Source organism: Pantoea sp. C2G6 (assembly GCF_051336815.1).
Lineage (GTDB): Bacteria > Pseudomonadota > Gammaproteobacteria > Enterobacterales > Enterobacteriaceae > Pantoea.
Map to the genome: position 1 here is coordinate 1 of NZ_JBGMNJ010000018.1, position 55,457 is coordinate 55,457.

The following is a 55,457-nucleotide window of genomic DNA, read 5'->3' on the forward strand; positions in this document are numbered from 1 at the left end:
CAGCTGGCGCAGCCAGCTGGACAGCGGAGCCTGCGACGCTGCCCGCAGGGTGAGCGCAGCGAATCCATCCCCCTCTCCACCAAAAGAAAACCCGGCCGGAGCCGGGTTTGGGCGCTACACTTCTACTCAATCGAACGCTAGCTATATGCGTGCAGGGTGCGCTGACACAGCGCGGAACGCACACAATCCTCTTTGCCAAAGCGCACAATGCCAACCATCTCGTCCTCTTCAAAACGCGCCAGCGCGTCCGCGAGACCGGAAGGCACCCCAGCGGGCAAGTCGCACTGGGTAATATCGCCGTTAACAATGACCGTGACGTTTTCGCCCAGTCGGGTCAGGAACATTTTCATCTGCGCGGCGGTAACGTTCTGCGCCTCATCCAGAATCACCACCGCATTTTCGAAGGTGCGGCCGCGCATATAGGCAAACGGCGCAATTTCGACTTTAGCGATTTCCGGACGCAGACAATATTGCATAAAGGATGCGCCAAGACGTTTAACCAGAATGTCGTAAACCGGTCGGAAATAAGGGGCGAACTTCTCAGAAATATCGCCGGGAAGAAATCCCAAATCCTCATCTGCCTGAAGTACCGGGCGCGTAACAATAATCCTGTCTATATCCTTATGAATCAGGGCCTCAGCCGCTTTCGCGGCGCTGATCCAGGTTTTACCGCAGCCGGCTTCCCCGGTCGCGAAGATCAGCTGTTTCTTTTCTATGGCGTTGAGATAGTGCGCCTGAGCTTCATTACGGGCTTCAATCGGACCACGGTCACGCGCGTCGCGCGCCATGCCAATTGAGTCGAGCCCACCCATATGCACCAGCGAAGTGACCGATTCTTCTTCACGCTGACGATGACTGCGGGAGTCATTGCGAAGCACTCGTCTTGCTTCCCGACGCGCTTTGATCACTGCTTTCTGTCTTCCCATAGTGGCACCTTTCAGTTGGTTTCATTTCCCGCGTCAGGCCGCTGGCCCGTTGCGATTACGTGAACGCTTTAGAGGTTTCAGTTGGCTTCCTTTAGAGCCATGACAGGACAGGATAGTGGGTATGCAGCAGCGCAACAGCGTGGCTGAACACCGGATAAAACAGGATTCGATAGGACAAGAGAAACCGTTGAAGGGAGGTGGAAATAACGAGGCAGAATAGCCCTCGCGGTCTGGCGCAATCTATTTACTGCTAGTGACTTTCCATAAAAGAATCGACCCATGCGCGAACTCCAGTGTGATACATCAACACGTCTGATTACGCCTGTTTAATAAAGTGCACCATTTTATTGGCTCTTTGCAACAGTAATTTTACCTGCTGGTAAAGGAATTGCGTATTTCGGGCAAACATTTCTTTTATGCCAAAGTGTAATCCCCTTAATTTTCAGTCTATTGCTTTAATTTGATGGCTGCTTAATCGTGTTAAATTCTCAGTAAAAACGCACTGCGGCAGGCGCCTGAGCAGAAAACAACGCGCAGACTGAAGCCAGACTGCGCGCGCTGGATAAAATTTAATCAGGCTTCCAGCAACGGCTGAGCTAAATAATGATTCGGGTCAGCGACGCCGGGCAAAACAAAAAAGTATCCGCCGCCAAAGGGCCGGATATATTCTTCCAGCGCCTCACCGTTCAGCCGCTGTTGTACCGTAAGAAAACCGCGCTCCAGGTCGTGCTGATAACAGACAAACAGCAGTCCCATCTCCAGCTGCCCGGCAGCGGAAATACCGGCCGAGTAGCTGTAGCCGCGCCGCAGCATCAGGCTGCTGGCGGTCTCCGGGGTGCGGGGATTCGCCAGCCGGATATGGGCGTCCAGTGCGATCACCTCGCCATCCGGGTCGCGGCTGTAGTCGGGAATATCGCGTTCATGTTGCATCCCCAGCGGTGCGCCGCTTAGCTTATCGCGCCCGAAGATGGTCTGCTGTTCGCCCAGCGGAGTGCGATCCCACATCTCAACGTGAAAACGGATTAACCGCACCGCCTGATAGCTGCCGTTGCGTGCCCAGGCGGGTTCATCCTGATCGGCAGTCACCCACAGCAACTGGTTCATTAACGCGGAGTTTCTGGTATCCGGGTTGGCGGTGCCATCTTTGAAGCCCAGCAGATTAATCGGTGTCTCCTGCCCCTGACTGCGCGCCACGTGATCGGAGATAAAGCCTTCCCGCCGCCAGCGCACACCGAGCAGGTCCGGGGTGTGCTTGATGATGTCGCGCAGCGCGTGGATCACCGTATCCTGGGTGTTGGCGCAAATCTGTAACAGCAGATCCCCGTGGCACTGGGTGGCGTCGAGCGAATCATTGGGGAAGCGCGTCATCGGCTGGAGCTTGCGCGGCTTATGTGGCGCTAAACCAAAGCGTTCATCAAACAGCGAGTGGCCCACCGAAACGGTAATCGTCAGGTTATCTGGCGCGATGGTCGCGCCGAGAATACCGGAATCCATTGGCGGCAACTGCGGATTGGTCACTTCGGGCGCCGGGCCGCCGGTGGTGAGAAAGGCGATGCGCTGCGTCAGCAGCCGGAACAGGCGCTCCAGTTCGGCTTTATCACTGCTGAGCAGATCAAACGCCACCAGCATCATCGATGCCTGCTGAGGCGTAACGATCCCCGCCTGATGCGGACCATAAAATGGCTGCATCTGTTGCCGCGCCTGAGGCGTCACGGTCCCCGGTGAAAAACTGTCGGCCGCCGCCGCATGAAACGGGCAGCCGCCCCCCAGCGCTGCCGCACCGCCCAGCAGGCCGAGTCCTTTTAATAAACGACGACGCGCGGGCTGCGCGTCATCTTCCTGACGACTCATGATTAATCCAGACCTAAAGTGCCACGAAGTAATGAAAGATCTTCCGCCAGCGCGGTGATCGGTCCTTTCAGCGCGTTACGGTCAGCGCTGGTCAGTTTCTCATAGGATTCGAAACCGGTCTGGGTGCGATATTTACTCAGGATCGTATCCACTTTTTTGAAGTTAACGTCAACTTTGGCCAGCAGCTGCGGGTTGGCGCTGCTTACCATCGGTCGCAGCAGCTCAACAATTTTCTGCGCGCCATCGATGTTCGCCTGGAAATCCCACAGGTCGGTGCGGCTGTAGCGATCTTCTTCCCCGGAAATTTTGCTGGAGGCAACCTCTTCAATCAGACCTGCCGCGCCGCCCACCACTTTAGCCGGCGGGAACGCCAGTTCGCTGACGCGGACCTGCAACTCTTTAACATCTTTGTTCAGCTGATCGGCATAGCCCGCCATGCCCTGGGTGCTGTTGTCAGCAAATAGTGCTTTCTCCAGACGGTGGAAACCGGTGAACTTCGGATCCGCCGCTTTCTTCTCGAAGTCATCTTCACGGGCATCAATGCTGCTGTCGAGGTCGGAGAAGAGCTCGGCGATCGGCTCGATGCGCTCATAGTACTGGCGGGTCGGGGCAAACAGCGCTTTGGCTTTTTCCACCTCACCCGCTTTAACCGCATCGGTAAAGGCCTGGGTATTGCTGACCAGCGCACTCACCTGCCCGGTGACATAGGTTTTATAGGCGGTAATCGGGGCTTCGAGCTGCATCCGCGCGGAGTTGCCAGCCTTTGCCGCGCCCTCACCCGCTTCAACCACCAGTCTGCCTTTAGGATTGCTCAGCAGGCCACAGGTCATCTCATATTCCCCCGGCTCGAGCGTGGCGGTCAGCTTCTGACTGAAGCCCGGCGCGATGTTCTCACGCTCTTCAACCACCATCACTCCCTTGAGGATCTCCCACTCCAGCGCCTTCTGGCTGTTGTTTTTGATCAGGAACTGGGTCTTACCGGCTTTGACCGTCAGGCTCATCGGCTCGCACTGGCGATCATTCACGCTGACCGTCACCTGCGGCACCGCCGCAGCCGCCGAAGCGGAGATCGCCAGCAGAGGAAGCAGCAGTGCCTTGCGGCGGAAACGCATTGTCATCTCTCTTTCCCTATCAGGTTGCAGGCGCGACACTCGCGCCGGTTAAATGGCTTAACGCACAGCGGCCGACGCGGCGGGACGCGGCGGCATAAAAAACAGGATCAGCGCGGGGATCAGATAGGCGAAGTAGACCGTGACTTCACTGACGCTCGGCGTCTCCTGATAGCCGAGTATCCCCTCCAGCAGGGTGCCGGCCAGCGAATGGGTCGATAAGGTATTGCTGAGATCGAAGGCGACATCCTGAAAGCGATTCCATAGACCCGCCTCATGGAAGGCGCGGATCGCACCCGCCGCCAGACCGGCAGCCACAAACAGGATGAAGACGCTGGTCCAGCGGAAGAAATGGGCCATGTTCAGCCGGATACCGCCCCAGTAGAGCAGCATTCCCAGCACCACCGCGGTCGCCAGACCCAGCACCGCGCCAACCGGCGGCGCGTAGCCGACATCCTGGGTAAAAGCCGCCAGCAGGAAGAAGACCGACTCCAGCCCTTCGCGCGCCACGGCGAGAAACACCATCAGCACCAGCGCCAGACCACCGCGCCCGGAGCGCTGTAGCGCCTGATCCACCGCCTGTTCCAGTTCGACCCGGATATTACGCGCGACCCGGCGCATCCAGAAGACCATTGAGGTGAGGATCACCACGGCGATCAGCGCCACCAGCCCTTCAAACAGCTCCTGCTCTTTCTGCGGAAACTCACCGGTGGTGGCGTTAATGAACAGCCCCAGCCCGAGGCAGAGCGCGGCGGCGACAAACACGCCCGCCCACATCGCCGGGAACCACTGGGTGCGCTGGGTGCGTTTGAGATAGCTGGCTATCAGGCTGACAATCAGTGCGGCTTCAAGACCTTCGCGCAGCATGATGAGAAACGGAACAAACATCGCCAACCTCTTGAATGTTAAGCAGCGTCAATAAAAGGTAAAAACCGGTAAAGTGTAAACGATACCGATTATCATTATCGCTGCAAAAAAAACAAGTTGCTGATGGAGATAATTTCACTTTTAAGTGGTTTGCGTTTGTAACAAAAAAGCCCGTCCCTTGCGGGAACGGGCTTTAACGAGAGGCGGTTCGCTTACTTAGTCTGAAACTCTGCTTCAGCGGCGGCAAAGCGCTGCTGCGCTTCAGCGGAAGGCTCACGACCCAGCAGGCTGAAGACCACAATCGCGATGCTGGCGAAAATGAAGCCTGGGATAATTTCATACAGGCCGAGCCAGCCATACTGTTTCCACACCAGCACGGTCAGCGCGCCGATGATCATGCCCGCCAGTGCGCCATTGCGATTCATGCGCTTCCAGCAGACGCCAAACAGCACCACCGGACCAAAGGCGGCACCAAAGCCTGCCCAGGCGTAGCTCACCAGGCCCAGCACCCGGTTTTCCGGGTTCGCCGCCAGCGCGATCGCGATCAGCGCCACCAGCAGCACCATCAGACGCCCGACCCACACCAGCTCCTGCTGGCTGGCATTTTTACGCAGGAAACCTTTATAGAGATCCTCCGTCAGGGCACTGGAGCAGACCAGCAGCTGACAGCTCAGGGTTGACATCACCGCCGCCAGAATCGCCGAAAGCAGAATCCCGGCAATCCACGGGTTGAACAGAATACGTGCCAGCTCGATAAAGACCCGCTCTGCGTTGTCGTTAACGCCTGTGGCCATAGTCGGGTTGTCCTGGAACCAGGCGATACCGAAGAAGCCCACCGCCACCGCACCGGCGAGGCAGAGGATCATCCAGGTCATGCCGATACGACGCGCCGTGCGGATCGAGCGGTGAGAGTCGGCCGCCATAAAGCGCGCCAGAATATGTGGCTGACCAAAATAGCCCAATCCCCAGCCGAGCAGCGAGATCACCGCCACAAAGTTGAGTCCTTTCAGCATGTCGAGGTTCTCCAGGCTTTTCGCCTGGATCACCGCGATGGAGTCGGACCAGCCGCCCACCGCGATAATCACAAATACCGGCGTCAGGATCAGGGCGAAGAACATCAGGCCCGCCTGCACGGTATCGGTCCAGCTCACCGCCAGGAAACCGCCTACCAGGGTATAGAGAATGGTGGCGGCCGCACCGGCCCACAGCGCGGTCTGGTAGCTCATGCCAAAGGTACTTTCAAACAGACGCGCACCGGCCACTACGCCAGAGGCACAGTAGATGGTGAAGAAGACCAGGATCACAATCGCCGAGATGACGCGCAGAATTTTGCTGTGATCTTCAAAGCGGCTGGTGAAGAAATCCGGCAGAGTCAGAGCGTTGTTGTGATGTTCCGTCTGGACCCGCAGGCGACCGGCCACTATTTTCCAGTTCAGCCAGGCACCCATGATCAGGCCGATGGCAATCCAGCTCTCTGAGATACCCGAGATAAAAATCGCGCCTGGCAGCCCCATCAGCAGCCAGCCACTCATGTCTGATGCACCGGCAGAGAGTGCCGTCACCACGCTGCCGAGACTGCGGCCCCCGAGGATATAGTCATCAAAGTTTTTGGTTGAGCGATACGCCACAAAACCAATCAGCACCATCCCAAGGATATAGATCACAAAGGTCACCAGCATTGGTGTACTTACACTCATCTGTCTCTCCACTTATTATTTGTTATCCCAGAGAAATCATCCGCTACTCGTCTGCCGGAACGGGGCAAGGCGGGCCGATGATTCTCGTCAGGGCGTTCGTCAGTTCCCAGCGGCGCGGTATCCTGCCGGAAAGGCGTGGCGCGCACAATGGATTTAACACAGGCGTTACAGCCATTTCACTAACCGTTTAATAAAAAATGCTCAGAGGTTGCACTCGCTCACAGATCCCCGGTTGCACCTCAATTACTTCCCCTGTTAACCCGCCTGTTATCGGGCCTGCCAACCTGGCGAGGATCTTGCAGCAATATCCGTGCCGGATTGCAGGATTTAACATTCGCCCCGGTTTTAAGGGTGTTAACTGGCTCACATTTAACACGGTTGCACAAAGTTGCAACTTAAGTGATAGTGCAGCCAACGCCGTATCGAACCACTATTGAGGAGCTCTGGAGTCATGGGAACAACCACCATGGGTGTAAAACTGGATGATGCGACGCGCGAGCGCATCAAACTGGCTGCGCAGCGCATTGACCGCACGCCACACTGGCTGATTAAACAGGCAATCTTCAGCTATCTCAGCCAGGTTGAAACCGGCAACGCGCTACCGGAGATCCCGCTCTCCCCACAGGCCGCCGTAGAGGCTGAGGATACCCTGCCCGACGAGGCACACCAGCCGTTCCTTGACTTTGCAGAGCAGATTTTACCGCAGTCGGTGACCCGTTCCGCCGTGACCGCTGCCTGGCGTCGTCCTGAGACCGATGCGGTGCCGATGCTGCTGGAACAGGCGCGCCTGCCTGCGCCACTGGCCGAGAAAACCCACCAGCTGGCCTATCAGTTAGCGGACAAGCTCAGGCACCAGAAAGGGGCAACCGGACGCGCCGGCATGGTGCAGAGTCTGCTCCAGGAGTTCTCTTTATCCTCGCACGAAGGCGTGGCGCTGATGTGTCTCGCCGAGGCACTGCTGCGTATTCCCGACAAGCCAACCCGCGACGCGCTGATCCGCGACAAGATCAGCAACGGTAACTGGCAGTCGCATCTGGGCCGCAGCTCCTCGATGTTTGTCAACGCCGCCACCTGGGGCCTGCTGTTTACCGGTCGTCTGGTCTCAACCCACAACGAAGCGAATCTGTCGCGCTCGCTTAACCGCATCATCGGTAAGAGTGGCGAGCCGCTGATCCGCAAAGGTGTGGATATGGCGATGCGCCTGATGGGCGAACAGTTCGTTACCGGCGAAACCATCGCCGAAGCGCTGGCCAACGCCCGCAAGCTGGAAGAGAAAGGTTTCCGTTACTCCTATGACATGCTGGGCGAAGCGGCGCTGACCGCTGGCGATGCGAAAGCCTATCTGATCTCTTATCAGCAGGCGATCCACGCTATTGGTAAAGCCTCCAATGGCCGCGGCATCTATGAAGGACCGGGCATCTCCATCAAGCTGTCGGCCCTTCATCCGCGTTACAGCCGCGCGCAGTATGAGCGGGTAATGGAAGAACTCTACCCGATTCTGAAGTCGTTGACGCTGCTGGCCCGCTCTTACGACATCGGCATCAACATTGATGCGGAAGAGGCTGACCGGCTGGAGCTGTCGCTCGATCTGCTGGAAAAACTCTGTTTCGAGCCGGAGCTGGAGGGCTGGAACGGCATCGGTTTTGTAATTCAGGCTTACATGAAGCGCTGTCCGTTTGTGATCGATGAGCTGATCGATCTGGCGCAGCGCAGCCGCCGTCGCCTGATGATCCGCCTGGTGAAAGGCGCTTACTGGGACAGCGAGATCAAGCGCGCCCAGATGGAAGGGCTGGAAGGCTATCCGGTCTACACCCGCAAGGTCTACACCGACATCTCCTACCTCGCCTGCGCCCGTAAACTGCTGTCGGTGCCTAATCTGATCTATCCGCAGTTCGCCACCCATAACGCCCACACCCTGGCGGCGATCTATCAGCTGGCGGGCAATAACTACTATCCGGGTCAGTATGAGTTCCAGTGTCTGCACGGCATGGGCGAACCGCTGTATGAACAGGTGGTGGGTAAGGTTGCGGACGGTAAACTGAATCGTCCCTGCCGGATCTATGCACCGGTCGGGACCCATGAAACCCTGCTGGCCTATCTGGTGCGCCGCCTGCTGGAGAACGGGGCCAACACCTCCTTTGTGAACCGCATCGCCGATACCTCGCTGCCGATTGATGAGCTGGTGGCCGATCCGGTGACCGCCGTCGAGAAGCTGGGTGCCAGCGAAGGCGCTATCGGCCTGCCGCATCCGAAAATTCCGCTGCCGCGCGATCTCTACGGTGATAATCGCGTCAACTCCGCCGGGCTGGATATGGCGAACGAGCACCGTCTCGCCTCGCTCTCCAGTGCCCTGCTGAGCAGCGCCGCCCACCCCTGCCTGGCGCAGCCGATGATCGACGGCGAAGCGGGTGCCGGGGAGCTGCGCGATATTCTCAATCCGGCCGCGCCGAACGATCGGGTCGGTCAGGTGCGCGAGGCGACGGCTGAAGAGGTCTCTCTGGCGCTGAACGCCGCGGTGAACAGCGGGCCAATCTGGTTCGCCACCCCGCCGCAGGAGCGCGCCGCCATTCTGGAACGTGCCGGTCAGCTGATGGAAAGCCAGATGCAGCAGCTGATTGGCGTGCTGGTGCGGGAAGCGGGTAAAACCTATAACAACGCCATCGCCGAAGTGCGCGAGGCGGTGGACTTCCTCTACTACTACGCCGGTATGGTGCGCGACGATTTCGACAATGAAACGCATCGTCCGCTGGGCCCGGTGGTCTGTATCAGTCCGTGGAACTTCCCGCTGGCCATCTTTACCGGTCAGATTGCGGCGGCGCTGGCGGCGGGTAACAGCGTGCTGGCTAAACCGGCCGAGCAGACCCCGCTGATCGCCGCGCAGGCGGTTCAGATCCTGCTGGATGCAGGCGTCCCGGCGGGCGTGCTGCAACTGCTGCCGGGCCAGGGTGAAACCGTCGGCGCGCAGCTGACCGGCGACGAGCGGGTGCGCGGCGTGATGTTTACCGGCTCCACCGCGGTGGCGACGCTGCTGCAACGTAATCTGGCGGGCCGTCTCGATCCGCAGGGGCGTCCTACGCCGCTGATTGCTGAGACTGGCGGGATGAACGCAATGATTGTCGACTCCTCGGCGCTGACCGAGCAGGTGGTGGTCGACATCGTCGCCTCCGCTTTTGACAGTGCCGGACAGCGCTGCTCTGCCCTGCGGCTGCTCTGCATCCAGGCGGATGTGGCTGACCACACCCTGAAGATGCTGCGCGGTGCGATGGCCGAGTGTCGTATGGGCAACCCGGAACGCTTCTCGACCGATATTGGTCCGGTGATCGATGCCGAAGCCAAAGGGAATATTGAGCGTCATATTCAGGCGATGCGTAACAAGGGCTTCACGGTCTATCAGGCGGTGCAGGATAACCCGCAGGACAGCAAAGAGTGGAGCAGCGGCACCTTTATTAAGCCGACGCTGATCGAGCTGGATCAGGTCAGCGATCTCGATAAAGAGATCTTCGGTCCGGTGCTGCACGTGGTGCGCTTTACCCGGAATAACCTGCCACAGCTGATCGAGCAGATTAACGCTTCGGGCTATGGTCTGACGCTGGGTGTGCATACCCGCATCGACGAGACCATTGCACAGGTCACGGCGAATGCCAGAGTCGGTAATCTCTACGTTAACCGCAATATGGTCGGCGCAGTGGTTGGGGTTCAGCCGTTTGGCGGCGAAGGCTTGTCCGGCACCGGTCCCAAGGCGGGCGGTCCGCTCTATCTTTATCGTCTGCTGGCGCATCGCCCGGATGGCGCACTGCGTCTGACCTTTGACCGTCAGGATGCCGATCGCCCGGCGGACAGCACGCTGCGTCAGGCGCTGCTGGCTCCACATCAGGCACTCACTACCTGGGCCAAAGATAAGCCTGAGCTGGCGGATCTCTGCCAGCACTATGCTGATCTTGCCCAGGCGGGCGTGGTCCGTCTGCTGCCTGGCCCGACCGGCGAGCGCAATACCTTCTCGCTGCTGCCGCGTGAGCAGGTGCTCTGTCTGGCGGATAATGAGCAGGATGCGTTAATCCAGCTCGCCGCCGTGACCAGCGTCGGCAGTAAAGCGCTGTGGCCCGATGATGAGCTGCACCGCACGCTGCGTGCCTCGCTGCCAGAGGCGGTGAAAGCGCGCATCACGCTAGCGCGCGATCCGTTAGCCGCAGAGTTTGATGCGGTGATCTATCACGGCGATGCCGATCAGCTGCGCATTCTGTGTGAGCAGATTGCGGCACGCGATGGCGCGATTGTCTCGGTACAGGGCTTTGCCCGCGGCGAGACCAATCTGCTGCTGGAGCGTCTGCTGATTGAGCGTTCACTGAGTGTGAATACCGCGGCGGCGGGCGGGAATGCCAGCCTGATGACCATAGGGTAAGGCGGCCGTTGCCGGGAATGGGTGTTCGCTGCGCGAACGGGCTAGGTTTGTCCGGCAGCGAACGGGCTGGGTTGTTCATGCGGTGAACAGGCGCTGAGAAGGTTTCGTTCGCCTGGCGGATGCGGGCTGTGTTGTTCACGCGGTGAACGGGCGCTGAGAGGGTTTCGTTCGCCTGGCGGATGCGGCAGTTTCAGGCCCGCCGCTGCGGGCGACCAACAAGGGGGCGCCATTCGCCGCGCCCCCTTGACCCCCGGCTCCGGCCGGCTTCAACGCCGCTTCGCGGTTCCTTCGCCTCCCCGGGATTTCTGACGGACCGGCGGAACGCGCCATCCCTGGCGCTGACCCGCCTCTTCGCGACATCCCTGTCGCTCGTCCTGAAATCCCGCTTCGGCTCAGCGTTTCAGACGGCCTCCACAGACCCTTGCGGCAAGCCTGCATTTTATTAAACGGTTCTGATGTCGCTGTAAGAGTATTGTTCGCTGCGCGAACGGGCTGGGTTTGTTCACGCGGTGAACGGACTCTGAGAGGTTTCGTTCGCCTGGCGGATACGGGTTTGTTCATGCGGTGAACAGGCGCTGAGAGGGTTTCGTTCGCCTGGCGGATGCGGCAGTTTCAGGTTCGCCGCTGCGGGCGACCAACAAGGGGGCGCCATGCGCCGCGCCCCCTTGACCCCCGGCTCCGGCCGGCTTCAACGCCGCTTCGCGGTCCCTTCGCCTCTTCGGGATTTCCGACGGACCGGCGGAACGCGCCATCCCTGGCGCTGACCCGCCTCTTCGCGGCATCCCTGTCGCTCGTCCTGAAATCCCGCTTCGGCTCAGCGTTTCAGACGGCCTCCCCTCCCGCTGCCGGATTTTCTTTCTTTGCCAGGTTCTTCATCGCTGTGATTTTTATCCCAGGGCATTAGCTGTTTTCGCATAACCGGCTAACAGGCAACGCTGTGACCTAAGAAAGAAAACAAAAATTACAGGCGGGGCCGTTGGGGAGGCATCCGTAGCGCTGAGGAACAACCGGAGGCAAGGATGAGCCGACAGGACGTCGGCGAAAGGACCGGCCGCGCCAGGGAGGGCGCGTCCGGCCGGTCCGTGGCCGCAGGGCGTGACGAAGGTACCCCGCAAAGCGGGGCGCGCAGGCTGCCGGGCGCCGGGATTGTTAAGGGGCGGGCGTCCGCCCCTTGACGCGAGCGCCCGCACTGGCGGCCTGAAACTCCCCCACGCCTGGCGGGCGAAACCTTCTCAGTGTCAGCCCGCTGCTAAGCGAAATCTTCTTAGTGTGTAACCGCTGTAAAGCGAAACCCTGCCGCGTGTAACCGGCCCAGCGCCCTTAATGCCAGACAACGCGGTGGCACCATCAGGAAAATAAAAATCACAGGCGGGGCCGTTGGGGAAGCATCCGAAGCGCTGAGGAACAACCGGAGGCGAGGATGAGCCGACAGGACGTCGGCGAAAGGACGGGCCGCGCCAGGGAGGGCGCGTCCGGCCGGTCCGTGGCCGCAGGGCGTGACGAAGGCACCTCGCAAAGCGGGGCGCGCAGGCTGCCGGGCGCCGGGATTGTTAAGGGGCGGGCGTCCGCCCCTTAACGCGACCGCCTGCACCGGCGACCTGAAACTCCCCCACGCCTGGCGGGCGAAACCTTCTCATAGTAAGCCCGCTGCTAAGCGAAACCTTCTCAGCGTGTAACCGCTGCTAAGCGAAACTCGCCCTCTGCGGCAAATCAAACCTCACCCGCCGCCAGGCGCCCGCTTCACCAGCGTCGGAAACAGAAACAGCGACTGCCCGAATCCCCGATTGGTCAGCGACCAGATCGCCACTGAACAGAGTGAGCAGATCCCGACAATCGCAATCGGGTAGAAACAGGCCCAGAGGAATGAAAACCACGCCTGGTCGAACAGATGGTGGCGCTGGGCGAACAAAATGGCCGACATGCCGAAAAACTCAATGAAGATGCGGTGGATAACGTAAATCTGCAACGTGTTACGGCCGACCCAGTTGAGATAACGCATGCTGAAGTGCTGATTCAGCCAGCGGCAGGCGGCAATACTGAACAGCACCGCCAGCACACAGAGAAACAGACTCTTATCCAGACCGAATATCACATGAATACCGGCAACGGCGGCCAGCACCGCCCAGGGCACCAGATTCTCACGACGCCACTCGCTGAGACGCAGCATCGTCTGGCTCCAGAACGCCCCCAACAGGAAAAACAGGAAATATTGCGCCAGACTCTGCGGTCCCCAGAAAGGGATCACTTTCTCTACCGCCAGATAATTGAGCACAATCGCCACCGCTATCAGCGCCAGCTTATATTGGCGGAAGAGTTTGGCACAGAGGAAATAGAGCCCCAGCCCATAGAGATACCATGAGGTACTCATGGCCATAAACGTCAGCTTAAGAAACTCAAATAGCGAACCGGCATAAGCCGCATTCAGGTTCTGTGAAATACGCTGGCCGGTAATTTCCGTTGAGATACCCACAATGGACCACCACTGAATAAACCCCCACAAAATATAGAGATAAAACAGATTGGTAATCCGGCTGGTAAATACCTGCTTCCAGGGACGATTCAGAATACCGTTGGTCGCCAGCAATCCCGAGACAAAGAAAAAAGCGGGCATACGCAGTGGCGACAGGACCGTATTAAATTGTATCCACATTTCCGCTGGCAACCCGCCGGCAGAGAGATATTTCAGCGTCCCGGCGAAACCGGGCAGAACCGTGTGATACAGGACCACCAGCAATATGCAGGCCCCTTTGAGGGTGTCTACCCACAATATTTGTTCTGACTTGGTTGTATTCATTCAATGACTCCTGCTGTGTAGGTCAGAATGCGGGAAAGTAAAAGCGAGGAAATCAGCGGTGCTTTTATGATTATTCAGCGATTATTCGTCATTGAACCGCCGCTGACTGTAGCGAAACTCTTAAAAAACCACGCATGGCCCTGTTGCCACACTTATTTACCCGACGGAACCTTTCTTTACACTTATCGTTAAGTGGAGTGTTAGCGGGATAATATATTACCACCGGCATAAACCGATAAATTTGCCATTCAATTCGGTAACGCGAAATAAGAACAATCAGCAGAGAGAAAAACCATTGAATAAACGATGAAGCGAAAAGTTTTGTCAGATGTGGCAAAAGGTTTAACGGCAAGATATTTATCTGTGATACCGCCGCTACCACAACGGAATTGAGAAGGCGCAAGGGAGAGATTAAGACGAAGAAAGTGAACGAAGCTGCCCTCCGCAGAAGGCAGCGAGATTACTGATTAAGAAATTTATCGAGAAACTGCCGGGTACGCGGCTGCTGCGGATTACTGAACAGCGTTTTTGCCTCGCCCTGCTCCACAATACGCCCCTGATCCATAAAGATAGCGCGGTCAGCAACGTCGCGGGCAAAGCTCATCTCATGGGTGACGATGACCATAGTGCGTTTCTCGTCGGCCAGCGCGCGGATGGTGCTGAGCACCTCACCCACCAGCTCCGGGTCCAGCGCCGAGGTCGGCTCATCAAACAGAATCACCTCCGGCCGCATCGCCAGCGCACGGGCGATAGCCACCCGCTGCTGCTGTCCTCCCGACAGACGGCGCGGATAGCTCTCCTCCTTGCCGTGCAGTCCGACCTTCTCCAGCAGCGTGCGGGCACGCGCCACCGCGTCCGCTTTGTCTTCACCTTTTACGATGACCGGACCTTCAATAATATTTTCCATCACCGAACGGTGCGGAAACAGATTGAAGTTCTGGAAGACAAACCCGACCTGCTGGCGCAGACGACGCACCTGCTCTTTCTGCTTGTTCTGCGCCAGCGCCGCGTTCACGGTAATCTCCCCGACCCGGATAGTGCCGCTGTCCGGCACCTCCAGCAGATTGATACTGCGCAGCAGCGTGGTTTTACCGGAACCGCTCGGCCCGATAATCGCCACCACTTCACCGGCGGCGACATCGAGATCAATATCGTGCAGCACCCTCTGGCCGTTAAACGATTTCACCAGCTTTCTGACTTCGATGGCGCTCATTTCGACTCCTGATCCTGACGGTTAACATGCTGTTCCAGCCGGTTCTGCAACGCCGACAACAGCGTCGCCATCACCCAGTAGATCAGCGAGGCCGCCAGATACATGGTAAAGACCTCCAGCGTGCGCGAGGTGATCAGCTGCGCCTGACGGAACAGCTCCGGCACCTGAATGGTCGCGGCCAGCGAGGTATCTTTCACCAGGCTGATAAAGCTGTTGCCCAGCGGTGGCAGCGCGGTACGTGCCGCCTGCGGCAGGATCACCCGGCGCAGGGTCTGCCAGCGCGTCATGCCAATACTGGCTGCCGCTTCCCACTGGCCGCGCTCAATGGCGGCAATCGCGCCACGCAGTGACTCGGAAGCGTAGGCGGCGGTATTCAGCGAGAGGCCAATCATCGCGGAGGGGATCGGGTCCAGCTCAATGCCAAACTGCGGTAAACCGTAGTAGATCATAAACAGCTGGGCAATCAGCGGGGTGCCGCGAAAGATGGAGACGTAAATCCGTGACAGCCAGCGAATCGGCCAGAAGCGCGACAGCCGCATCAGCGCCAGAATAAAGCCCAGCAGCAGGCCAAAGAACATTCCGCCGATGCTGAGCTGTAAGGTAAACAGCGCGCCTTTTAATAAAAAAGGTGCTGAATCCAGCACCAGTTGAAGACTTTCCTGCATTATTTGGTCACGTCCGCGCCAAACCATTTCTGCGACAGCTTGCTCAGCGAGCCATCTTTCTGCATCTCCGCAATCGCCTGATCGATCGCTTTCAGCAGATCTTCATTGCCTTTACGCAGCGCCACGCCCGACTCCTGACGCGAGAAGGCGTCGCCCGCGACCGCCATGGTATCGCCGGTCTTCTTCACCAGGTCCAGCGCCGCCAGGCGGTCAACCAGAATGGCGTTCAGACGGCCAGAGCGCAGATCCTGATATTTGGTCGGGTCATCATCATAGGTGCGCACGTCCACGCCCTTCACATTCTCGCGCAGCCACTGCTCGTAGTTGGTGCCCAGACCCACGCCCACTTTCTTACCCGCAAGGTCAGCCGGTTTGGTGATGGTGCCCGCGTTGGCTTTCATGGTCAGCGCCTGAATGCCGGAGATGGTGTAAGGCGTGGAGAAGTCATATTTCTTCTTACGCTCATCCGAGATGGTAACCTGGTTGATCACCACGTCGATGCGCTTCGCGTCCAGTGAGGCCAGCATACCGTCCCATTTGGTCGGTTTCAGGCTCGCCTTAACGCCCATATGCTGCGCCAGCTGTTGTGCAAACTCCACTTCAAAGCCAGTCAGCTTGCCCTTTTCATCTTGGAAACTGAACGGCGGATAGGTGCCCTCCAGACCGACCAGCAGCGTGCCGCGCTCTTTAATCTTGTTCAGCAGATTTTCTGCGGCAAAGGTTTTTACGCTGACGCCTGCCAGCAGCGCCACGGCCATAACGCCCATCACCATCTGACGGCTTGTACGAGAAAAGGACATATTCACCCCATTAGTAACTGTATTGTGTGTGTGTTGTTATAAGGGCAGCATCATTTATTACTGCCGGTCCATTATGGTAACGCTGGAGTATAAACTGTTTTTTTAGCTTGTCTCAGATCGAAGGATGATAAGCAAATAACGCTGGCGCGCCACCGGTATGAATAAACAGCAACGGCCCTTCACGACGGAAGCGATTCTGACTGACGCCATCCAGCAGTCCGGCCATCGCCTTGCCGGTATAGACCGGGTCCAGCAGGATCCCTTCCAGCCGTGCCAGCAGTTTCACAGCGGCCATGCCTTCCTCATTGGGTTCACCGTAGCGCGGGGCAAAATAGTCATCCCACAGGGTAATCGGTGCCGTAGCCTGCACCTCCAGCGTTTCCGCCAGCGATTGGCGTAAACGATCCACCAGCGGCAGCTGCGCCTCAGCCTGGCGTGAGACGGTCACGCCAACCAGCTCGCTCTGCGGCAGCAACTGCTCCAGCCCCACCGCCAGTCCGGCATGGGTGCCTGCACTGCCCGAGGCGACCACCACGGCGGCGAAATCGACCACGCCTTCGCTCTGATGGGCGATCTCCTGCGCGCACTCCACATAGCCTAGCGCACCCAGCGCGTTTGAGCCGCCCACCGGCACGATGTAAGGCCGGTATCCCTGGGCTTCAAGGCGGGTGGCCTGCTCCGCCAACTGCTCTGCCGGATGGCTGAGCGCATCCACCATGATCACCTCAGCATCCAGCAGATCCAGTAGCAGACGGTTGCCGTTGGTCAGGTAGTTTTCCGCCTGGGTGCCAATCGGGTTCTCCAGCAGCGCCACGCACTTCAGTCCGAGCCGCGCGGCGACGGCCGCGGTCTGACGCACATGGTTTGACTGAATCGCCCCGGCGGTCAGCAGGATGTCTGCGCCTTCACGCAGCGCGTCAGCGGCGAGAAACTCCAGTTTACGCAGCTTATTACCGCCCAGCGCCACCGGGGTAACGTCATCACGCTTAATAAAAATATCGCGCCCGAGGTAGTCTGACAGACGGGGCAGATGTTCTAACGGCGTCGGTGCGCCTAACAGTTCAAGTCGGGGGAATTGATGTAGCAGATGTAAAGACAATGCGGCCTCCAGTCGGGCACGGGAATGATCCTTACAGTGTTGCAGAAGATGGGGAAAGGATCACCCTGATTCAGGGGATCGCAGGGCTGGCGGCAACGTTGTGCCACGCTCCCCCTCTCCACCAGAAAACAGCGAAACGACGTGCCGCGGGCACGCGGGGGAGCATTCGGCGCAGAGCGGGTTTACCCCTGCTGCCAGCCTAAAAACTGATCGTACTTGCGCAGCGCGATGCGGTAATTGTTATTACCGGCATCGGGCAGATCGCTCTCCAGACACTGATGCCAGCTATTCCCTTTCAGCCTGTCGGCCGGGAAATTTTTCGCTTTCAGCATCTCATCCAGCCGACGCAGCCGCACCACATATTCGCGGATGGTGCTGGGGCTCATCTCTGTCTGTTCAAACAGATATTGTTTGAACGCCATAATGTCGAAGTAATTAGGATGGGTATTACAAAAAATATCACTACAAAAACGACAAAGCGCGGTCAGTTCAGGCTGAAGTTTCAGCCACAGCTGCTCATCAATCATCTGGTCCATCCGAGCGATGGCCTCTTTATTGATGATCTGGCCACGAAAAACGAGCGCCATTCGATCTAATACCTTGCCACAGTGTGAACAGTTGCTCTGGCTGTGTTTATAGTCTTTAAGATAACGACTTAACGGTCTGGCCTTGGTTTTGGCTCCCATTACTGAGTCCCCGGTTTCTTATAATTTTGAATCGCCAGGAACTGATACTGCTAGCGCGCTCCCGTAAGCCGGGCCCGCAGGCGTTTAATCGCCTGACTGTGCAGCTGGCTGACCCGGGATTCCCCGACATCAAGCACCGCGCCAATCTCTTTCAGGTTCAGTTCTTCCTGGTAGTACAGTGTCAGCACCATCTTTTCACGATCGGGTAACGCTTCGATCGCTTCTATGACGCGCTCACGCAGACTCCCTTCAAGCAACTGATGAAGCGGATTGGCCTCTTCATGCCCTTCCGTCACCAGCTCCGCACTGTCGCCGTGCTCTTCCCGATACTCGTCGTAGGAGAAAAGTTGACTGTTGTTGGTGTCCAGCAGGATCTGCCGGTACTCCTCCATAGAGACATTCAGCTGCTGCGCCACCTCCTGCTCGGAGGCAGAACGCCCCAGCGCCTGTTCCACTTTGTGCATTGCGCCTGCCACTTCACGCGCGTTACGACGCACGCTGCGTGGTGCCCAGTCCCGACTGCGAAGCTCATCGAGCATTGCGCCACGAATGCGCTGCACGGCGTAGGTGGTAAAGGCGGTGCCCTGTAGCGCGTCATAACGCTCTACGGCATTCAGCAGCCCTATCCCCCCAGCCTGCAACAAGTCGTCAAGCTCAACGCTGGCCGGCAGGCGAACCTGGAGACGCAGCGCTTCATGGCGCACCAGCGGCACGTAGCGCTGCCAGAGCGAATGCTTGTCCATCACGCCTTCGGCGGTATAGAAATCGTTCACGTTGACTACCCTGCGTTAATGAAGTTATCGGCATGATTATCCAATTCTGTAGGGTTATCGATTGGCTGAATAGGCGGGGTAAAACGAGGTTATTTCATTTTTGTTATGTCAGAGCGCAGATCCTTCTGCACGCTGACAGCTGGCTTAGCGGCGGTCGCGTAGCCGTTGCCGTGTGGCAGGCGGCACCGCAGCCCACAGACAGCAGACGCGGCCCTCGAGATCCTGATACCAGGGGCTTATGTTTTCCCGCGCATCTTCGCCGGGATGCAGAGTTATGACGCCCGACTCACCATCAATGCTAATCAGTCGGTTGATAAAAAGTCGTTGCAGGTCGCTGCGTAAAAACAGGCCGTTATCGACGCTGTTGTCTAACAGAATCCCATCATCACCTTCCTGGGTGTCGATATGGCAGGCTTCCACCCACGGCCAGCTATGCCGTTCAGTCAGCTCGGTTCCGGTCATCACACAGGCGCCGTAGCGGGCTTTAACCCCGGCGCTGAATTCCGCCTGACTGGCGCGTTGCAGCACCCGTGCTTTGACGCGACGCCCGACTTCCGTACCCGGCATCACCGCCGCCGGGACTTTGTGCTGCGGCGTACTCAGCACCACGATGAACTGGATACGCTGCGACTGCGGAAAACAGGGCTCCGCCTGTGGGCTGAAGAGCTGCCAGTAAGCGTCATCATCATCCTGATGCATCAGCACCAGTTTGTAGCCGCGACTGTTCAGCAGATTTTGTGCCGTGGCGGATTGCGGATCGATCATCGCGAAAACCTGGCTGCTGCCCATCACCTTCCACAGGTTGTCGCGCTTCTCGTTTTCGCTGCGGCGGAAATAGAGGAAAGAGAGATTCTGCTTCAGGTAGTGCTCAAAGCGGCGCAGGTAGTTTTTACGCTCGTTGTCATGGGAGATGAACAACAAGTCCTCCAGCGGGCTGTTGCTCTCTTCCTGCGCGAACACCGCACGGATTTTCAGCGTGCGCAGCCCGGTTGATGGGCTCAGCAGGGCGCGCGCCGTCAGCTCTTTATCATCGGGGTATTGCAAAGCATAACGCCGGGCGATCTCTTCAAAGGTCAGCCGCTCGCCCGGTAACAGGTCATAGTTGAAGCGCATAGACACTCCACAAAGTTGAAATCAAAATGATGTTGTTATGTGAAGAGTTATCGGCAGGCGTGGGAGGAACTGTAACCGCGGGGCGGTGGCCGGGCGCACGCTTTTCGCAGCAGGCGTTTATCACGCTATCCGATCGATCGGGCTGGACGGCAGAATCGTGTTACTCCTGAGGAGTCGGAGAGGCTTTCATATCCACAATCTGCTTAAACGATAGTACGGCGAAAGCAGTGTCGTAAGTCGGGCTGGAACGCATTTCGGGCAACCCGGCGGTTAATAATGCGTCATCTTCCAGAATGAATGCCTGAGCAATATTTTCATCCAACCTTTTTCGATAAATAGCGATATGACTCAGGGCGCAGCCTGTTTCCCCAGGCCAAAAACCATAGATAAGCGCCTGCGTATGTTGCGCAATTTCCTGTTTGGTTAATGCCTTGCCATTTATGGCCGGAAAAATTTCATACTGAAGGCCCGCGTTCATACTGCGCGGTAATCATCGCGCGGCGACCGGTGGAAGACGTGAGATTCACGAGAAAGATTTTCATGCAGGGCGAGTTTCCGAAGAGCAAAGTAAGCCTGCAACAAGAAGCATACCGCTCAGGGGAAACCCTATAATACGTTAGATGAGTGACAACCTCTGACTACCGATAAAATCACTCTCATTCGGAAGTGAAGATAATCAGGACTCCGCGGCCGCGGAGTCCTGGGTTACTTAAGCAGGTAGATTAAAGAAAGATCATCATTAACTTTGACCTTGTTAATCTCAGCGAGAAACGCCATGACTGACTGCGGAGTATGCTTGGTGATCGAATGATAGCTATAGATGATATTGATAATATCCTCTTCATTAATTTTCCCCACCATTTCAACATTGGCAGCAATCAGGGATTTAAGTAAAAACCACTCTGCCGTCAGCAGATATAAACTCAGTAATGGGCTACGACTTTCGTCACCAGGGAAGAAATCATCATAAATACGATACTGAATATAGTTATTCATTATCCAGGGACGCTCAGAGAACCAGGGCATAACCTGTTTCTGCCACACATTTTCCAGCCTGATCATCGACTGGCTGACGTCATCTGTCTTCGCGCCTTCTGCCTGAATATAAATCAGCTTATTGACGTAGTGATTCAGCGTTGGAAATGCGCGTTTGTCCGCCATGCCACTGAACCAGCTCTGCAATCGCAACAGGAGTGACCATTGCAGATTATGATCGGGCTTGATCTGGTCAAGCTGCTGCCTGATTTCACCCTGCACCAGACTGTCGAGCGCCTGGGAAAAATGAGTCTCAAGCTGACCGACCCGCTCCTCCTGTCCCGTCACTTTCTCCACGCCCAGCAGAAAGCTGGCCAGCGCATAAAAAGCCTCATCCAGATAGATACCGCTGTATTTAACTATGTTAAGAGACATCAGATTCAGCAGTTTCTTTTCCTGATCGAGTTCTTTTGCTTTATTGCCGTACTGTTGTAGCCTGATGGTCTCCCCGAACAGCATCGCGTCAGGTGAGGCTAATAATTGCCGGGTCGCCTCCGGGCAGGAGAGCGCCAGCGTTTTTTGTTGTTCATATTTAAATGTATTCGCTGCCCTGGGGTACGTCGCGCAAGTGTTGCTCAACGCCGCAGCGCCCAGGCTGGAATGTACTTTACATAGCCGGTTTTCATCCATAAAAGCGCAGTTACCGGCCGCATTAAGCTTCATGGTTCCCCAGCTGGCAAAACTTTTTCTCGTGGTAATGATGTTCTCAGCCGCCAGCGTTTTAATTTCAATCAGCGAGGATTTTAAATAGCGATTGACCGTGGGTTTATCCAGGTGAATGTCCCAGCCCTTGCAGCAGTGATCGCGACATTCGCTGCCGATGCACTTAAAGGCGCTGACAAAAAGCGGTTCAACGACGGTAATATTTTTCATTGTTTACCTGCTTAACAGAGGTACTTAAGAAGAATGAGGCGCATTGCAGGATTATAAAACAGAGAGAAAAGATTGATTGGCAGAGAAACAGGGAAAAACGAGGCTAATCGTAAGCATAAAAAAACCCCGCCAAGGCGGGGTTTTGAATTGAGTCAGAAGACGATTAGCCTTGCAGCAGAGACAGAACCTGCTGTGGAACCTGGTTAGCTTTCGCCAACACTGAGTTACCCGCCTGCTGTACGATCTGCGCTTTAGACATGTTTGAAACTTCAGTTGCGTAGTCAGCATCCTGAATACGAGACTGTGCAGCTGACAGGTTCGTGGTGGTGTTGCTCAGGTTAGTTACCGCTGAGTTCAGACGGTTCTGAATCGCACCCAGTGAAGAACGGAACTTGTCAACGCTGGCAATTGCTTCGTCCAGTTTTTTCAGTGGATCAGCAGTTGAACCAGAGGTCAGGCTAGACAGGCTCATGTTAGCCGTATCCAGCGTGAACGCAGCGGTATCACCACCAGCAGTAGTTGCGGCTGACTGTGCATCGACAGCAACATAGAAATCCTGGTTAGAACCGTTAGCGATGTCGAAGCCGTTCGCTTTCAGGCTGTTGGTTTCCGCAGCACTGCTTGAAGCGACGTTGACTTTAGCAAACAGGTTGCCGTTGTCATCTTTGTAAACTTTGTCAGCTGTTACGGTGACGTTAGCCGCAGCGACACCCAGACGGGTTGCCAGGCTGTCAGCCGTACCTTCTGCAACGGTCGCTTTGCTCACGTTACTGGTAGAACCGTAAACTGACTGGAAGTCAGCAGCAGTTGCCGCAGTTGGTGTACCCTGTGGACCATTCACATTGAAGGTATCCAGTTTCAGAGTAGAAGAGTCAATTTTCTTCAGGTCGATGGTGATGGTTTCGCCATCGTTAGCGCCAACCTGAATTTTCATTGAGCCATCTTTAGCCAGCACGTTCACGCCGTTGAACTGAGTCTGACCAGATACGCGGTCGATTTCGTCCAGACGTGATTTGATTTCGTCCTGGATTGAAGATTTGTCAGAATCTGAGTTAGTACCGCTTGAAGCCTGTACGGTCAGCTCACGGATACGCTGTAAGTTGTTGTTGATTTCTGACAGCGCGCCTTCAGTGGTCTGCGCAGCAGAGATACCGTCGTTGGCGTTACGAGCAGCCTGAGTCAGGCCCTTGATGTTAGAGGTGAAACGGTTGGCAATTGCCTGACCAGCAGCGTCATCTTTAGCGCTGTTGATACGTAAACCAGAAGACAGACGCTCCATTGAAGTAGACAGAGCTGACTGGTTCTTGTTGATGTTGTTCTGAGTGATCAGCGAGAGGCTGTTGGTATTAATGACTTGGGCCATGATAAATTTTCCTGTTAATCAAGTCTTTCGGTTAAGGTGTGGGCTTCAACCCGCCGGCTTCAGCGCCGTCAAAGTTGTTATCGTCTGCCGTTTCACAACCTTTAGAATTTTTTTAGTACCAGGCGAACTTTTTTGCTTCTGCCTGTCACGTTTTAAGTTATCGCCACCCCGCCGGAGTTCTTTAGACCTGATTCATAAATTTTCCAGCCACTGAATTGCCCTTCTTTATAGTGCTTATTTAACCCATTACCCTAAGGCAAATAACCTTAAACTTTCCTTAATCGAGGCCGATAACCCAGCTATTCACTTTCCCTGTCGACCTTATAAAGGAATTAACATGGCTAGTATTAGCAACCTCGGTGTGGGTTCCGGCCTGCCACTCAGTACCATGCTTGACAGTTTGCAGACCGCAGAAAAAGCCTCACTCAAACCTATTTCAACGCAGCAGACGGCTTATACCGCCAAGCTCAGTGCCTATTCCACCCTGAAAAGCGCACTGACCACGTTCCAGACCGCGAACACCAAGCTGAACAGCGCCGATCTGTTTACCGCCACAACCGCGGCCAGCAGCACCACCGCGTTCAGTGCCACCACCTCTGGCAGCACCGTCGCCGGTAAATATGCGATTAACGTCACTCAGCTGGCGCAGGCGCAGGTGCTCACCTCAGCGGTACAGAGCAGCAACACGGCCGCGCTGGGTGACAGCAGCGTGGCCAGCCGCAGCATCGCGATTACCTTAAAAGATGGCACCAGCAAAAGTGTCAGCCTCACCAGCGAGCAGACCTCACTGACCGGCATGCGTGACGCCATCAACGGTGCCAATGCCGGCGTGACCGCCAGCATTATTAAAGTTTCAGACGGCAGCTTCCGTCTCTCCGTCAGCGCGAATAAAACCGGCAGCGACAATGCGGTGTCGACAATCGCCGTCACTGGTGACGATACGCTGCAAGGGGTGATAGGTTATGACGCCTCTGCCAGCAGCAATGTGATGACGCAAAGCGTGGCGGCACAGAACGCCAAACTGACCGTCAACAACGTGGCGATTGAGAACAGCAGCAACCAGATCAGCGATGCGCTGGAAGGGATCACCCTGAATCTGACTGCGCAGACGGTCGGCGATCAGACCCTGACGATCACCAAAGACACCTCAAAAGCCTCCAGCGCCATCAGCAGCTGGGTGGATGCCTATAACACCCTGCTGGATCAGTTCAATACGCTGACCAAATACACCAAGGTCGATACCAATACTGATTCGCAGGACAGCAGCAATGGTGCATTGTTGGGTGACAGCACGCTGCGCACTATCCAGACCCAGCTGAAAAGTATGCTGACCAACGCACAGAGTTCATCTGCGTATAAATCACTGGGACAGATTGGCGTCACCACAGACCCGACGACCGGCTCACTGAAGCTGGATTCGACCAAGCTCAGTGCCGCCCTGGATAAAGATGCCGCTGGCGTGAAAGAGATGATTGTGGGAGATGGTAAAACCGGAATCACCGCAAAAATTGACAGTAAACTGACGGAATGGTTGTCCTCTAAAGGGATCGTCCAGGCCGCTACCGATGGCGTCAGTAAAACGCTGAATAACTTAACCGCGCTCTATAACACCACCAGCGATCGCATCGATGCGGATATTGCACGTTATAAGACGCAGTTTACTCAGCTGGATATGGCCATCAGTAAACTGAACTCGACCAGCACCTATCTGACGCAGCAGTTCGACACCTCAAGTTCTTCCACTAAATCGTAGGAGTGACCATGTACAGCGCTACAGGCACCAAAGCCTATGCACAAATTGGCGTAGAAAGCGCCGTGATGAGCGCCAGCCAGCAGCAGCTGGTGGTGATGCTGTTCGACGGCGCACTGAGCGCGCTAATCCGCGCCCGCCTGTTTATGCAGGATGGCAATATTGAAGGCAAAGGCAAGTCTCTCTCCAAAGCCATCAATATCATTGAAGCGGGCCTGAAAGAGGGGCTTGCGGATAACCGTGGTGATGAGCTGGCAGATAATCTGCTGGATCTTTACAACTACATGACCCGTCGACTGTTGCATGCCAACCTGCACAATGATGTTGCAGCCATCGAAGAAGTCGAAGGCTTACTGCGCAACATTGCGGACGCATGGAAAGAAGTGGTTCAACCTAACCTGATTCAGGACGCCGTTTAATGACTATTGCACCGCATCTGATTACCGTTTACCAGCAGTTACTCGATCTCAGCCAGGGGATGCTGCGCCACGCAGCACAGGGCGAATGGGATGAATTGATCAGCCGAGAGATGGAATATGTCAGCGCGGTGCAAAACTTAGCTCAGTCAACCGAGACCGCCCCGCCGTCTGCCCAGGCGCTGGAGCAGTTACGCCCGGTACTGCGTCATATCCTGGATAATGAAAGTGAAGTTAAACGTCTGTTGCAGGCGCGGATGGATGAGCTGGCCTCACTGGTGGGTCAGAGCAGCCGCCAGAAATCGGTGCTGTCCGCCTATGGCAAGCAAGGCGGCGTGGTGATGGTGCCGCGCGAAACCCTCTCCTGATCCCCTGCGTTATCACGCCGCCAGATTTATTTTTCTGCGCGGCGTCTCTTTTTTGCCGCTTACTCCATACTTGATTCTCATCATCCCCTGGAGTGTGGTACATGCAAAACCCAACGTTATTACAGTTTTTCCATTGGTATTACCCGGATGGCAGCAAACTGTGGCCTGAAATCGCCGATCGGGCGGCCTGGCTCAGCGAAATCGGTATCACCATGGCGTGGCTGCCGCCATGTTACAAAGGGGAATCGGGCGGCTATTCTGTGGGTTACGACAGCTATGACCTGTTCGACCTGGGTGAATTTGACCAGAAAGGCAGCGTTGCCACCAAATATGGCGACAAACAGCAGTTACTGGCGGCAACGGAAGCGCTGCGCAGCCATAACGTCGGCGTGCTGCTGGATGTGGTGCTGAACCATAAAATGGGCGCAGACGAGAAAGAGATTATCAGCATCAACCGCGTCAACCCGGACAACCGGGATGAAATCTACGACGAGGTGGTGGAGTGCGAAGCCTGGACCAAATTCACCTTTCCGGTACGCAACGGACAATATTCCAAATTTGTCTGGGACCACAAATGCTTCAGCGGCGTTGACCATATCGAAAACCCGGATGAAAATGGGGTATTCAAAATCATCAATGACTACACCGCCGAAGGCTGGAACGACCAGGTCGATAATGAACTGGGCAACTTTGACTATCTGATGGGCGCCAACATCGATTTCCGTAACAACGCGGTCAGTGAAGAGCTGAAGTATTGGGCGCGCTGGGTGATGGAACAGGTTCCCTGCACCGGTTTCCGGCTGGACGCGGTGAAGCATATTCCGGCCTGGTTCTATAAGGCGTGGATCGATCACATCCAGGAAGTGGCCGAAGAGCCGATGTTTATCGTCGCCGAATACTGGTCGTTTGAAACGGAGAAATTGCAGGAGTATGTGCATCAGGTGGAAGGCAAAACCATGCTGTTTGATGCGCCGCTGCACATGAACTTTCATCAGGCGTCAACGGCGGGCAGCGCCTACGATATGAGCCAGATCTTTGCCAACTCACTGGTGGTGGCCGACCCGTGGCATGCGGTGACGATTGTGGCCAACCACGACACCCAGCCGCTGCAATCGCTTGAAGCCCCAGTCGAAGCCTGGTTTAAACCGCTGGCCTACGCGCTGATCCTGCTGCGTGAGCAGGGTGTGCCGACCATCTTCTATCCCGATCTGTTCGGGGCCACTTATGAAGATGAAGGCGGCGACGGTGAGAAGCATAAGGTTGAAATGCCGGTGATCCCGGAACTGGAAGGGTTGATCCGCGCGCGTCAGCAGTATGGCTGGGGCGTACAGACTGACTACTTTGATCACCCGAACTGCGTCGCCTTCAGCCGCAGCGGCACGGAAACGCAGCCGGGCTGTGTGGTGATTATGTCCAATGGGGAAGCGGGCGAGAAAAGCGTGCCGATGGGCGAAAGCTACGCCGGTAAGGTGTGGCGTGACCATCTGGCTAACCGTGAAGAGACCATTACCGCGGATGAGCACGGCACGGCGCTGTTTACCTGTAACGGGGGCAGCGTCAGCGTCTGGGTTGTCGCGGAATAACAGTGAAAAAAGCCCCGGCGGGTCTGCCCTGCCGGGGCTTTTTCTTTCACCTGTCAGCGCATTTACGACCGGGCGTTATTCTCGGTAATCGCCGTGCGCAGCAGCTGCGGCTCGATATTCTGGATCACCGTGGCTTTCGGCTGCTTTGCCACCTCTTCCAGCGCCTGCTGGCACTCCAGGGTCGGACGCGCCACTTTACGCAGCGTCAGCCCGTCATATTTCAGCTCACCGTTTTCAGCCTCCAGTGGCATCACCCGGTTCTGCCGCGTCACGTTAACGTAGTCCTGACTCAGCAGCGTCAGCTTGCCCGGCTTAGCGATTACCCGTTGCCACTGACGGCAGTCCAGCGTTGAGCCATCCGCATTGACAATCAGGCTGGCGATCGCCTGATCGCTAATCAGATTGCTTTGTGGGCCACTACTTTGCCAGTTCCCTTGCAGATTAGCCGGTGCCGGCGTCTGCACCGCGCTGCTGTAATCGTTGATTTGCGCACAACCGCTCAGCGCCAGCGCGGCAATCAGCATCCACTTTTTCATGTTAAATCCCTAAGATCGCGTCAATGGCGGCTACGTTATAATTTTTCCACTCTGTAGCGCAAGGTGTCTGCGCGATTGTGCCATCACCCGCGCATCGCTGCGTCACTGTTTACCGGTCAGCAGACCCCGTAACCGCCTGGTCACAGCGGGATGCCCCAGCGCTGACCGCGCCGCGGCTCCTGACAACTCGGGCGCAACCCGCTACACTGGCGCGCTGCAACAGACTTTCAGGAATCCGAAGATGAAAACGCCAGAAGCTTACTACGCGCAGGCGCGTGAGATGTTTTTTACCGCGCACCCCGATTTCCAGGCTGCCCTTGATGAGTTAACCGAAAGCGATGCCCGCGCCGCCAATCTGTCGCTGCGTCAGTTGCGTGAATGGCATGCGGAACGTATCTATGCCGCCTTTTTACGGCAGAAAAATCTGGATGGGATGATCTTTTCTATTCAGCTGGCTGAGCCGGATAAAGCGGTGGCCGCCGAGGCGATTGAAACTTATCTCAAATCCCACGCGGCGTCGCTGGGGATGAGCTGGGAAGAGTTTTGCATTAAAAACGAGCTGTAATCAGCGTTGCGCTGAAGATGCATTGGTCATACACCTCCAACCAGTGTCAGCGCTGCGGATAAGGTTGTACTAACTGCATGAAAGCGGATAACGTCAGCCTGCGACTCAGGTCGTGATTGACCTTTAACGAATAGTGCTGATGCACTGCCTCTGTAGGTGTGGTCTGATTTCTACCTCCAGAGGCGAATTTTTTATCCGCCCTTACCCTTCATCTTCCGTCGCTTTCCCCTTCACTTCCACATACTTCGCCACCGCCAGCAGACGATTGATGTGCGTCAGCAGCAGATCGACATCAGATTGCAGAAACTCGGTGGATGAGCGAGATGCGGTGACAATGGCGTCCTGAACGGTTTCGGTGATAGTCAGCGAGTTATCCTGTTTCGCCTGCACCAGCAGCGCCGCAACCAGCAGTGACTGCGCTTCAAGCTGGGCCGTCAGCTCCTTCGCGTCGACGTCCATCTTTGCCAGTTTTAGCAGAATATCAATAACCAGTTGTCGCATCGCAAATCTCCTGAAAAGTAAGCCGCCATTATGTCGTGATGCTGACGCATTTTGCCAGTCGAAGATTGAGCTGGCGACGACATAAAAATTTACGTGAAATCACGCGCGCCGCCTTGCTACTGTTTTTATTTACAGTATTATATGTCAGCGATTTTGCCCTGAATGGATTGCCATCATGTTTGTTGAATTGATTTATGACAAGCGCAACGTTGCCGGTTTGCCGGGTGCTCGTGAAATGATTCGTGAGGAGCTGGAGAAGCGGGTGCATCGGGTGTTTCCTGACATTGAAGTCAAGGTTAAGCCGATGGAGCGTAATGCGATTGATACCGATTTAAGTAAGAACGATAAGGCGACAGTTGCGCGGATTGTTGAAGAGATGTTCGACGAAGCGGAAATGTGGCTGGTGGCCGATTAATCCCTTAGCGGCCACCGCATCAGTTAGCGGGAGATAGCTTAGCTCTCCTGCTCGCTGTGATTAATTTCAATCTCGATGTCCTGAATAGCGGCATCCAGATCTTCCAGCAGTTTCCCCTGCTTGTTCAGCAAGGCATCAATACGGTCAGCATTGGTTTTGTCTTTGTATTCACCGGCATCAAATGCCAGCCAATGGCTGGAAAGTGTCTCCGTATTGGTCTGCGCATAGTGGCGCATCTCTTTCAGCTGAGAGGCTACGTCACGCAGGTAGTCGGTTTTGGTCTTAGTTTCTGTTGAATCGCTCATGCTTATTATCCTTTTGATCGTTTATCCAAAGTGATCGGGCTTAGCGGTTCACTAACCGGCCAATCAACGGGCCGCATTCAGATACAAATGTTGCCCGAAGATTTAAAACTAGTCGATAATAGCGAAGCCGCACTAAGAATAATCGGAAGTTACGGTCTCCTGTTCATTTTTCCCGCAGAGGGTTCACTTTCGATCACCACCTCTTTCACCTTGTTGACCGTCTGATCGGCGGTACGTTCCGGTATCGCATCCAGCTTATGCTGCAACTTTCTGACCTGATCGGTGAGCAGATCAACCCTGGCATCACGTCGCGCCGCGACATCGCGATAATCTTTGCGGATCTCCTCTACCCGCTTATTGGCCGCGTTACTGACATACAGAAACAGAATCGTCATCAGGACACAAATCATTGAGCAGCTGAGCAGAATACCGCCGAGAATGACTTTGCGCCGGTAGAACATGGGAGCCAGAGTGCTATTTATCGAGGCCATCGCTGCGATCCTCCAGAGTTGAGATAAGCCGATCGACTTCATTGCGAAACTTGTCGCTGTGATCGGTTTCCGTCATTGCCAGTAAAATACCGACGGCGTTTTTGATTAGCCGAAGATCGGTTTCGAGCGTCGAGATACGACGCAGATTTTTGTCATGCCGCTGACGAAGCTCATCGTTCTCTTCCCTGATGCGTAGGTTGCTCTCTTTCAGCAGGACCACCTGCTCTTTGTAGCTGGTGATAATTTCACCCCCGGCACGATTGCTGGTCACGATTGACGCGATCCCTGCCAGAAGCGGTTTCCAGAACAACGCCGCTGCGCCCCCGCCCAGAACGAGCGCCCCCATACTGGTAATCAGACTACTCTCCATGCCACACCCCTTTATCCGGTAAGGTCACTGGAACTTAATTGCGTGCAAAAAACACGTTCCCCGCATGAAATTTAAGATTGCTTAAATACCAGGCTTAAGTATACTTAAGCCATTCTTAATCACAAGTCAAGCTGATGAAAAACGAAACGTTAGGCGACCGCATTCGCCACCGCAGAAAAGCCCTGGAACTGACGCAGAAACAGCTGGCGCAGCAGGTGAAAGTCTCCCACGTGGCGATTTCGCAGTGGGAAAAAGAGGAAACGCTGCCGCGCGGTGAAAACCTGCTGCGGCTGGCTGAGGCGTTGGGGTGCGCACCCGCTTTTCTGATAGACGGAGATGGCCCTGTTTTTAGTGAAAACGCCTGGGCCGGGCTTTATCAGATCCCGCTGCTCGCTCAGCGTGACGTCGCGCACTGGCGCAGCGATGCCAGTCAGGTTAAGCATGAATTACTGATGCACAACGACATGGCGCTCTCTCAGCAGAGCTTTGCCGTGCGGGTGGATGAGCAGGCGATGACGCCGGCGATATTGCCACTGGATGTGGCGATTGTTGATCCCTGCGTCTCTCCCCTGCCCGGCGACACCGTGGCCGCGTTACAGCACACCAGGCTGTTGCTGCGCACCTGGCGGCAGCGCAGCACGGTCAATGACCAGCCGCTGTTTGAACTGGCCCCCGCCAATATCAACTATCCGCTGCTGCACTCCGATCAGGATGCGCTGACGCTGCTGGGCACCGTGGTGGAGCTGCGCCGCTATCGTCAGCAATAAAAAACCCGCCATAGGCGGGTTAAATTTTTCAACGCACAGCAAAACTACGGCAAACAGCAGAGGATTACAGGGCTTCAGTCAGCCGATCGACAACCACATTGCCCTGCATGTCGGTCTGCATAATCCGGTAATTTACCGGCCATGAGCGGCGGGTGCTGAGTTTATCAAACAGTTTCACGCCGCCCTTTTTCTCACCCCGGGCATTCACAATGGTCCATTCGGTGATCTCTTCCTGGCCGCGATTTTTCAGGCTTCGGCAATCTTTTTCTACCAGCTGATCTTCAGCTTCAATCTTTAAATAGTCTCGTAACATAATTTCTATCTCCTGGTAACGCAGGTCACTATATGCTTTTTATTAATCCGTTCAATCGAATTTATTAATCGAACAGCTTGTGACCTGCGTCATGACCTTTTGTCTGTTCACGTTGCTGACTCCTGCCGTTGGCATAGCGCGACGGTAGCGACAGAAACGCAAAGCAGGGAGGTGAGAAGCGCCGGCTGGCCCGTCCGGCGCAGGCTTTTTGTTAACTAAAATCAGATGCGGCTATCGGGATGGGCTGGCTGGTCTAGACTTAAGAGACTGGAACCCAAGGAGCGACTCATGTTTAAACACAACACGAATGAAGAACGTAAACACGAAGGTGAAGTGAGCAAAAGCCTGCCGGAAGCCGCCCCTAACGCGGGCAATGCCTATGAAGAGGATGATCATCCCGCTACTGACGCGCCAAAAGATCATGGCGAAGTTCCACGTAAGAATGATGACAGTGAAGATGATAAAAAAGATCCGTATCAGGCGGATTAACAGCCTGCGCGCCCTGAATCGGGCGCGCCAGGTCTGGTCTTCAGAATAGCCTGCGCAATTCTGCGCCAGCATCACCAGTGACAATCCTTTTTCTGCTGCGATTGTTCAGGAGTCATTCCCTTTCTGACCGCCGATGCCGTGAGGTCTATTCCACCTTGTCACAATCATAAGCACCACGGATGCGTATCTGACTCTGGCTGGTGCGAACGATTTCTGCCCTTAATATCCCCTTGCCGTCACTCAGCGTCTGCTCCATATCCAGCATGCCGGGCGCTTTGCTGTTTTTAACCTGCAATCTGACCGTCGCGTTGTCGTAGTCACCCTTCTCTTTGTGAAAAGCGACCTTCTGACTTTTCGCGCGCTCACCGTTGACTGAAAACCAGCCTTTACTGTCCGCTTTAAAAAGAAAAGGCCCGCACTGCGTGGCAGAGAAGGCACTGGCAGATAACGCAAACAGAGCCGCTATCAGGAGGCATTTTTTTATCATTGTTCAGACGTCCGGCAAAGGGTGGGTAACGTGCGCCAGAAGAGGTTATCTGCTGACGGCTGTGAATGCGGAACAGTATAGCCAGTGACTGGCCATTTAACGTAAATCGGAGCGCGCCCGACAGGCTCAGCGACATTCAGCGCAGAGTAACCGGAAAGCACCCTTAAGCGCTTCAGCCTATCTTCCCTCCCCTGCTTTTGCCCGCTCCGGCCCCGGATGACTCAGCCAGATTCCGCTATGGGTATCACATCTTCGCGCAGTCTAAACAGATTGCCGGTTAGAGGTTGTTGTAACTAATGCCAGTAAAATAGTCCCGATGCCGGGCGATCTGCCGCCGGTGCGCTGTTGCTGAAGAGGCGCCGCCCTGGAACTCCCGGTAATGCAGAAAAAGTCATTAACATCTTCATCATTTGCATAATCAGACATTGTTTCCCAGGCTTAGCAGACACCCCCGACCAAGGAGAGACTATGTCAGACGAATATAAAAAATGCATTGAAGCCTGCTACCTGTGTGCGGCGGCATGTGACCACTGCGCCGCGTCATGCCTGCAAGAAGAAAATCTGGAGATGATGCGTGAATGCATTCGCATGGATATGCAGTGCGCCAATCTCTGCCGTCTGGCTGCACAGTTTATGACGCTGCAAAGTGAGTTTGCGAAAGAGCTCTGCAAGCTCTGTGCTGAAGTTTGCCAGAAATGTGGCGATGAATGCGGACAGCATCACCATGACCACTGTCAGGCGTGCGCCAAAGCCTGCCATCACTGTGCAGAGCAGTGTCGCAGCATGGCTGCTTAACCGCAGCAGGCAAAAACCCGCCCCCGAGCGGGTTTCTTTCTCTCCGGGATACGCGCAAAGCCTCCCGCGGGCGTCACCTCTGATCCTCTGTTGCGGCCCGACTCCCCGTTACGTTGCTGCGCCGGGTGCCGCTCTGCATCATTCAGCCTGAGTCGCCTCTTCCACTACACCTGCATATTCATAATATCGCTGTACGCCGACACCAGCTTGTTCCTGACCTGGATGCCCATCTGCATTGAGATAGATGATTTCTGTAGGTCGACCATCACATCGTTCAGCGCGATGCCCGGTTTCCCCATTTCAAAATCCTGCGCCTGGGTGCGGGCAGTGGTCTGGGTTTCGCTGATCTTATCCAGCGCGGCTTTCATGGTCGCGCCAAAATCGATCTGGTTAGTGGCTTCGCTGCTGCGGTTGCTGGCCTGCAACGAGGTCATCTGAAGTTGCTGTAACACACCGTCAATTGCCTGAATGGACATTCACGTTACCTCTTTCATGGGGGTGTAATTCATCAGTGGTGGCAAAGTTAGCACGTTGTCAATAAGACAAAGGCGCTAAATAACAGCAAAAAACCTACCTTATCCAGCCATCGAATTTTCCGTTTCAACAAATAATGCCTGGCATTGAAGTGGAATTTCTATTTACGCAGGTCAGGGAGTCTGTTTTGCCATCTCAACTTACCCGGTCAATTACGTCAGGCAGGAATCGGTCATGAATGCGAGTGCAGCCGCCACACCAGATCAAGAAAAGAAAGGCTTCGGTGACCTTCTCGCTCGCCTGCGCGCAAATCCGCGTATTCCTTTAATCGTCGCCGCTGCGGCGGTGATCGCGATAGTGATCGCGATGGTGCTCTGGGCGAAGCAGCCCAGCTACAGCGTGCTCTATAACAACCTCTCTGATGAGGATGGCGGCGCCATCGTCACTCAGCTGACGCAGATGAACATCCCCTATCGCTTCGCCGAAAACGGCGGCGCACTGATGGTGCCGGAAGCCAACGTGCATGAGCTGCGTCTGCGTCTGGCTCAGCAGGGTCTGCCAAAAGGCGGATCGGTGGGCTTCGAGCTGCTGGATAAAGAGAAGTTCGGTATCAGCCAGTTCAGCGAGCAGGTTAACTACCAGCGCGCACTGGAGGGCGAACTCGCCCGCACCATCGAATCCCTCGGCCCGGTGAAAAGCGCCCGGGTTCATCTGGCGATGCCAAAACCAACCCTGTTTGTGCGTGAGCAGAAAGCCCCTTCCGCTTCTGTCACCCTGACGCTGCAACCTGGCCGCGCGCTGGATGAAGGTCAGATTCAGGCGATCGCCCACATGGTTTCAAGCAGCGTCGCCGGTTTACCGCCAGGCAACGTCACCGTGGTTGATCAGGCGGGTCGCCTGCTGACCCGCTCTGATGCGGCCGGACGCGATCTGAATGACGCGCAGCTGAAGTATGCCGCCGAAGTGGAAGCGCGCTATCAGCAGCGTATTGAAGCGATCCTGAATCCGATTCTCGGCCAGGGCAACGTCCATGCGCAGGTCACCGCGCAGATCAACTTCGATACCAGCGAGCAGACCGACGAGAAATATCAGCCTAACGCCAATCCGTCCGCCACGGCGGTCCGCTCACGTCAGAGCAGCAGCAGCGATCAGTCCGGCAGCCCCTATCCGGGCGGCGTGCCAGGCGCGCTCTCGAATCAGCCTGCGCCAGCCAACACCGCGCCGGTAAATACACCTAACAATGGCGCGAATGGTCAGAACGCCAATGGCCAGAATGCCAACGGTCAGAACAACGCCGCGAACAACGGAACCCAGACCACCAGCACCGCCGCCGCCAGTTCGACGCCAACCAACTCGCGTCGCGATGAAACGGTGAACTACGAGCTGGACCGCACCATCCGTCATACCAAACTCAACGTCGGCGACGTGCAGCGTCTGTCGGTGGCGGTGGTCGTGAACTTCCGCGCCGATGATAAAGGCAAAGCCGTTGCGCTGAATGAGCAGCAGCTGAAGCAGATTGAAGATCTGACCCGCGAAGCGATGGGCTACTCCCAGACCCGTGGCGACAGCATCAACGTGGTGAACTCGCAGTTCAACACCACCGAACCGATGAGCACCGATCTTCCCTTCTGGCAGCAGCAGTCATTCTTTGATCAGCTGATGGAAGCCGGTAAATGGCTGTTGGTTGCCCTGGTGGCCTTCATTCTCTACCGCAAACTGGTACGTCCGCATCTGGTACGCAAACAGGCGGCTGAGAAAGCCATCGCAGAAGCGGCCGCAGCCCGGGCGAATGAGCAGGTGGAAGAGGAAGCCTTTAGTGTGCAGCTCAGCAAAGATGAGCTGGATCAGGAACGTAAGTCTAACAACCGCATGAGCGCAGAAGTGATGAGTCAACGCATCCGCGACATGTCTGAAAACGATCCGCGCGTTGTTGCGCTGGTGATTCGCGAATGGATGAGTAAAGAGCTATGAGTCTGACCGGAACCGAAAAAAGCGCCATCCTGATGATGACCATCGGCGAAGAGCGCGCAGCGGAAGTTTTCAAACACCTGAACCAGCGCGAAGTGCAACACCTGAGCGCCTCGATGGCCAACATGCGTCAGGTGTCGCACAAACAGCTGACCGAAGTGCTGCGTGAGTTCGAAGCAGACGCCGAGCAGTTCGCGGCGCTGAGCCTCAACTCCAACGAATACCTGCGCTCCGTGCTGACCCGGGCGCTGGGCGAAGAGCGCGCCGCCAGCCTGCTGGAAGATATTCTCGAAACGCGCGAAACCACCAGCGGCATGGAAACGCTCAACTTTATGGAGCCGCAGGCCGCTGCCGACCTGATTCGCGACGAGCACCCGCAGATTATCGCCACCATCCTGGTACACCTCAAACGTGGCCAGGCGGCGGATATTCTGGCGCTGTTCGACGAGCGTCTGCGTCACGACGTGATGCTGCGTATCGCCACTTTTGGTGGGGTACAGCCAGCCGCGCTGGCCGAACTGACCGAAGTGCTGAACGGCCTGCTGGATGGCACCAACCTCAAGCGCGCGAAGATGGGCGGCGTGAGAACCGCAGCCGAGATCATCAACCTGATGAAAACGCAGCAGGAAGAGGCGGTTATCGAAGCGGTACGCGACTTCGATGGCGAACTGGCGCAGAAAATTATCGACGAGATGTTCCTGTTCGAAAACCTGGTGGAAGTGGACGACCGCAGCATCCAGCGTCTGTTGCAGGAAGTGGAGTCGGAACAGCTGCTGGTAGCGCTGAAAGGTGCCGAGCAGCCACTGCGCGAGAAGTTCCTCAAAAACATGTCAGCCCGCGCCGCCGATATTCTGCGCGACGATCTGGCCAACCGGGGTCCGGTGCGGATGTCCGCCGTGGAGAACGAGCAGAAAGCGATCCTGCTGGTGGTACGCCGCCTGGCCGAATCAGGCGAGATGGTGATTGGTGGTGGCGAGGAAACGTATGTCTGATGCATTTTCTGCCCGCCCCTGGCAGCTGTGGCAGCCCAACGATTTAGGGCGTTCCGACCAGCCTGAACCGGAGCCGCAACCGGAGATCCTCGAATTTGATGAGGGCGTGGATGAGCAGCAACAGCAGCTTGAACGCCTGCAACAGCAGATGCGCAAAGAGGCGCAGGGCCAGGGCTATAACGAAGGTCATCAGCAGGGCTTTGCCGAAGGGCAGAAAGCGGGCTATGACGCCGGTTTTCAGCAGGGGCTGGCCGATGCGCAGCAGCAGCAGGCCCCCTTACAGGCGCGGATGCAGCAGCTGGTGACAGAGTTTCAGAACACGCTGGAATCGCTGGATAGCGTGATCGCGGCCCGGCTGATGCAGCTGGCGCTGGAGGCCGCGCGGTCGGTTATCGGCCAGGCGACCACCGTGGATGGCTCCGCCCTGCTGCGCCAGATTCAGGGATTGCTGCAACAGGAACCGATGTTCACCGGCAAGCCGCAGTTGCGGGTCCACCCCGACGACTTACAACGTATTGAGCAGACGCTGGGCCCGACGCTGGATCTGCACGGCTGGCGTCTGCTGGCTGACAGCAGCCTGCACCCTGGCGGCTGCAAACTCAGCGCGGAAGATGGCGATCTCGATGCCAGCGTCGCCACGCGTTGGCAGGAACTCTGCCGCCTCGCCGCCCCGGGAGAAGTGTAATGACCACCCGCCTGAATCGCTGGTTAGGGGCGCTCGACGCCTTTGAAAATCGCATCTGTCAGGTGCAGCCGGTGCGTCGCTACGGCCGCTTAACCCGCGCTACCGGTCTGGTGCTGGAAGCGACCGGTTTACAGCTGCCGCTGGGGGCGACCTGCGTGATTGAACGCAATGACGGCAAAACCATCAGCGAGATCGAAAGCGAAGTGGTGGGATTCAACGGCCAGAAACTGCTGATGATGCCGCTGGAAGAGGTGGATGGCATTTTACCGGGCGCGCGGGTCTATGCGCGTCAGAATGGTGAAAATCCGCAGGCGGGCAAACAGCTGATGCTGGGGCCACAGCTGCTGGGTCGCGTGCTGGATGGCAGTGGCCGGCCGCTGGACGGTCTGCCGTCACCCGATACCGGCTATCGCGCCCCGCTGATCACCCCGCCCTTTAACCCGTTACAGCGCACCCCGATCACCGATGTGCTGGACACCGGCGTCCGGGCCATCAACGCCCTGCTGACGGTGGGACGCGGCCAGCGTATGGGGCTGTTCGCCGGTTCAGGCGTGGGTAAAAGCGTGCTGCTCGGCATGATGGCGCGCTACACCGAAGCGGATGTGATCGTGGTCGGGCTGATTGGCGAGCGTGGTCGCGAAGTAAAAGATTTTATCGAGAACATTCTTGGCGCGGAAGGCCGCGCCCGCTCTGTGGTGATTGCCGCACCGGCTGACGTCTCGCCGCTGCTGCGTATGCAGGGAGCTGCCTACGCCACCCGCATCGCCGAAGATTTCCGCGACCGTGGCAAGCATGTGCTGCTGATTATGGACTCCCTGACCCGCTACGCCATGGCGCAGCGTGAGATCGCCCTGGCGATCGGAGAGCCACCAGCGACCAAAGGCTATCCGCCTTCGGTGTTCGCCAAACTGCCGGCGCTGGTTGAGCGTGCCGGTAACGGCATCGACGGCGGCGGCTCAATCACCGCCTTCTATACCGTCCTGACCGAAGGTGACGATCAGCAGGACCCGATCGCTGACTCGGCGCGCGCCATTCTCGACGGCCACATTGTGCTGTCGCGGCGGCTGGCGGAAGCGGGTCACTATCCGGCGATCGACATTGAAGCCTCGATCAGCCGTGCGATGACCTCGCTGATTGATGAGCAGCACTACGCGCGGGTGCGCCAGTTTAAGCAGCTGCTCTCCAGTTTTCAGCGTAACCGCGACCTGGTCAGCGTCGGCGCTTATGCCGCAGGCAGCGACCCGATGCTGGATAAAGCGATCAAGCTCTATCCGCAGATGGAAGCCTTCCTGCAACAGGGCATTTTTGAGCGCAGTGATTACGACGATGCCAGCCTGCATCTGCATGCGCTGTTCGGCTAGACAACGATTAACGCGAGGTAACGGCAATGAAAACAGCAAATGCCATCGATACGCTGCGCGACTTGGCGGAGCAGGATCTGGAGCGCGCGGCCATCTATTTAGGCGATATGCGTCGCGGTCAGCACGCCGCCAGCGAGCAGCTGACCATGCTGCTCGACTATCAGGACGAATACCGCAACAAGCTTAACGATGACATGTCGAGCGGCATCGCCAGTACGCGCTGGACCAACTATCACCAGTTTATTCAGACGCTGGAAAAAGCGATTGAGCAGCACCGCAACCAGCTCAACAACTGGAATCAGCGGCTGGAGCAGGCGCTGATCAACTGGCGTGACAAACAGCAGCGGCTCAACGCTTATCAGACCCTGATTACGCGGGCAGCGGAAAACGCATTACGACAGGAAAACCGTCTCGACCAGAAACGGATGGACGAATTTGCCCAACGGGCCGCATTGAGGAGAGGCGAATGATTACGCTGCCACACATTGCCACAAAAGCGGCGGTGAAAACCGACGCCGATACATCAGTTTCCACGGACGCCGCGGCGGGTGCCGACGCCCTGCCGCACGCTTTTCTGACCGCGCTGGGAAACCAGTTACTCAGCCTGGCAAAACAGCCGGGAAAAGCGGCGCAATCCGCTGATGCCAAAGCAGAAACCGCAGACAACGCCCGCTCCTCTACCCCCCTGAACGCCCTGATGGCGGCGCTGGATAATCCGGCGGCGCTGACGGCGCTGATTAAACCGGAAAATATTAAAGCCGGCACAAAATCAGCCGATGATAAAGACAAGCCGGAAGCGGCAACCTTAAGCGCCAGTGAGATGCAGAATGTGCAGGCGCTGTTCGCCATGTTACCGGTCGCGGCCAGCGCGACGGGCGTTAACGCCAGTGCGGTGAGCAGCGAGTCAGGCGAGCTGATGACGCAGGGTGATACCAGCCGTAAAACGCTCGCCTCACTGACGCAGATGGTCAGCGGCAGCCAGTCGGGTGACGTGCAGGGCAAGGATGCGAAGGCGGACGCGAAAAGCAGCGCCCTGACCTCGCCCGGTGTGAGCAGCGCGAACACGCCAGCCTCGTCTGCCGCGCCAGCTGCACAGAGCGCCACCAGCGGCGGCCTGACGCCCGACAGCAGTTTTCAGCAGGCGCTGAGCAGCATGTTAAAGCAGGATGATCAGGGCGCGAGTAAAGCCAGCGCCAGCGATAACGCGCTCAGCACCAGCACGCCGATCACCAGCGCCAGCAGCCTGCCCGCACCGGTGACCGCCTCCGCCACCAGCAGCACGCCATCCACGCCGATGCTGAACGCGCAGCTGGGCAGCGACGAGTGGCAGCAGGCGCTGAGTCAGCAGGTGGTGATGTTCAGCCGTAACGGCATGCAGAACGCCGAACTGCGGTTACATCCGGCCGACCTCGGCGCTATCCAGATCAGCCTGAAACTGGATAACGATCAGGCACAAATTAGTCTGGTTTCCAGCCATAGCCACGTCAGAGCGGCGCTGGAAGCCGCGATCCCGCAGCTGCGCAGCGCGCTGGCAGAGAGCGGGATCAACCTGGGCGAGAGTCAGGTGAGCAGTGACAGTTCCGCGCAAGGCCAGAGCTTCCAGCAGCAGCAGGAGGCGCGCCGCGATGGACAGCATGGCCGCTTCTCCCTCTCCCAGGACAGTGACACCGACATCACGCCTATCGCCGTTCCCGCCGCCCTTCAGGCGCGTCTCAACGGCAATGGCGCCGTCGACACTTTTGCCTGACAGCGACAAACGCTGAAGGTAAGCGTAAAACCCGCGTCTTTTCTTCCCATTGTTTGACTTAAGACGCGGGATAATCTGTCCCGTGAGCCGAGAGGCTTGCCCATAATTCACAGGAAGTAACTGCAACCATGTCTGATAACGCGAAAGCTAAAGGCCGCAAACGTAAACTCTTAATTCCGGTGTTGCTCATTGTGACGCTGGCCGCTTGCAGCGTGGCAGGCTATGCAGTCTGGCGAATGATGAATAAACATGAGGGCGATAAGCCGGAGGTCGCGAAAGTCGAACCGCCTCCCGCCCCGGTCTTTTTTGCACTTGATACATTTACGGTTAACCTGGTCAATCCCGACAACGATCCTGACCGCGTGCTTTACGTAGGCTTTACCCTGCGTCTGGCCGATGAGGATACCCGGCGTCGGTTAAATGACTATCTGCCTGAGGTGCGCAGCCGTCTGCTGCTGCTGCTCTCGCGTCAGAGCGCTGCGGCGCTGGCGACAGAGCAGGGAAAACAAGCGCTTGTTGAGCAAATCAAACAGGTGCTGACTCCACCGCTGGTAAAAGGTCAACCTCCGCAGGCAGTAAACGATGTGCTGTTTACCGCCTTCATTTTGAGGTGAATCAATGGGCGATAGCATTCTCTCCCAGGCTGAAATTGACGCCCTGTTAAACGGCGACAGTGGCAGCGCGGAAGAAGAAAAGAAACAGAGCGGACCGGAAGGCGATATTCGTCCTTACGATCCCAATACCCAGCGTCGCGTGGTGCGCGAGCGTTTACAGGCGCTGGAGATTATTAATGAGCGTTTTGCCCGTAGTTTCCGTATGGCGCTGTTTAACCTGCTGCGTCGCAGCCCGGATGTCAGCGTAGGCGCGATCAAGATTCAGCCGTATCACGAGTTTGCCCGCAACCTGCCGGTGCCGACCAACCTGAACCTGATCCACCTGAAACCGCTGCGCGGCACCGCGCTGGTGGTGTTCTCACCGAGCCTGGTGTTTATCGCCGTCGACAACCTGTTTGGTGGCGACGGCCGCTTTCCGACCAAAGTCGAAGGCCGGGAGTTTACCCATACCGAGCAGCGCGTTATCCGTCGCATGCTGAAGCTGGCGCTGGATGGTTACAGCGACGCCTGGAAAGCGATTTATCCGCTGGACGTCGAGTATGTACGTTCAGAGATGCAGGTGAAATTCACCAACATCACCACCTCACCGAACGACATCGTGGTTAACACGCCGTTCCAGGTGGAGATTGGTAACCTGGTGGGTGAGTTTAATATCTGCATCCCGTTTTCAATGATTGAACCGCTGCGCGAGCTGCTGGTGAATCCACCGCTCGAAAACTCCCGCCAGGAGGATAACCACTGGCGCGATAACCTGGTGAAACAGGTGCAGCACTCTGAGCTGGAACTGATTGCCCACTTTGCCGAAACCTCGCTGCGTCTGTCCCGGATTTTGCAGCTGAAACCCGGTGATGTGCTGCCGATTGAGAAACCTGAACGCATTATCGCCCATGTCGACGGCGTTCCGGTCTTAACCAGCCAATATGGCACGATGAATGGTCAGTACGCGCTACGTGTCGAACACCTGATTAACCCGATTTTGAATTCGCTGAACGAGGAACAGCCCCATGACTGACAGTAATAAACCGTCTGACGATGTCTCTGCGGACGATCTGTGGGCTGAAGCTATGAATGAGCAGGTCGGCAGCAGCAGCGCGCCGCAGCAAAGCGACGACGTTTTTAAATCTTTTGACAGCGGCAATGTCTCTGGCTCGTTGCAGGACATTGATCTGATCATGGATATTCCGGTGAAACTCACCGTGGAACTGGGCCGCACCAAAATGACCATTAAAGAGCTGCTGCGTCTGACGCAGGGTTCGGTGGTCTCACTGGACGGCCTGGCGGGTGAACCGCTCGATATTCTGATCAACGGCTACCTGATTGCCCAGGGTGAAGTGGTGGTGGTGAACGATAAATATGGCGTGCGCATCACCGACATTATCACCCCGTCTGAACGTATGCGTCGCCTGAGTCGCTGAAGATGAATAGCCAGAATCAAAGTCTGCAACCCGCTGCGCCTCACGCTCAGGCCATTTCGACCGGCTCGATGCTGGCCCAGGTGAGCAGCGTGTTAGCGGTCATTATCTTACTGATTCTGGCCTGCGCCTGGCTGGCACGCCGGTTCGGCTTCGCGCCGAAAAAGGTCAGCGGCCAGGAGCTGAAACTTACCGCCAGCGTATCGGTGGGCCAGCGTGAGCGGGTGGTGATTGTCGATACCGCCGATGCGCGCCTGGTGCTGGGCGTCACCGCCCAGCAGATCACCCACCTGCACACCCTGCCGCCGGGCGCACCGGCGTCAGTGACGCCGGTCACGCCTGCGCCACAAGATTTTCGTCAGCTGTTACAGAACCTGGTTAAACGTCCCGGAAAACCACAATGATGCGTCGACTGCTTCCTTTACTGCCACTGCTGTTGCTGGCACCGGTTGCCCATGCCCAGCTGCCGGGCCTGGTGAGTCACTCGCTGCCGAATGGCGGTCAGAGCTGGTCACTGCCGGTGCAGACGCTGGTGTTTATCACCGCGCTGACCTTTATTCCGGCGGTGCTGCTGATGATGACCAGCTTCACCCGTATCATCATTGTGTTTGGTTTACTGCGTAACGCGCTGGGCACGCCTTCGGCGCCGCCGAACCAGGTGCTGCTCGGTCTGTCGCTGTTTCTGACCTTCTTTATTATGGCGCCTACCTTCGACAAAATTTATCAGGACGCCTATCTGCCGTTCAGTCAGGACAAGATCGGCATGGATGTGGCGATTGAGAAAGGGGCCCAGCCGCTGCGGGAGTTTATGCTGCGTCAGACCCGCGAAGCCGATTTAGCGCTGTTTGCCCGGCTCGCCAACACCGCGCCGATTGCCGGACCTGAAGCGGTGCCGATGCGGATTCTGCTGCCCGCCTATGTGACCAGCGAGCTGAAAACCGCGTTCCAGATTGGTTTTACCGTTTTTATCCCGTTCCTGATCATCGACCTGGTGGTCGCCAGCGTGCTGATGGCGCTGGGGATGATGATGGTGCCGCCCGCGACCATCTCGCTGCCGTTTAAACTGATGCTCTTTGTTCTGGTTGACGGCTGGCAACTGCTGGTCGGCTCGCTGGCGCAAAGTTTCTACTCCTGATCCCCCTTTTTACTCCCGGAGCAACCGATGACACCCGAATCCGTTATGGTCATGGGACAGGAAGCGATGCGCGTGGCGCTGATGCTGGCCGCCCCGCTGCTGCTGGCCGCGCTGGTCAGTGGATTGCTGATCAGCCTGATCCAGGCCGCTACCCAGGTCAACGAACAGACCTTATCCTTTATTCCGAAAATTCTGGCGGTGGCGACCACCGGTATCATTGCCGGTCCGTGGATGCTGAATCTGCTGCTGGACTATATCCGCACCGTCTTTACTAACCTGCCTTACATCATCGGCTGATGATTACTCTCGACAGCAGCCAGCTGGTTCAGTGGGTCAGTCAGTTCTTCTGGCCGCTGGTGCGCATTCTGGCGTTATTCGCCACCGCGCCGATCCTCAGTGAACGTTCTGTCAGTAAGCGGGTCAAAGTGGGTCTGGCGGTGATGATTACCTGGCTGCTGATGCCGCTGCTGCCCGCGGTCAATGTGACCCTGTTCTCACCCGCCGGCTTCTGGTTGTTGATTCAGCAGATGCTGATTGGCATCGCCCTCGGCTTCACCATGCAGTTTGCCTTTGCGGCGGTGCGCTGCGCCGGCGAAGTGATTGGCTTACAGATGGGACTGTCGTTCGCCACCTTTTTCGATCCCGGCAGCCGTCTTAACATGCCGGTGCTGGCCCGTTTTCTCGACATGCTGGCGATGCTGCTGTTTCTGACCTTCAACGGACATCTGTGGCTGATCTCCCTGCTGGCGGACAGTTTTCATACGTTGCCGATTGGCGGACATCCGCTGAATGCCAATGCCTTTATGGCGCTGGTGAAGTCGGGTGGATTAATTTTCCTTAATGGCATGATGTTAGCGCTACCCTTAATCGTTTTGTTACTCATGCTAAATCTGGTCCTGGGTTTGTTAAACCGTGTTTCACCACAGTTATCAATCTTCGCAATTGGCTTCCCGATTACCTTATCAGTCGGAATTTTAACCATCAGTCTGCTGATGCCTCTCCTCGCCCCATTCTGTGAGCATTTATTCGGTGAAGTATTTGATTTACTCGCCCTGTTCCTCACTGAACTGTCCCGTGCCTGAACATTAAGATTCTAACTATCTCCGCCTCCTGATACTTAAGCATCACAAAACCATCCCTGCATTTTCCAGACCATATTTTTCAGAATGCAACTAAGGAAATTCTGATAAACGTGCGGAGAGTCTGAAAATAATTCTTATTAAACCGGGCTTCGCGTATTTTAGTCGGGCGGTTCACAGAAGCGTTCAAACTGTGAAAGTGATGGCAAAAACGGCAATTAACTGAATTTACAGGAAAAAAATTTTCGGATGATTTTTCTTGTTAAAAAATGTTTTTTCCGGCATTGTCAACACCAGCTGAGGCATCACACTTTCGTAAAACAAATGTTTTTAAGATTTGTCCTATCAGAAACTTCCGGGTTTTCAGGGATAGTGACAACGCTCCCAAAAACTGAGTCTTACTTAACTCTGGCATTTCACTGGCACTCCCCGCCATTGCCGGAGAATGGGTGACGTTAAAGCAGCACAAAATTTTTGCAGAACGGGTCAGGGATGAAGACTTTTACGGGCGATTGCCTGTTACCACACTGCACGAGCAGAATAAAAAAGTGCCTTAGAAATCTCTCTCGTACCGCAACGCGTAATTCATCGTTGATTTAAACGGATAACAAATTGGTGAGGGTCGCTAACATGCCAACGATTATTATGGATTCCTGCAACTACACACGCCTGGGATTATCAGACTATATGTCTTTAAAAGGAGTTAAGAAGAAAAATATCTCTTCTGTCTCCGATATTGAGCAACTACAGCAAAAATGTGAGCAATTAAAACCTGGTGTCGTCTTTATTAATGAAGATTGCTTCATTCATGAAACAGATTCCAGTGAACGTATCCGCAGCATTATTACGCAGCATCCTGATACACTGTTCTTTATATTTATGGCGATAAGCAATATCCATTTTGAGGAATACCTCTACGTTCGTAAGAACCTGATTATTACGTCAAAATCGATGAAAACTTCGACCCTGGATTCCCTGCTGAGCACCTATTTGCAGAAGAAGATGAATCAGTCTCCGCGTATCTCTTCGGGCATGGATGTTCATCCATTAACGCTGAGCCAGACTGAATCAAATATGCTGAAGATGTGGATGTCAGGTCATGACACCATTCAGATCTCAGATAAAATGCAAATTAAGGCCAAAACGGTATCGTCACACAAAGGTAATATTAAACGCAAAATCAAAACCCATAATAAGCAGGTTATTTATCATGTGGTGCGATTAACCGATAATGTGACCTCGGGTATTTACGTTAACGTCCGATAACCATGGTCAGCGAAAACCGGCACGGATGACCGGTTAAAACAGACTCTACTCTGCTGGCTCAGGGGGAGTACGTCTTCGAAAACAGGCGAAACGCGCGGTGCGCATTATCCGTGATTCGCCCGCCTTTGCAGACAACATCTCTCCACATCGCTCTGAACATTCAGCTTCTGAACCGGCCTTAATGGCCGGTTTTTTTTTTGCTCAGAATGGGAGCCAGATCGCACTCTGCTGGCTAAGCCTTTTCATTTTGGTGCCGATGTTAAGATTTATAACAACAGCCTCATGAGAGCAAGGATATGACCACTGGATTAGATAGTAATGGACAAAAAAACGCGGGCATCTGGCAAAATCTCCGTCTGGTACCGCTGTTTAGCCTGATCTTCGGCGGCATTTTACTGCTGTTTGCCCTCTGCATTGGTGTCGCCAGCTACTTCCTGATTTTAAGTAACCAGTCCCTTGATGACACCACCGAAGAGATCCAGGTCCGCATGGGGCTTTCCAACAGCTCAAACCACCTGCGCACCGCGCGTCTGACGATCATTCAGGCCGGTGCCGCCGCGCGTATTGGTGAGATGGATGATTTCCGTGCCAACGTCGCCGCCGCCGAAAAACGCATTCAACAGGCCAAAGAGGGTTTTGCCGTCTATGCCGCGCGCAAGGTAAAAACTCCGGCTGACACCGAGCTCGACGCCGCGCTCCAGGCGCGCTTTAACGATTACATCAATAAAGGCCTGATACCGATGATTAACGCCGGTAAACAGGGCAGCTTCGAAGGGATTATTGCCCAGGAGACCGACGTCACCCGCAAACTGGACGCCGACTACAACGCGGTGCTGCTGAAGGCGATTCAGATCCGTACTGAGCGCGCCAAAGCGATTAACGCCGAAGCGGATCATCAGTCACGTATCGGCTTTATCGCGATGGCTGTCGCCTTCAGCGCCGCCCTGGTGCTGGTGCTGATGACCTTTGTCTTCCTGCGTCGGGTGGTAATTAACCCGCTGCGTCAGTCGGTCGGGCATATTGAGCGCATTGCTCAGGGCGATCTCACCTCACCGCCGGTGCCGCACGGCCGCAGCGAAATTGGTACGCTGATCCACAATTTACAGCTGATGCAGCAGGCGCTGGTGACCACGGTCGGCACCGTCCGGGAAGGCGCGGTGGCGATCTATCAGGGTTCCAGCGAAATCTCGGCCGGTAACACCGATCTCTCGTCGCGTACCGAGCAGCAGGCGGCCGCGCTGGAACAGACAGCAGCCAGCATGGAGCAGCTCACCGCCACCGTGAAGCAGAACGCCGATAATGCCCATCATGCCAGTCAGCTGGCGGCCGATGCCTCTGGCAAGGCGCGCAGTGGCGGCGATCTGGTCAGCGGCGTGGTGAAAACCATGACCAATATTTCCGGCAGCTCTAAAAAGATTGCGGAGATCACCAACGTTATTAACAGCATCGCGTTTCAGACCAACATTCTGGCGCTGAACGCCGCGGTGGAAGCCGCCCGCGCCGGTGAACAGGGTCGCGGTTTTGCGGTGGTCGCCAGCGAAGTGCGCAATCTGGCCCAGCGCAGTGCGCAGGCGGCGAAAGAGATTGAGTCGCTGATTGCCGAATCGGTCTCCCTGATCAACAACGGTTCGCAGCAGGTTGGCGAGGCGGGCAATACCATGGGTGAAATTGTGGAAGCGGTTCGCCGGGTCACCGATATTATGGCTGAGATTGCGGCCGCCTCCGACGAGCAGAGCCGGGGTATCCAGCAGGTGAGCCAGGCGGTCACCGAGATGGATAATGTGACCCAGCAAAACGCCTCGCTGGTTGAAGAGGCGTCAGCCGCCGCGGCTTCACTGGAGGATCAGGCGGGTAAACTGACTCAGGCGGTCTCAGCATTCCGTCTGACGGAGACGCCAGCCACAGCGGGTATGGCCACCCGCGCCGCTTCCCCGCTGAAACCCCCTGCCCTCGCGCCTCGTCCGGCAGTGGCCGCGGGCAATGAGAACTGGGAAACCTTCTGATTAGCCTGAATGGCAAAAGCCCCGGTCCCGCCAGCGGCACCGGGGCTTTTTTTCGCGATTAATCAGGCTTCGCGGTAAGGCTCTACAAAAATGCCATCCTGCTGCTGGGTCTCGTTAAAAAACCAGATGCCCAGCGGATAATCTTCCAGCGCCACCAGAAACATGGTGCCTTCATTAAAAGGCTCCATCGCCAGAATGGTGCCGACGCGACGCGGGCCGCCATCGGTTTTGACAGTGACGCGGTCATTTACCTTCATTTCGGTTCTCCTGATATTTTCCTGTTGCACAGTTTAAACGAAGAACCGCGGTGATGCAGCGCGTTAGCGACGGGCAATGACCCAGACGGCGTGAACGATCCCCGGAATATAACCGCACAGGGTCAGCAGGATATTGAGCCAGAACGCCCCGCCAAAGCCGACCTGCATAAAGACGCCGAGCGGCGGCAGCAGAATTGCAATAATAATTCTTAAGATGTCCATAACCATTCCTTTAGGTATTGATAAAAATCAGCTTTATCAGGAACTATAGCTGATTCTGCTCTGTTCGGGCGAAAAGTCAGGTAAATCTGAGTAAGGCCGTGTTTTTCAATTTCTTAACATTTCCCGGCAGGACTTCTGACAACAGAACCTTTTACACTTCCCACTACTGCACCACCCCATAGGTGCAGCCAACCCAAAAAGTAACAAGGATTTTGCCCGCGCAGCGCGGGCTTTTTTTTATCTGCGACCGCACCAGCTCCCCCATTCTGCCCGGCGTCCTATACTGACTATTCTGTTGGCGCTCAGGAGACAGAAAATGGCAGAGAATAAACCGCGGGATGATCTGCATCCGGCCGATCTGAATATTGACGTTGAGGGGTTGCTGGAGGCGATTCACGCCAGAACCTCAGGCGAGGTGCGGGAGTTTATGGATCAGGATCAGCCGCCACGGCTGGAGGTTGAAGGCAGGGTTTTCCACTCTTACACCGAACTGGCAGAAGCGTTTGAAATTGATATTGGCGACTATCGCAGCGGTGAAATCAATCGCTGAAATCGATTTCAAAAAAAATACCCGGCGGGATGGCCGGGTAAAAATTTCAATTCGTTACACCAGGGAATTCTTAACACCCGTGCAGATTACCTCTTCCAGCATTTGAAACAAGTATCATATATGCACATTTATATAACATTGACTGCATAAACAGAGCCAATGTTACCGAAAAAGCCGCATCAGACAGCCACTTAGCCCCTGCTCAGCCCCCACTCCCCTTCCGTTACCGACTGACCGTTTTGAGAATAATCCTGGAATGCCCGCCAGCGCCGCGGAAAAAAAAGTGTGAGCCATATTCAACTATAATATTGAAAAATCGCTGCTTTAGCCGCGAACGTGATGAAAGGAGCCTGCTAATGCCCGATCTCCACCAGCCGTTAATGATCATTACCGACCTTGATGGCTCACTGCTTGACCATCATAGCTATCGCTGGGATGCCGCTAGCGAGTGGCTTACCACCCTGAAACAGCACGACGTTCCGCTGGTGATCTGTTCAAGCAAGACAGCGGCGGAAATTGTGCCGCTGCAAAAACGGCTCGGCATCCCCGGCGCGCCCTTTATTGCAGAGAACGGCGCGCTGGTACAGACCGCCGACGGGCAGCAGATCGCGCTGCCCGACAATCATCTGACCTACGACGCGATCTGTGAACGGCTTGCCGCTCTCAAGACGCACTATCGCTTTACCGGCTTTCACGACTTTTCCGACCCGGAGGTGGCGTCGATGACCGGCCTCAGTGAAGCGGAGGCGGCCCTGGCCCGTCAGCGCGACGCCTCAGAGGTGATCGTGTGGCGCGACAGCGATGAGGCATTTGAACGCTTCCGTGAGGCGCTGACGGCGGCGGGTCTGGCGCTGGCGCAGGGCGGCCGCTTCTGGCATGTGATGCCAGCGGGCAGCGGCAAAGGCGAAGCCGTACGCTGGCTGCTGGCCCGGCAGCCTGGCGAGCCGCGCATCACCCTCGGGCTGGGAGATGGCCCCAATGACGCACCAATGCTCGACGCGGTGGATTATGCGGTAGTGATCAGGGGCTACAGCAAAACCCCGGTGACGCTCAGCCGCAGCGATCAGCAGCAGGTTTACCATACCGCGCACTACGGTCCCGAAGGCTGGCGCGAAGGGCTGGACTATTTTTTGACTCAACCTCAATGAGCTGCCCACGGGCATTAAAAGGATGATGCGATGAGTGACTTTTATCAGAATGGCGTGATCACCAACTTCCACAACCTCACCCACCGCAGCGTGGAGTCGCTGGAAAAGGAGATGGTACGCTTTGCCCGCAAACGCAAGATGGGGCTGATCCTGCCGTCGCTGTTTTCCGAACTTGAAGGCCCGGCGCTGACAAAGATTGTCGATGAGCTGGCGAAAGTGCCCTACCTCGACGAGATTGTGATTGGTCTGGATCGCGCTGACCGCGATCAGTTTCTGTTTGCCCGCGAGTTTTTCTCGCGCCTGCCGCAACGGCATCGCATTCTGTGGAACGATGGCCCGCGTCTGAAGGCGATCGACGCTGAACTGGATAAAGAGGGGCTGTCACCCACCCAGCCCGGCAAAGGACGCAACGTCTGGTTCTGTACCGGCTATACGCTGGCTTCGGACCGGACCAGCTGTGTGGCGCTGCACGACTGCGATATTGTCACCTATGAGCGCGGGATGCTGGCGCGCCTGCTCTACCCGCTGGCGAACCCGGCGTTTCAGTATGAGTTCTGTAAGGGCTTCTACGCCAGGGTGGCGGACGGCAAACTGAACGGCCGCGTGGGCCGGCTGCTGGTCGGGCCGCTGCTGCGCTCGCTGCAAAAAGTCTATGGGCATTCAGAATATCTCGATTACCTCTCCAGCTTCCGCTATCCGCTGTCGGGGGAGTTCGCGATGCGCACCCATGTGCTGAACGGGATTAAGATTCCGGGCGACTGGGGGCTGGAGATTGGCGTGCTGTCTGAGATCTATCGTAACTACACCACCCGCCAGTCCTGTCAGGTGGAGATCGCCGATAACTACGACCATAAACATCAGCCGCTGGCTGAAGATGATGGCACCGGCGGCCTGAAACGCATGAGTAACGACATCGTGCAGTCACTGCTGCGCAAGCTCGCCACTATGGGTGTGCCGCTGACCAGCGACTCCTTCCGGGTGCTGAAGGCGACCTACTATCGCAACGCGCTGGATATGATGGAGACCTATAACCACGAGGCGGCGATGAACGGGCTGAAGTTTGATCAGCACGTAGAGGAAGCGGCGGTTGAGATGTTTACCCAATCGATTCTGGAAGCGGGACAGGCGTTTATTGAGCGTCCCAACGATAAGCCGTTTATCCCGAGCTGGAGCCGGGTGCAGTCCGCGTTCCCGGACGTGTTGCAGCGTATCTATCAGGCGGTAGAAGAGGATAACGACGGCAACGTCTGAGACGCCGCGGCACAGGGAGGTGCCGGAGTCCGTTGCCGGTGGGCCTGGCTGATAGGATACCGGCCGGAGGCGGTTAACTCGCCAGCTGCTGGGCTGGTTTCAGCGCGCTCAGTTCATCGCTGCGAAAGGCTTCACTGCGCACCGCATAGCCGTCATACCAGCGACACTCCACCATGCCACTGGCGTAACCGGTCACCACCATCGTCTGCCCATCTTCCTTGTGTTGCACTTCTTCACTGATTGCGAAAACCATGTTGCGCTCCTTTTATTAACCTGTGTGATTATTGTCTTTATAGCAGGCGAAAAAGGTTCCTGCCTGTTAAGGCACGCAAAAAAGCGGCAAATTCAGAATTAATCAGAGAGATATGCGGAAAATAAAAAAAGCGGATAAGAAACAGTATCCGCTTTGAAGGGCGTCGCTCAGGCTGACGTCAGATTTTGCAGCCTTCGCAGTCGGCCTCATCGCCGAGATCGTCCGGCACTTCGCTGGCTTTTTTCTCCGCTTTCGCTTCAGCCTGCTCCAGTTGCGCGTCAATATCAAATTCAAACATGTCGTCGTTCATCATCATTCTCCTGAGCGTAAAATTACAGTGCGCTTTATACCGATTTCCCGCGCACTCTGGCAATAAGGTTAACGGCTAACAGCACGATCGACCCAATGATAAAACCGAGCACTAGGTTTGCGCCGTTGCTGAGCAGCGTCGCCATCCAGCCACTGAAGCCTGCGCTGACCTGCTGGATCAGATGATGCAGTGGCGTGATGCCGTGCACCACAATACCGCCACCCACCAGGAACATCGCGAGGGTGCCGACCACGGTCAGGATCTTCATCAGCCAGGGCGCGGCGGCCAGCAGCACGCTGCCGATCCCCTGCGCGATGCGCGAAGGTTTTTCCCGCAGCCAGAAGCCGAGATCGTCGATTTTCACAATCGCCGCCACGATGCCATAAACACCCACCGTGACCAGAATGGCGATACCCGCCAGGATAATCACCTGGTTCAGCAGCGGCGACTCCGAGACGATGCCTAAAGTAATCGCCACGATCTCCGCGGAGAGAATAAAATCGGTGCGCACCGCGCCTTTGATTTTTTTCTTCTCAAACTCTGCGGCATCCTGCTTCGCCAGGGCGTCGAGGCGCTGCTGGCGCGCTTCCGGCGATTTGCTCTGCTTGTCATGTTGCAGACTGTGCAGCACCTTCTCTACCCCCTCGTAGCAGAGATAGGCCCCGCCCAGCATCAGCAGCGGGGTAATCAGCCAGGGCGCAAAAGCGGAGATAATCAGCGCCAGCGGCACCAGGATCAGTTTGTTGAGAAAGGAGCCTTTGGCGACGCCCCACACCACCGGCAGTTCACGGTTGGCTTTCACCCCGGTCACCTGCTGTGCATTGAGCGACAGATCGTCGCCCAGCACGCCCGCGGTCTTTTTGGCCGCCACTTTGCCCATGACGGAAATATCATCCAGAAGTGTTGCAATATCATCAAGTAAAGTCAGTAAGCTGGTTCCCGCCAAAATTTATCCTTAGTCTGGTTCGTTATGTTGACAACATGGGCAGCGCTCGATTTCTGTCACTGTCATATCGGCGATGCCCTCACAATCCCACTCCACCCGCACCGCTTCGCCGGCGGCACCTTCCGCATGCAGATATTTACTGACCGGGCTTTCGGTAATGCCGGTGATCTCCTCCGTCGCGATGAGCCTGTCGCCTTGATAGATTCGGGCGGTCGCACGGGTGTTCACCATCCGCTCGTCCTGAAGCTGGTACAGGCGTTTTACCGTCAGTTTGATGCTGCTCATGTCAGGCTCCTGGCCACGGAGAAAGCGCCGATCTAACCAATTATGTCGCGGATTAGCAATCGGCGTTGTAATGATGAATGCCGAGATGGTCGATCTCCGCGCTCTGCGACATCGCCAGTAGCCACTCCTCCAGCCGCTCCAGCAGATCCTGATCCGTCAGGCGGAGCTTGCCGCGCAGGGCGCACTCCCAGATAATCAGCACCTTCCAGCCGCTTTCCTGCAACTGGCGCACGTAACGCTGGTCGCGCTCCACGTTACTGTTGATTTTCCCGGTCCAGAACTCGGTGCGGGTGGCCGGCAGTTTGAACAGGTAACAGTGATGGCGATGCCAGAAGCAGCCATGAACAAAAATAATCGCCTGCTGTTCCGTCAGCACAAAATCGGGCCGTCCCGGCAGGTTTTTATCCTGCACGCGAAAGCTGAATCCCCGGTCCTTCAGCAACAGCGCGATGCGTTGCTCGATAGCCGTATCCTGAGCGCGAATCGCACGCATATTTTTACTGCGTGTTTCGCTGGAATGCACATCAGCCATAACCGCTCCTTATCTGCTGGTTCTTCAACTTTAGTCTGCGCTACGAAAAGCGAAAGCCGCAGACTGACCGCCGCCCGGCTCTGGCGCAAAAACAGAACTTTCCGGTCGTATAACCGCCCGGCACGTCGGGACAATTTCCACGCTGCGTCAGGAGTGATAGCATAGGCCGCTCACTGTTAAGGAAAAATGCATGCATCCCGCCGCTCTCGCTGAACCACTCTCTGATGCACTTTCATCTGCTGATGCGTCTGAACTTTTTCAACAGCTGCTGGCGATCTATTCGGTCCGTGATGTGACGAACCGCCTGCAACAGGCGGGCTTTTCCGGCTGGACGCCCGCGCTACTCAACCGTGTCCGTCAGGGGAAAGCCGCGCTGCCGCCGCTGTGCGAGGCGGAATGGCACCTGTTGCAGGATCTGCTGCCCCGCCGTCCCGCTCACTATGATGACCCGGAATTTCGTTTTGTCGATCTCTTCGCCGGAATTGGCGGCATCCGCAAAGGCTTTGAGGCGATCGGCGGCAAGTGCGTGTTTACCAGCGAATGGAATAAAGAGGCGGTCCGCACCTATAAAGCCAATCATTATAGCGATCCGCTGGAGCATCACTTCAATACCGACATCCGCCAGGTGACGCAGCCGGAGGGTATCAGCGGCGATGAGGCGATTTATCGCGCCATTGACGCGGCGATCCCCGACCATCAGGTGCTGCTGGCCGGTTTTCCCTGTCAGCCCTTTTCGCTGGCGGGCGTCAGCAAGAAAAATGCCATGGGTCGCGCGCACGGTTTTGAGTGTCAGGCGCAGGGCACGCTATTTTTCGATGTGGCCCGCATTCTGGCGGCGAAAAAGCCGCCATTCTTTGTGCTGGAGAATGTGAAAAACCTCAAGAGCCACGATAAAGGCCGGACCTTCGCCATTATCATGGAGACGCTGGATGAACTGGGCTACGAGGTGGCCGACGCCGCTGCCAGCGGCCCGGATGCCAAAGTGATTGATGCCCGTCACTTCCTGCCCCAGCATCGCGAACGCATTGTGCTGGTGGGAATACGGCGCGACCTGAAAAAAGCCGATTTTACCCTGCGCGACATCCGTCAGTTTTACCCGCCGCAGGTGCCAAGCCTGCAAAGCCTGCTGGAAAAAGAGCCCGACGACAAATATATCCTGTCGCCAATCCTCTGGCGCTATCTCTATCAGTATGCGCAAAAACATAAAGCCAAAGGCAACGGGTTCGGCTTTGGCCTGAACGACCCGCGTAATCCTGACTGCTGCGTGCGTACCCTCTCGGCGCGCTACTACAAAGATGGCTCGGAAATCCTGATCGATCGCGGCTGGGACCACTCGCTGGGCGACGTGGCGTTTCAGGATGCGGAAAATATGGCGCGCCGTCCACGTCGCCTCTCACCGCGTGAGTGCGCACGTCTGATGGGCTTCGATACGCCTGGCAGTGATTCGTTCCGCATCCCGGTTTCCGATACCCAGGCCTATAAGCAGTTTGGTAATTCGGTAGTGGTACCGGTGTTTGCCGCGGTGGCCCAGCTGTTACTGCCCCATATCCGGG

60 protein-coding genes (1 of these 60 running past the window's edge) are annotated in these 55,457 nt (G+C 56.3%); 29 read left to right on the forward strand and 31 right to left on the reverse strand.

Features of this window, described 5'->3' with window-relative positions; genetic code table 11:
* Positions 1-137 precede the first annotated feature (137 nt).
* From phoH to putP, 5 genes are all read right to left on the reverse strand, one after another.
* Positions 138-926, reverse strand: a complete 789-nt coding sequence (gene phoH / locus ACCW71_RS18420) for a phosphate starvation-inducible protein PhoH (protein ID WP_436373888.1) — start codon at positions 924-926, stop codon at positions 138-140.
* A 573-nt stretch (positions 927-1,499) separates the two neighbouring features.
* Positions 1,500-2,777 carry an iron uptake transporter deferrochelatase/peroxidase subunit gene (efeB, locus tag ACCW71_RS18425; RefSeq protein ID WP_436373890.1) on the reverse strand — a complete coding sequence of 426 codons (1,278 nt, stop codon included), beginning with the start codon at positions 2,775-2,777 and terminating at the stop codon, positions 1,500-1,502.
* 2 nt (positions 2,778-2,779) lie between these two features.
* Positions 2,780-3,895 carry an iron uptake system protein EfeO gene (efeO, locus tag ACCW71_RS18430; protein WP_436373892.1) on the reverse strand — a complete coding sequence of 372 codons (1,116 nt, stop codon included), beginning with the start codon at positions 3,893-3,895 and terminating at the stop codon, positions 2,780-2,782.
* Positions 3,896-3,946: 51 nt separating this feature from the next.
* Positions 3,947-4,774: an iron uptake transporter permease EfeU gene (efeU, locus tag ACCW71_RS18435; protein WP_436373893.1), complete on the reverse strand. Its 828-nt coding sequence runs from the start codon at positions 4,772-4,774 to the stop codon at positions 3,947-3,949.
* A 191-nt stretch (positions 4,775-4,965) separates the two neighbouring features.
* Positions 4,966-6,450 carry a sodium/proline symporter PutP gene (gene putP / locus ACCW71_RS18440; RefSeq protein WP_436373894.1) on the reverse strand — a complete coding sequence of 495 codons (1,485 nt, stop codon included), beginning with the start codon at positions 6,448-6,450 and terminating at the stop codon, positions 4,966-4,968.
* A 451-nt stretch (positions 6,451-6,901) separates the two neighbouring features.
* On the opposite strand from putP, the gene putA reads away from it, so the two are divergent.
* Positions 6,902-10,849, forward strand: coding sequence for a trifunctional transcriptional regulator/proline dehydrogenase/L-glutamate gamma-semialdehyde dehydrogenase (gene putA / locus ACCW71_RS18445; protein ID WP_436373896.1), 3,948 nt, complete (start codon positions 6,902-6,904; stop codon positions 10,847-10,849).
* A gap of 1,717 nt (positions 10,850-12,566) precedes the next feature.
* Here the strand turns inward: putA and ACCW71_RS18450 are convergent.
* From ACCW71_RS18450 to ACCW71_RS18500, 11 genes are all read right to left on the reverse strand, one after another.
* Positions 12,567-13,643: an acyltransferase family protein gene (locus ACCW71_RS18450; protein WP_436373898.1), complete on the reverse strand. Its 1,077-nt coding sequence runs from the start codon at positions 13,641-13,643 to the stop codon at positions 12,567-12,569.
* Between the two features lie 460 nt (positions 13,644-14,103).
* Positions 14,104-14,856, reverse strand: a complete 753-nt coding sequence (tcyN, locus tag ACCW71_RS18455) for an L-cystine ABC transporter ATP-binding protein TcyN (RefSeq protein ID WP_436373900.1) — start codon at positions 14,854-14,856, stop codon at positions 14,104-14,106.
* Positions 14,853-15,521 (reverse strand): cystine ABC transporter permease, encoded by a 669-nt coding sequence (gene tcyL, locus ACCW71_RS18460; RefSeq protein WP_436373901.1) that lies wholly within the window; start codon positions 15,519-15,521, stop codon positions 14,853-14,855. Before tcyL ends, tcyN begins: the two co-directional genes overlap by 4 nt.
* Positions 15,521-16,321 carry a cystine ABC transporter substrate-binding protein gene (tcyJ, locus tag ACCW71_RS18465; protein ID WP_436373903.1) on the reverse strand — a complete coding sequence of 267 codons (801 nt, stop codon included), beginning with the start codon at positions 16,319-16,321 and terminating at the stop codon, positions 15,521-15,523. Before tcyJ ends, tcyL begins: the two co-directional genes overlap by 1 nt.
* Positions 16,322-16,433: 112 nt before the next feature.
* Complete coding sequence (locus ACCW71_RS18470; RefSeq protein ID WP_436373905.1) at positions 16,434-17,420, reverse strand: D-cysteine desulfhydrase; 987 nt, start codon at positions 17,418-17,420, stop codon at positions 16,434-16,436.
* A 182-nt stretch (positions 17,421-17,602) separates the two neighbouring features.
* On the reverse strand, positions 17,603-18,106 hold the full coding sequence (gene fliZ, locus ACCW71_RS18475) for a flagella biosynthesis regulatory protein FliZ (RefSeq protein ID WP_436373907.1): 504 nt from the start codon (positions 18,104-18,106) through the stop codon (positions 17,603-17,605).
* Between the two features lie 50 nt (positions 18,107-18,156).
* Positions 18,157-18,879, reverse strand: coding sequence for an RNA polymerase sigma factor FliA (locus ACCW71_RS18480; RefSeq protein ID WP_128084334.1), 723 nt, complete (start codon positions 18,877-18,879; stop codon positions 18,157-18,159).
* 144 nt (positions 18,880-19,023) lie between these two features.
* Positions 19,024-19,992, reverse strand: coding sequence for an HNH endonuclease signature motif containing protein (locus ACCW71_RS18485; RefSeq protein WP_436373909.1), 969 nt, complete (start codon positions 19,990-19,992; stop codon positions 19,024-19,026).
* 160 nt (positions 19,993-20,152) lie between these two features.
* Entirely contained in the window at positions 20,153-20,470 is a 318-nt protein-coding gene (locus ACCW71_RS18490) for a glycosyltransferase family 25 protein (RefSeq protein ID WP_436373911.1), read from the reverse strand.
* Positions 20,471-20,697: 227 nt separating this feature from the next.
* The gene (gene fliB, locus ACCW71_RS18495) at positions 20,698-21,900 is read right to left on the reverse strand and encodes a flagellin lysine-N-methylase (protein ID WP_436373913.1); all 1,203 of its coding nucleotides are present in this window, start codon (positions 21,898-21,900) and stop codon (positions 20,698-20,700) included.
* Positions 21,901-22,063: 163 nt separating this feature from the next.
* Positions 22,064-23,263 (reverse strand): FliC/FljB family flagellin, encoded by a 1,200-nt coding sequence (locus tag ACCW71_RS18500; RefSeq protein ID WP_436373915.1) that lies wholly within the window; start codon positions 23,261-23,263, stop codon positions 22,064-22,066.
* 337 nt (positions 23,264-23,600) lie between these two features.
* Here ACCW71_RS18500 and fliD point away from each other — a divergent pair, with 337 nt between their 5' ends.
* The 4 genes from fliD to amyA all read left to right on the forward strand — a co-directional run bounded on the left by fliD (position 23,601) and on the right by amyA (position 27,380).
* Entirely contained in the window at positions 23,601-25,016 is a 1,416-nt protein-coding gene (fliD, locus tag ACCW71_RS18505) for a flagellar filament capping protein FliD (RefSeq protein ID WP_436373917.1), read from the forward strand.
* An 8-nt stretch (positions 25,017-25,024) separates the two neighbouring features.
* Complete coding sequence (gene fliS, locus ACCW71_RS18510; protein ID WP_436373919.1) at positions 25,025-25,432, forward strand: flagellar export chaperone FliS; 408 nt, start codon at positions 25,025-25,027, stop codon at positions 25,430-25,432.
* Positions 25,432-25,797, forward strand: coding sequence for a flagella biosynthesis regulatory protein FliT (gene fliT / locus ACCW71_RS18515; RefSeq protein ID WP_436373921.1), 366 nt, complete (start codon positions 25,432-25,434; stop codon positions 25,795-25,797). Before fliS ends, fliT begins: the two co-directional genes overlap by 1 nt.
* Before the next feature lie 101 nt (positions 25,798-25,898).
* Positions 25,899-27,380 carry an alpha-amylase gene (gene amyA / locus ACCW71_RS18520; protein ID WP_436373923.1) on the forward strand — a complete coding sequence of 494 codons (1,482 nt, stop codon included), beginning with the start codon at positions 25,899-25,901 and terminating at the stop codon, positions 27,378-27,380.
* A gap of 62 nt (positions 27,381-27,442) precedes the next feature.
* Here the strand turns inward: amyA and yedD are convergent, their stop codons facing one another.
* On the reverse strand, positions 27,443-27,916 hold the full coding sequence (gene yedD, locus ACCW71_RS18525) for a lipoprotein YedD (RefSeq protein WP_436373925.1): 474 nt from the start codon (positions 27,914-27,916) through the stop codon (positions 27,443-27,445).
* Between the two features lie 241 nt (positions 27,917-28,157).
* Here yedD and ACCW71_RS18530 point away from each other — a divergent pair, with 241 nt between their 5' ends.
* Complete coding sequence (locus tag ACCW71_RS18530; protein WP_436373927.1) at positions 28,158-28,481, forward strand: DUF6388 family protein; 324 nt, start codon at positions 28,158-28,160, stop codon at positions 28,479-28,481.
* A gap of 201 nt (positions 28,482-28,682) precedes the next feature.
* Here the strand turns inward: ACCW71_RS18530 and iraP are convergent, their stop codons facing one another.
* Entirely contained in the window at positions 28,683-28,982 is a 300-nt protein-coding gene (gene iraP, locus ACCW71_RS18535; protein WP_436373929.1) for an anti-adapter protein IraP, read from the reverse strand.
* 175 nt (positions 28,983-29,157) lie between these two features.
* On the opposite strand from iraP, the gene ACCW71_RS18540 reads away from it, so the two are divergent.
* The gene (locus ACCW71_RS18540; protein ID WP_003854508.1) at positions 29,158-29,397 is read left to right on the forward strand and encodes a DinI-like family protein; all 240 of its coding nucleotides are present in this window, start codon (positions 29,158-29,160) and stop codon (positions 29,395-29,397) included.
* A 38-nt stretch (positions 29,398-29,435) separates the two neighbouring features.
* On the opposite strand, the gene ACCW71_RS18545 is transcribed toward ACCW71_RS18540, so the two are convergent.
* The 3 genes from ACCW71_RS18545 to ACCW71_RS18555 all read right to left on the reverse strand — a co-directional run bounded on the left by ACCW71_RS18545 (position 29,436) and on the right by ACCW71_RS18555 (position 30,563).
* Positions 29,436-29,702: a hypothetical protein gene (locus tag ACCW71_RS18545; RefSeq protein WP_436373931.1), complete on the reverse strand. Its 267-nt coding sequence runs from the start codon at positions 29,700-29,702 to the stop codon at positions 29,436-29,438.
* A 149-nt stretch (positions 29,703-29,851) separates the two neighbouring features.
* On the reverse strand, positions 29,852-30,193 hold the full coding sequence (locus ACCW71_RS18550; protein ID WP_436373933.1) for a hypothetical protein: 342 nt from the start codon (positions 30,191-30,193) through the stop codon (positions 29,852-29,854).
* Positions 30,177-30,563 (reverse strand): hypothetical protein, encoded by a 387-nt coding sequence (locus ACCW71_RS18555; RefSeq protein WP_436373934.1) that lies wholly within the window; start codon positions 30,561-30,563, stop codon positions 30,177-30,179. The genes ACCW71_RS18550 and ACCW71_RS18555 overlap by 17 nt, the downstream gene beginning before the upstream one ends.
* 134 nt (positions 30,564-30,697) lie before the next feature.
* Here ACCW71_RS18555 and ACCW71_RS18560 point away from each other — a divergent pair, with 134 nt between their 5' ends.
* Positions 30,698-31,330 (forward strand): helix-turn-helix domain-containing protein, encoded by a 633-nt coding sequence (locus ACCW71_RS18560; RefSeq protein ID WP_436373936.1) that lies wholly within the window; start codon positions 30,698-30,700, stop codon positions 31,328-31,330.
* A gap of 64 nt (positions 31,331-31,394) precedes the next feature.
* Here ACCW71_RS18560 and ACCW71_RS18565 read toward each other — a convergent pair whose 3' ends face one another.
* Positions 31,395-31,643, reverse strand: coding sequence for a hypothetical protein (locus ACCW71_RS18565; protein ID WP_436373938.1), 249 nt, complete (start codon positions 31,641-31,643; stop codon positions 31,395-31,397).
* A gap of 288 nt (positions 31,644-31,931) precedes the next feature.
* Here ACCW71_RS18565 and ACCW71_RS18570 point away from each other — a divergent pair, with 288 nt between their 5' ends.
* On the forward strand, positions 31,932-32,132 hold the full coding sequence (locus tag ACCW71_RS18570) for a hypothetical protein (protein WP_436373940.1): 201 nt from the start codon (positions 31,932-31,934) through the stop codon (positions 32,130-32,132).
* A 145-nt stretch (positions 32,133-32,277) separates the two neighbouring features.
* Here ACCW71_RS18570 and ACCW71_RS18575 read toward each other — a convergent pair whose 3' ends face one another.
* The gene (locus ACCW71_RS18575; protein ID WP_436373942.1) at positions 32,278-32,619 is read right to left on the reverse strand and encodes a hypothetical protein; all 342 of its coding nucleotides are present in this window, start codon (positions 32,617-32,619) and stop codon (positions 32,278-32,280) included.
* Positions 32,620-33,087: 468 nt separating this feature from the next.
* On the opposite strand from ACCW71_RS18575, the gene ACCW71_RS18580 reads away from it, so the two are divergent.
* Entirely contained in the window at positions 33,088-33,414 is a 327-nt protein-coding gene (locus ACCW71_RS18580; protein WP_436373944.1) for a four-helix bundle copper-binding protein, read from the forward strand.
* Between the two features lie 164 nt (positions 33,415-33,578).
* Here ACCW71_RS18580 and fliE read toward each other — a convergent pair whose 3' ends face one another.
* Entirely contained in the window at positions 33,579-33,890 is a 312-nt protein-coding gene (gene fliE, locus ACCW71_RS18585) for a flagellar hook-basal body complex protein FliE (RefSeq protein WP_436373946.1), read from the reverse strand.
* 232 nt (positions 33,891-34,122) lie between these two features.
* Here fliE and fliF point away from each other — a divergent pair, with 232 nt between their 5' ends.
* The 15 genes from fliF (at position 34,123) to ACCW71_RS18660 (ending at position 48,150) form a co-directional block, all read left to right on the forward strand.
* On the forward strand, positions 34,123-35,859 hold the full coding sequence (gene fliF / locus ACCW71_RS18590; RefSeq protein WP_436373948.1) for a flagellar basal-body MS-ring/collar protein FliF: 1,737 nt from the start codon (positions 34,123-34,125) through the stop codon (positions 35,857-35,859).
* A complete protein-coding gene (gene fliG, locus ACCW71_RS18595) occupies positions 35,856-36,848 on the forward strand; it encodes a flagellar motor switch protein FliG (protein WP_436373949.1) in 993 nt (330 codons plus the stop codon). Before fliF ends, fliG begins: the two co-directional genes overlap by 4 nt.
* Positions 36,841-37,533, forward strand: coding sequence for a flagellar assembly protein FliH (gene fliH / locus ACCW71_RS18600; protein WP_436373951.1), 693 nt, complete (start codon positions 36,841-36,843; stop codon positions 37,531-37,533). Before fliG ends, fliH begins: the two co-directional genes overlap by 8 nt.
* Complete coding sequence (gene fliI / locus ACCW71_RS18605; RefSeq protein ID WP_436373953.1) at positions 37,533-38,894, forward strand: flagellar protein export ATPase FliI; 1,362 nt, start codon at positions 37,533-37,535, stop codon at positions 38,892-38,894. Before fliH ends, fliI begins: the two co-directional genes overlap by 1 nt.
* 26 nt (positions 38,895-38,920) lie before the next feature.
* Positions 38,921-39,364: a flagellar export protein FliJ gene (gene fliJ / locus ACCW71_RS18610; protein ID WP_436373955.1), complete on the forward strand. Its 444-nt coding sequence runs from the start codon at positions 38,921-38,923 to the stop codon at positions 39,362-39,364.
* On the forward strand, positions 39,361-40,641 hold the full coding sequence (locus ACCW71_RS18615) for a flagellar hook-length control protein FliK (protein WP_436373957.1): 1,281 nt from the start codon (positions 39,361-39,363) through the stop codon (positions 40,639-40,641). Before fliJ ends, ACCW71_RS18615 begins: the two co-directional genes overlap by 4 nt.
* Before the next feature lie 128 nt (positions 40,642-40,769).
* Positions 40,770-41,255 (forward strand): flagellar basal body-associated protein FliL, encoded by a 486-nt coding sequence (fliL, locus tag ACCW71_RS18620; RefSeq protein WP_279768036.1) that lies wholly within the window; start codon positions 40,770-40,772, stop codon positions 41,253-41,255.
* A gap of 4 nt (positions 41,256-41,259) precedes the next feature.
* Positions 41,260-42,267, forward strand: a complete 1,008-nt coding sequence (gene fliM, locus ACCW71_RS18625; RefSeq protein WP_436373959.1) for a flagellar motor switch protein FliM — start codon at positions 41,260-41,262, stop codon at positions 42,265-42,267.
* On the forward strand, positions 42,260-42,670 hold the full coding sequence (gene fliN, locus ACCW71_RS18630) for a flagellar motor switch protein FliN (protein ID WP_436373961.1): 411 nt from the start codon (positions 42,260-42,262) through the stop codon (positions 42,668-42,670). Before fliM ends, fliN begins: the two co-directional genes overlap by 8 nt.
* Before the next feature lie 2 nt (positions 42,671-42,672).
* Complete coding sequence (fliO, locus tag ACCW71_RS18635) at positions 42,673-43,071, forward strand: flagellar biosynthetic protein FliO (protein ID WP_436373963.1); 399 nt, start codon at positions 42,673-42,675, stop codon at positions 43,069-43,071.
* Positions 43,071-43,802, forward strand: a complete 732-nt coding sequence (fliP, locus tag ACCW71_RS18640; protein WP_436374014.1) for a flagellar type III secretion system pore protein FliP — start codon at positions 43,071-43,073, stop codon at positions 43,800-43,802. Before fliO ends, fliP begins: the two co-directional genes overlap by 1 nt.
* A gap of 27 nt (positions 43,803-43,829) precedes the next feature.
* Positions 43,830-44,099, forward strand: coding sequence for a flagellar biosynthesis protein FliQ (fliQ, locus tag ACCW71_RS18645; protein WP_003854466.1), 270 nt, complete (start codon positions 43,830-43,832; stop codon positions 44,097-44,099).
* Positions 44,099-44,884, forward strand: coding sequence for a flagellar biosynthetic protein FliR (fliR, locus tag ACCW71_RS18650; protein WP_436373965.1), 786 nt, complete (start codon positions 44,099-44,101; stop codon positions 44,882-44,884). Before fliQ ends, fliR begins: the two co-directional genes overlap by 1 nt.
* 627 nt (positions 44,885-45,511) lie before the next feature.
* Positions 45,512-46,147: a transcriptional regulator RcsA gene (gene rcsA, locus ACCW71_RS18655; protein ID WP_436373967.1), complete on the forward strand. Its 636-nt coding sequence runs from the start codon at positions 45,512-45,514 to the stop codon at positions 46,145-46,147.
* 296 nt (positions 46,148-46,443) lie between these two features.
* On the forward strand, positions 46,444-48,150 hold the full coding sequence (locus ACCW71_RS18660) for a methyl-accepting chemotaxis protein (RefSeq protein WP_436373969.1): 1,707 nt from the start codon (positions 46,444-46,446) through the stop codon (positions 48,148-48,150).
* A gap of 62 nt (positions 48,151-48,212) precedes the next feature.
* On the opposite strand, the gene dsrB is transcribed toward ACCW71_RS18660, so the two are convergent.
* Positions 48,213-48,407, reverse strand: a complete 195-nt coding sequence (dsrB, locus tag ACCW71_RS18665; protein ID WP_436373971.1) for a protein DsrB — start codon at positions 48,405-48,407, stop codon at positions 48,213-48,215.
* Positions 48,408-48,470: 63 nt separating this feature from the next.
* Positions 48,471-48,629 (reverse strand): YqaE/Pmp3 family membrane protein, encoded by a 159-nt coding sequence (locus ACCW71_RS18670; protein WP_046288250.1) that lies wholly within the window; start codon positions 48,627-48,629, stop codon positions 48,471-48,473.
* A 316-nt stretch (positions 48,630-48,945) separates the two neighbouring features.
* Here ACCW71_RS18670 and ACCW71_RS18675 point away from each other — a divergent pair, with 316 nt between their 5' ends.
* The 3 genes from ACCW71_RS18675 to ACCW71_RS18685 all read left to right on the forward strand — a co-directional run bounded on the left by ACCW71_RS18675 (position 48,946) and on the right by ACCW71_RS18685 (position 51,578).
* Entirely contained in the window at positions 48,946-49,179 is a 234-nt protein-coding gene (locus ACCW71_RS18675) for a DUF2525 domain-containing protein (RefSeq protein ID WP_436373974.1), read from the forward strand.
* 356 nt (positions 49,180-49,535) lie between these two features.
* Complete coding sequence (locus tag ACCW71_RS18680) at positions 49,536-50,327, forward strand: mannosyl-3-phosphoglycerate phosphatase-related protein (protein ID WP_436373976.1); 792 nt, start codon at positions 49,536-49,538, stop codon at positions 50,325-50,327.
* Positions 50,328-50,357: 30 nt separating this feature from the next.
* Positions 50,358-51,578, forward strand: a complete 1,221-nt coding sequence (locus tag ACCW71_RS18685) for a glycosyl transferase (protein WP_436373978.1) — start codon at positions 50,358-50,360, stop codon at positions 51,576-51,578.
* Between the two features lie 73 nt (positions 51,579-51,651).
* On the opposite strand, the gene ACCW71_RS18690 is transcribed toward ACCW71_RS18685, so the two are convergent.
* The 5 genes from ACCW71_RS18690 to ACCW71_RS18710 all read right to left on the reverse strand — a co-directional run bounded on the left by ACCW71_RS18690 (position 51,652) and on the right by ACCW71_RS18710 (position 53,904).
* Positions 51,652-51,831, reverse strand: a complete 180-nt coding sequence (locus ACCW71_RS18690) for a YodC family protein (protein WP_436373980.1) — start codon at positions 51,829-51,831, stop codon at positions 51,652-51,654.
* Between the two features lie 178 nt (positions 51,832-52,009).
* Entirely contained in the window at positions 52,010-52,141 is a 132-nt protein-coding gene (locus ACCW71_RS18695; protein WP_003854444.1) for a hypothetical protein, read from the reverse strand.
* 34 nt (positions 52,142-52,175) lie between these two features.
* Positions 52,176-53,087 (reverse strand): DUF808 domain-containing protein, encoded by a 912-nt coding sequence (locus ACCW71_RS18700; protein ID WP_436373983.1) that lies wholly within the window; start codon positions 53,085-53,087, stop codon positions 52,176-52,178.
* Positions 53,088-53,096: 9 nt separating this feature from the next.
* A complete protein-coding gene (locus tag ACCW71_RS18705) occupies positions 53,097-53,372 on the reverse strand; it encodes a hypothetical protein (protein WP_436373985.1) in 276 nt (91 codons plus the stop codon).
* 52 nt (positions 53,373-53,424) lie between these two features.
* The gene (locus tag ACCW71_RS18710; protein WP_436373986.1) at positions 53,425-53,904 is read right to left on the reverse strand and encodes a very short patch repair endonuclease; all 480 of its coding nucleotides are present in this window, start codon (positions 53,902-53,904) and stop codon (positions 53,425-53,427) included.
* A gap of 190 nt (positions 53,905-54,094) precedes the next feature.
* Between ACCW71_RS18710 and dcm the strand changes: the two genes are divergently transcribed.
* Positions 54,095-55,457, forward strand: partial view of a DNA (cytosine-5-)-methyltransferase gene (gene dcm, locus ACCW71_RS18715; RefSeq protein ID WP_436373988.1) — the 5' portion only. 14 nt of this gene lie beyond the right edge of the window; only the first 1,363 of its 1,377 coding nucleotides appear in the window; it begins with the start codon at positions 54,095-54,097; the stop codon falls past the right edge of the window.

Excerpts from the sequence above, each read along its gene's own strand:
- ACCW71_RS18560 (WP_436373936.1), top strand. The coding sequence starts at position 30,698 with ATGAAAAACGAAACGTTAGGCGACCGCATTCGCCACCGCAGAAAAGCC.
- phoH (WP_436373888.1), bottom strand. The coding sequence starts at position 926 with ATGGGAAGACAGAAAGCAGTGATCAAAGCGCGTCGGGAAGCAAGACGA.
- fliM (WP_436373959.1), top strand. The coding sequence starts at position 41,260 with ATGGGCGATAGCATTCTCTCCCAGGCTGAAATTGACGCCCTGTTAAAC.
- ACCW71_RS18550 (WP_436373933.1), bottom strand. The coding sequence starts at position 30,193 with ATGGCCTCGATAAATAGCACTCTGGCTCCCATGTTCTACCGGCGCAAA.
- ACCW71_RS18615 (WP_436373957.1), top strand. The coding sequence starts at position 39,361 with ATGATTACGCTGCCACACATTGCCACAAAAGCGGCGGTGAAAACCGAC.
- ACCW71_RS18530 (WP_436373927.1), top strand. The coding sequence starts at position 28,158 with ATGAAAACGCCAGAAGCTTACTACGCGCAGGCGCGTGAGATGTTTTTT.
- ACCW71_RS18695 (WP_003854444.1), bottom strand. The coding sequence starts at position 52,141 with ATGAACGACGACATGTTTGAATTTGATATTGACGCGCAACTGGAGCAG.
- efeB (WP_436373890.1), bottom strand. The coding sequence starts at position 2,777 with ATGAGTCGTCAGGAAGATGACGCGCAGCCCGCGCGTCGTCGTTTATTA.
- dsrB (WP_436373971.1), bottom strand. The coding sequence starts at position 48,407 with ATGAAGGTAAATGACCGCGTCACTGTCAAAACCGATGGCGGCCCGCGT.
- fliD (WP_436373917.1), top strand. The coding sequence starts at position 23,601 with ATGGCTAGTATTAGCAACCTCGGTGTGGGTTCCGGCCTGCCACTCAGT.
- efeU (WP_436373893.1), bottom strand. The coding sequence starts at position 4,774 with ATGTTTGTTCCGTTTCTCATCATGCTGCGCGAAGGTCTTGAAGCCGCA.
- ACCW71_RS18680 (WP_436373976.1), top strand. The coding sequence starts at position 49,536 with ATGCCCGATCTCCACCAGCCGTTAATGATCATTACCGACCTTGATGGC.
- ACCW71_RS18685 (WP_436373978.1), top strand. The coding sequence starts at position 50,358 with ATGAGTGACTTTTATCAGAATGGCGTGATCACCAACTTCCACAACCTC.
- ACCW71_RS18580 (WP_436373944.1), top strand. The coding sequence starts at position 33,088 with ATGTCAGACGAATATAAAAAATGCATTGAAGCCTGCTACCTGTGTGCG.
- ACCW71_RS18690 (WP_436373980.1), bottom strand. The coding sequence starts at position 51,831 with ATGGTTTTCGCAATCAGTGAAGAAGTGCAACACAAGGAAGATGGGCAG.
- fliG (WP_436373949.1), top strand. The coding sequence starts at position 35,856 with ATGAGTCTGACCGGAACCGAAAAAAGCGCCATCCTGATGATGACCATC.
- fliJ (WP_436373955.1), top strand. The coding sequence starts at position 38,921 with ATGAAAACAGCAAATGCCATCGATACGCTGCGCGACTTGGCGGAGCAG.
- fliL (WP_279768036.1), top strand. The coding sequence starts at position 40,770 with ATGTCTGATAACGCGAAAGCTAAAGGCCGCAAACGTAAACTCTTAATT.
- efeO (WP_436373892.1), bottom strand. The coding sequence starts at position 3,895 with ATGACAATGCGTTTCCGCCGCAAGGCACTGCTGCTTCCTCTGCTGGCG.
- tcyL (WP_436373901.1), bottom strand. The coding sequence starts at position 15,521 with ATGCAGGAAAGTCTTCAACTGGTGCTGGATTCAGCACCTTTTTTATTA.
- rcsA (WP_436373967.1), top strand. The coding sequence starts at position 45,512 with ATGCCAACGATTATTATGGATTCCTGCAACTACACACGCCTGGGATTA.
- amyA (WP_436373923.1), top strand. The coding sequence starts at position 25,899 with ATGCAAAACCCAACGTTATTACAGTTTTTCCATTGGTATTACCCGGAT.
- ACCW71_RS18540 (WP_003854508.1), top strand. The coding sequence starts at position 29,158 with ATGTTTGTTGAATTGATTTATGACAAGCGCAACGTTGCCGGTTTGCCG.
- ACCW71_RS18570 (WP_436373940.1), top strand. The coding sequence starts at position 31,932 with ATGTTTAAACACAACACGAATGAAGAACGTAAACACGAAGGTGAAGTG.
- ACCW71_RS18660 (WP_436373969.1), top strand. The coding sequence starts at position 46,444 with ATGACCACTGGATTAGATAGTAATGGACAAAAAAACGCGGGCATCTGG.
- ACCW71_RS18670 (WP_046288250.1), bottom strand. The coding sequence starts at position 48,629 with ATGGACATCTTAAGAATTATTATTGCAATTCTGCTGCCGCCGCTCGGC.
- fliI (WP_436373953.1), top strand. The coding sequence starts at position 37,533 with ATGACCACCCGCCTGAATCGCTGGTTAGGGGCGCTCGACGCCTTTGAA.
- tcyN (WP_436373900.1), bottom strand. The coding sequence starts at position 14,856 with ATGAGCGCCATCGAAGTCAGAAAGCTGGTGAAATCGTTTAACGGCCAG.
- fliR (WP_436373965.1), top strand. The coding sequence starts at position 44,099 with ATGATTACTCTCGACAGCAGCCAGCTGGTTCAGTGGGTCAGTCAGTTC.
- ACCW71_RS18485 (WP_436373909.1), bottom strand. The coding sequence starts at position 19,992 with ATGCGCTTCAACTATGACCTGTTACCGGGCGAGCGGCTGACCTTTGAA.
- putA (WP_436373896.1), top strand. The coding sequence starts at position 6,902 with ATGGGAACAACCACCATGGGTGTAAAACTGGATGATGCGACGCGCGAG.
- ACCW71_RS18565 (WP_436373938.1), bottom strand. The coding sequence starts at position 31,643 with ATGTTACGAGACTATTTAAAGATTGAAGCTGAAGATCAGCTGGTAGAA.
- fliZ (WP_436373907.1), bottom strand. The coding sequence starts at position 18,106 with ATGGGAGCCAAAACCAAGGCCAGACCGTTAAGTCGTTATCTTAAAGAC.
- ACCW71_RS18450 (WP_436373898.1), bottom strand. The coding sequence starts at position 13,643 with ATGAATACAACCAAGTCAGAACAAATATTGTGGGTAGACACCCTCAAA.
- yedD (WP_436373925.1), bottom strand. The coding sequence starts at position 27,916 with ATGAAAAAGTGGATGCTGATTGCCGCGCTGGCGCTGAGCGGTTGTGCG.
- ACCW71_RS18545 (WP_436373931.1), bottom strand. The coding sequence starts at position 29,702 with ATGAGCGATTCAACAGAAACTAAGACCAAAACCGACTACCTGCGTGAC.
- fliS (WP_436373919.1), top strand. The coding sequence starts at position 25,025 with ATGTACAGCGCTACAGGCACCAAAGCCTATGCACAAATTGGCGTAGAA.
- iraP (WP_436373929.1), bottom strand. The coding sequence starts at position 28,982 with ATGCGACAACTGGTTATTGATATTCTGCTAAAACTGGCAAAGATGGAC.
- fliQ (WP_003854466.1), top strand. The coding sequence starts at position 43,830 with ATGACACCCGAATCCGTTATGGTCATGGGACAGGAAGCGATGCGCGTG.
- ACCW71_RS18575 (WP_436373942.1), bottom strand. The coding sequence starts at position 32,619 with ATGATAAAAAAATGCCTCCTGATAGCGGCTCTGTTTGCGTTATCTGCC.
- fliB (WP_436373913.1), bottom strand. The coding sequence starts at position 21,900 with ATGAAAAATATTACCGTCGTTGAACCGCTTTTTGTCAGCGCCTTTAAG.
- fliN (WP_436373961.1), top strand. The coding sequence starts at position 42,260 with ATGACTGACAGTAATAAACCGTCTGACGATGTCTCTGCGGACGATCTG.
- fliO (WP_436373963.1), top strand. The coding sequence starts at position 42,673 with ATGAATAGCCAGAATCAAAGTCTGCAACCCGCTGCGCCTCACGCTCAG.
- fliH (WP_436373951.1), top strand. The coding sequence starts at position 36,841 with ATGTCTGATGCATTTTCTGCCCGCCCCTGGCAGCTGTGGCAGCCCAAC.
- tcyJ (WP_436373903.1), bottom strand. The coding sequence starts at position 16,321 with ATGTCCTTTTCTCGTACAAGCCGTCAGATGGTGATGGGCGTTATGGCC.
- ACCW71_RS18675 (WP_436373974.1), top strand. The coding sequence starts at position 48,946 with ATGGCAGAGAATAAACCGCGGGATGATCTGCATCCGGCCGATCTGAAT.
- ACCW71_RS18705 (WP_436373985.1), bottom strand. The coding sequence starts at position 53,372 with ATGAGCAGCATCAAACTGACGGTAAAACGCCTGTACCAGCTTCAGGAC.
- ACCW71_RS18710 (WP_436373986.1), bottom strand. The coding sequence starts at position 53,904 with ATGGCTGATGTGCATTCCAGCGAAACACGCAGTAAAAATATGCGTGCG.
- fliP (WP_436374014.1), top strand. The coding sequence starts at position 43,071 with ATGCGTCGACTGCTTCCTTTACTGCCACTGCTGTTGCTGGCACCGGTT.
- ACCW71_RS18490 (WP_436373911.1), bottom strand. The coding sequence starts at position 20,470 with ATGAACGCGGGCCTTCAGTATGAAATTTTTCCGGCCATAAATGGCAAG.
- fliT (WP_436373921.1), top strand. The coding sequence starts at position 25,432 with ATGACTATTGCACCGCATCTGATTACCGTTTACCAGCAGTTACTCGAT.
- fliE (WP_436373946.1), bottom strand. The coding sequence starts at position 33,890 with ATGTCCATTCAGGCAATTGACGGTGTGTTACAGCAACTTCAGATGACC.
- putP (WP_436373894.1), bottom strand. The coding sequence starts at position 6,450 with ATGAGTGTAAGTACACCAATGCTGGTGACCTTTGTGATCTATATCCTT.
- ACCW71_RS18555 (WP_436373934.1), bottom strand. The coding sequence starts at position 30,563 with ATGGAGAGTAGTCTGATTACCAGTATGGGGGCGCTCGTTCTGGGCGGG.
- fliF (WP_436373948.1), top strand. The coding sequence starts at position 34,123 with ATGAATGCGAGTGCAGCCGCCACACCAGATCAAGAAAAGAAAGGCTTC.
- ACCW71_RS18500 (WP_436373915.1), bottom strand. The coding sequence starts at position 23,263 with ATGGCCCAAGTCATTAATACCAACAGCCTCTCGCTGATCACTCAGAAC.